A 57,671-nucleotide genomic window follows, 5' to 3' on the forward strand; every position below is an offset into this window, starting at 1 on the left:
TGCCTTTTTTATTAACAATACATTTTTTATGTTATTAATGCGTTCTCATTCCTGCGCTGTACATTAATAATTTAAATAATGAGGCGATAATTGCAAGACTTAATACACTTAAAGACCAAATAATTATCATCCATCCGATTTGTTGATACCAACGAGCTTTATTTTTCGTTGGTTTTATTGTTAAAAAATGACTAATGATAACTTCCATTGGCATTTACCTTTCCACGAAATACATAATAACTCCAACTGGTATAGGCTAATATCACAGGAATAATTATAACCGCCCCAACTAACATAAATTTCTGACTTAAAACAGGAGCTGCCGCCTGCCAAATCGAAATAGAAGGTGGAATAATATAAGGAAAGATACTGATCCCTAATCCTGCAAAACCAATAAGTACCAATAAAAGTGATAATAGAAAAGGCTGATAATGACCATAGTTATAGGCACTACGAACAATGCCCCAAGCACAAGCCAATACGAGCAACGGAACAGGTAATAAAAAGTATAAATTAGGTAAACTAAACCAGCGTTGTGCAATATCTGCATGTGTAAGTGGTGTCCATAAGCTTACTATTGCAATCACCACCAGCAATGTAATAGCCAGATACACCGTTATAGTGCACATTTTACGATGCAGTTGATGCTCTGTTTTCATAATCAACCATGAACTGCCTAACAATGCATAAGTGACTAACAAAGCAAAACCACAGAAAATAGGGAATGGTGTTAACCAATCCAATGCCGAGCCACTGAAATGGCGCTCTGTCACATTAAAACCATTAATAACTGCACCTACTGTGATCCCTTGGCAAAAAGTAGCAAGAAAAGAGCCACCAATAAAAGCTGAATCCCAAAATAGGCGATGTTTAGGAAGTGCATTAACGCGAAATTCAAATGCCACACCACGGAAAATAAGCCCAATAAGCATCAATGTCAGTGGTATTGTTAACGCATCAATAATAACTGCATAGGCAAGAGGAAAAGCACCATAGAGCGCAGCCCCTCCTAATACTAACCATGTTTCATTGCCGTCCCAAACTGGTGCCACACTATTAATCATGGTATCTCTTTGTATTTTATCTCGGGTAAAAGGCAAAATAATGCCAATCCCCAGATCAAATCCATCTGCAATAATATACATAAGTGTGGCAAAAATAATGATCGCAAACCAAATCATCGAAAAATCAATATTCATTATTTTTCACCCTGTGTTAATTGGTCGGATTTAAGCACTACAGGGCCTTTCTTCATCAGATGCACCATATAAAAATACCCGATGCCAAATACTGAAAAATAAACCAAAATAAAGGCCAATAAGCTCAAACTCATTTGAATATCACCATGAGCAGAAACGGCATCTTTGGTACGTTGTAGACCATAAACAACCCAAGGCTGACGGCCAATTTCTGTGGTAAACCACCCCGCAAGGATCGCAATCAGTCCTGTAGGCCCCATTAATAAAGCAAAGCGTAAGAAAAAGGGTGAGTGATAGAGTCTTTTCTTCTTACGTAAAATAATACTCAACAAACCTAAACAAATCATCAGCATACCTAATCCTGCCATGACTCTAAATGACCAAAATATAATGCTAGAATTAGGTCTATCTTCCGGTGCAAAACTTTTTAATGCCGGAATTTGCTTATCTAAACTATGGGTAAGGATCAGGCTACCTAAATAAGGAATTTCAATCGCATATTTTGTTTTTTCTTCCGCCATATCTGGGATGCCAAATAAAATCAGCGGAGTCGCTTCTTTCGTTGCATTATCCCAATGCCCTTCTATAGCTGCGATTTTAGCCGGTTGATGTTCTAGTGTATTTAATCCATGAGCATCTCCTACAAACGCTTGTATGGGGGCAATAATTAGTACTAACCATAAGGCCATAGAAAACATTTTTCGTACAGGTGCTGTATTTTGTCCTTTTAATAATAACCATGCGGCACAAGAGGCGATAAATAAAGCACTGGCTAAAAAAGCCCCAATAGACATATGCAATAAACGGTAAGGGAAGGAAGGATTAAACACGACCTGTAGCCAATCAACAGGCACGACAACACCATTTTCAATAGCATAGCCTTGTGGTGTTTGCATCCAACTATTGGATGACAAGATCCAAAAAGTAGAAATCAATGTGCCAAGCGCTACCATACAAGTTGCAAAGAAGTGAAGTTTTCGCCCCACTTTATTCCAACCAAACAACATAATGCCAAGAAATCCCGCTTCTAAGAAAAAGGCGGTCAAGACTTCATAAGTTAGCATCGGCCCTGTGATACTACCGGCAAATTGTGAAAAACCACTCCAGTTAGTCCCGAATTGATATGCCATCACTAACCCTGATACCACCCCCATGCCAAAGTTTACGGCAAAAATTTTTATCCAAAACTGATATAAAGAAAGGTAACTTGGTTCTTTTGTTTTTAACCATAAGCCTTCTAATAGGGCTAGAAAGCTAGCTAATCCTATGGTGATAGCAGGGAATATAATATGAAATGAAACGGTAAACGCGAATTGTATTCTTGCTAGGTGAAAAGCATCTAATCCAAACATAATGCCTCTCTCGATATAAATCTATATTCTATAAATTTATTCATTATCTATTATCCTAATTATATTTTTCTCACAAAAATCTTATTTAGTTTTTATTATGAATGCTGATTAACCTCACTTTATTTTCAGAAAGTAAAAACTGAAGATAGTGAGTTTATATAGATATACTATTTAAATTCCCCTCTCTTAATTACTAAAAAAGAGAACAACAAAAAATCATTACGTAATAAATCACATAACGATACCATGGTAGCCAACAAACTGTTATTTCGTCATTTTTTCAATAAATCAAGTTTAAAAAACTTGTCCATTAGCATACTAACATTTTTAACCAAGTAATAACAGAGAGTCAAATAAATTGATTTTATCACACGATAGATATGCTCTATCATCATATAAAATAAAGTTATAAAGCGTCATTTAGCCTATTTTACTCATTGACAATATAATTACATTATTTTAACTTCTTAAGTAACAGAAGAATTGCAGATTATATAATTTTAATACCAATAACTTATTATTTATTGGTATTAACAAGTTTGAATATATCCTTTATTCCTAGTAAGAAATATATTTTAAATTATATAACCATATTGCTTTTTATATTCACCTGCCAACTATTCATCATTAAATATTATTATTAACGTTTTAGGAATGCCTATATGAGTAAGAAAAAATCACCTATTCCTGGAGTGAAACCCTATAATGGACCCGCAGGAGGATGGGGGGCATTAAAAGCAACAGCAATCGCGGTACGCACTCAAATGGATGCTTTTATTGCACCTAAAACATTGCTTAATACTAATCAGCCTGATGGTTTTGATTGCCCCGGCTGTGCATGGCCAGACAAAGAGCATCATTCTACTTTCCAATTTTGTGAAAATGGAGCTAAAGCGGTCACATGGGAAGCAACAAAAAAAAGAGTCACACCTGAATTTTTAGCACAACATACCGTAACAGAATTGCTGACAAAGTCAGACTTCGAATTAGAAGGCTACGGTCGTTTAACCCATCCTCTCGCTTATGATGCAGATACTGACACTCTTCGTCCTGTGACTTGGGAGCAAGCATTTACTCGTATTGGTGAGCTATTAAGAAATATGCCATCACCTGATAGTGTTGAATTCTACACCTCAGGTAGAGCTTCCAACGAAGCCGCGTATCTATTCCAACTGTTTGCGCGAGAATATGGCACCAATAATTTTCCTGATTGCTCAAATATGTGTCATGAACCGACTAGTGTAGGCTTACCTCAATCGATTGGCATAGGTAAAGGCACAGTTTCTTTAGATGACTTTGATAACACTCAACTCATTATTGCCATTGGACATAACCCTGGAACTAATCACCCAAGAATGATGGGAACACTGCATGAAGTAGCTCGTCGTGGTGTACCTATTGTTGTATTTAATCCATTGAAAGAACGTGCTTTAGAGCGATTTACCGACCCTCAAAGTGTTATTGAGATGGCGACTTATAGCTCAACCAATATCGCCTCATCTTATTATCAAGTCAAAGCCGGTGGTGATGCTGCGGCGTTAAAAGGCATTATGAAAACCTTAATTGAGTGGGATAATGAGCGTGGAGATATTCTCGACCACGATTTTATTGCTGAGCATACACTAGGTTTTGAAGCCGTAGTTGAAGATCTTAAACAAACTTCTTGGCAAGATATTGAAAGTGAAAGTGGCCTTTCGCAAGCAGATATTGAGAGTGTCGCACTCCTTTATGCCAATTCTCCGGCCACCATTATTACCTATGGTATGGGGATCACCCAACATAACAAAGGTACAGCGAATGTGCGTCTGATTGCTGATTTGTTATTAATAAAAGGGAATATTGGTAAACTGGGTGCTGGCATATGCCCATTACGTGGGCACTCTAATGTGCAAGGTAACCGAACTGTTGGGATCACAGAAAAACCATCTGTCGAATTTTTACAAAAAATAGAACAAACTTTTGGTTTTAAACCACCTTATAAACATGGTCACGATGCAGTTAACGCAATGCAAGCGATGGTTGATGGCAAAGCAAAAGCGTTAATTTGTTTAGGGGGTAATTTTGCCGTGGCATTACCCGACCCTCAACAATCATTTGCTGCAATGAGAAAGCTTGATTTAAGTGTACACATCGGCACTAAATTAAATCGCTCTCATTTATTAACGGCAAAAAATACCTTTATATTACCTTGCTTGGGAAGAACAGAATTAGATGTACAAGCATTAGGTCGTCAATCGATCACGGTCGAAGACTCAATGTCAATGGTGCATGCCTCTTCTGGCAAATTAACACCCGCTTCACCATTATTAAAATCAGAGCCTGTCATTGTTGCAAAAATGGCTGCTGCAACACTGACAGATAGCAAAACCCCATGGCTAAGATTTACGGAAAGTTATGATCTTATTCGCGATATGATTGAAAAAACCATTCCCGGATTTGATAATTACAACCAACGAATTCGTATCCCCGGTGGTTTCCGTATGCCACTCCCTGCCGTTGAGAGAGTTTGGAATACCCCCACAGGTAAAGCCATGTTCTCGGTATTTAAAGGTGTGAAAGAGAATAAAATGGTCATGGGTGATGATGTTCTTCGTTTAGTCACTATTCGTAGTCATGACCAATATAATACGACCATTTATGCACTTGATGATCGCTATCGTGGCATCTTTGGTAGACGCGATATACTGTTTATGAATAATGTCGATATGATAGCAAGAGGCTTAAACGAAGGTGATAAAGTCACCATTGAAACGGTCAGCGAAAATAGAAAACTACAGCTTGATAATATAACTGTTGTTTCATTTAGCATTGCTCCTGGCACAGTGGCCGCTTATTACCCAGAAGCCAATGTCCTTGTACCATTAGATTATATTGATAAAGAGAGTGGAACCCCCTCTTATAAAGCAATACCTGTCAGAATTTATGATAAAAAAACACAAGTCGCTTAATCATAATTCATACGCAAAACAAAAAACAAAGGCGAGCTATTTATTAATACTCGCCTTTTTATCTCTATCCATCTATAGACCTGTACTTTCTAAGTAAGTACGCATTTGTGCAAAGCATTTTTCAATTAATATAGAGCGCGGCTCTTCTTTGCGGATCACAATCCCCAATGGGGCATTAATGGTTGCATCAACAATAGGTACAACATCTAGATCTTGGCTGAGATTTTCCATACCTTTAGCAATAGGGACAATCGAGGCGCAAAACCCTGCATTAACTGATTGTATAAGATGTAATGTAGAACTACTTTCGACCAACACCTTGGGGTGTAAGTTATAACGCTGAAAAGCTAAATCCACGGATTGCCTAAAGTGATTCTCTTTATTTAATAAAGCCAATGGTTGTTTAACCGCTTCATGCCACGAGATAGTTCTTGTTGAAGGCATAAAGTGATTGCGATGAAATAAAAGCCCTAACTCCGTTTGTTTTAATGCATAAATTTCATGCTGTTGAGTATTCGCTTTTTCCAAATAGCAGATACCAATATCAAGACTATTACTATTAAGACGATCTATAATATTTTCACTATTCGTTGAGAGCACCTGAAAACTTATCTCAGGGAATAGTGCCGATATTTTCTGCAACATCAGCATAGGATTTAAATTGGTTAAAGGCACAATACCTATACGCAGTTGCCCAAATAGTTGCTGTCGAAAGTTAGCGGCTTCTGCTTGTAATCCATCGTAAGCAGATTGCATAGTTTTCGCCCATTTTAATATTTTCTCACCTTCTTCGGTAAATCCCTCAAAGCGAGAACTACGCTTGATAAGAACCACATCAAGCTCTTTTTCTAAATTACGTAATCGCATTGATAAGGTAGGTTGTGTAACATGGCACATCTCGGCAGCTTGACCAAAATGTTGCGTTTTATCCAAAGCGATTAAATAAAATAACTGTTTAATATCGATACGCAATAACCTCGTCATTTGCAGGTGAAGGGAATAGTTATCTGTTTTTATATTGCACTATTAACAACACTAAAGTTTGCGCTGTCTATAATTATTTTTCAATAATAAACGAAGAGAAAAGAAATAGTCGCCTTATCGATTAGCCATAAAATAAAAAAAACTCACCCTAATATTGCAACTAAGGTGAGTTTATTTTTACTAAAATATTAGTGTATTAATTAAAGATAAGCTTATTCTTTGATTTGAAAAACTGATACTTTATCGGTCAGATTTTGTGCTTTTTCATCTAACATCATGGTTGAGGTGGCTCCTTGTTCTACTAAAGCCGCATTTTGCTGAACCACAGAATCCATTTGATTTATCGCGACGGCTATTTGTTCAATTCCCACTTTTTGCTCTTCCGATGCAATGCTAATTCCCTGCATGATATCGCTTACTTTGGTAATTGAGGTGACAATTTCTTGTATATGCTCACCGGTTTTATTAACCAGTTCACGACCATGTGCGACATCCGCCACAGAAGCTCGAATAATCTGATTAATTTCACGAGCGGCTTCCGCACTTCTGGCTGCTAAATTGCGAACCTCTGTTGCAACAACTGTAAAACCCCGCCCTTGCTCCCCTGCACGAGCGGCTTCCACTGCCGCATTCAACGCAAGAATATTGGTTTGACTGGCAATATTGTTTACCACGTCATTGATTTCAGCGACTTTTAACGTACCGACTTCAATTTTTTTCATCGAAGTAATGGCATCATTCATAATGCTAGCGCCATCGATAGCCAAATCACGCGTTTGTGCTGTGATAGAGTTTGCTAATACGGCATTATTGGTATTATTCACTACCGCAATTTTTATCTCTTCCATGCTGGCTGCGGTTTGTTGCAATGCACTCGCTTGCTCCTCTGTACGAGAAGAGAGATCTTGATTACCCGCTGCGATTTCTGCTGAACCGCTTTTGATCACTAATGCTTCTTCTTTCACCAAACCAATAGTCGATGTCAGTGCATTTTGCATATCACCGACATGAGAAAATAGTGTACCAAACTCATCTTTTCTATTTTTGGGTAACGAGAAGTTTAAATTCCCTTCTCCCACTTTTTGCAAAATGGCAGAGAGCGTATTGAGGTTAAAGAGAAAGGTTTTATTAACCCAACGGATCACTAAATAAAGCAGTCCAATCAGTATCACTAAAGCAATACATGTAGTGTAAATAAAGAGTTGAAACATCCATTTTTGTTCGTCTTCAATTTGATCATTAACATTTTGAGTTATCACTAAGTATTCATCAAACAACTCAGCAAGTTTTGAAAAATCTTTCGATAAATCAATATTTTCATAAGCTAGCGTATCAATAGGCGTAATAATAGTATCGACGAGTTTGATAAATAGTGCCGATAATTGTTCTGAGTTTCTTTGTGCGTCAGCACTGATTTTGCTTTCCCTTTCCCAATCGTTAATTGTCTCTTTTGATTTAGCCGCTAATGTTTTAGCTTCAGAAACTAATCGAGCTTTGGTTTCTTGCATATCTAAATTTTCATGACCAATATTGACTAAAAAGTTAACATGAGAGCGTATGGTTGCTAGTTCATATCTTGCCTCTTGCACATTATTTAATCTCGTAGTTAACGAGTTTAATGAAGCAAAATTATCCTGCATTTGATAAATAAAAAACGATGATAAAGCTGATGTCACTAAGAAAATAGCTAATAGTATAATAGAGCCTACTTTCGCTGTTCTTTCAATACTCATGAAATAATCCACCCCGGTAATTAAATAACATAAATGTATTCATATATCGGCAGTGGATAGATTTTATTTACTCATTAATCAGAATTATCGACACAAATGTTTTACACACACCACCCTCAGTGATAAAAGATGATGTTTTATACTATTATGGTAGTTTATTCTTGTTCATTGATTAACTCTTGTTTCTGCTCTGGCTCTTTTTCAAGATCGTCAATATTAAAGACTGCGACATTATCCATCAGCACTTGTGCTTTATCGTTTAACATCATGGTAGAAGAGGCGGCGAGATCGACCAAAGAGGCATTTTGTTGTACTACCGTATCCATTTGATTAATTGCTACTGCAATTTGTTCGACACCAAGACGTTGCTCTTCCGACGCTAAACTAATCCCTTGCATGATCTTGTTTACTTTTGAAATGGAAGAGACAATCTCTTGCATGCACTCACCGCTTTTATTCACTAAATTTGTACCATAGGTAACATCATTGATAGATGCTTTAAGAACTTGGCTAATCTCTTTTGCTGCTTCAGCACTTTTTGCGGCTAAGTTCCGTACCTCAGCGGCCACAACGGTGAACCCACGCCCTTGTTCGCCTGCTCTTGCTGCTTCTACGGCGGCATTTAAGGCCAAAATATTAGTTTGATTGGCTAATTTATTAATAACATCATTAATTTCCCCAACTTTCACTGCACCTTGTTCTATTTTCTTCATCGATAACACGGCTTCTTTCATGACATTAGCGCCATCCATAACAATGTCAGTAGATTGATTAATAATATTATTTGCTTCAATTGTGTTATCGGTATTGTTAGCAACGGCTATTTTGATCTGCTCCATACTGGCAGCGGTTTGTTGTAAAGCACTGGATTGTTCTTCTGTACGAGATGAAAGCTCTTGATTACCAGAAGCAATTTTAAATGCGCCCCCTTTTATATCCATAGCCTCTTTTTTGACAGAAAAGATTGTCGAGGTTAATGCTTTTTGCATATCACTGACACGAGAAAAAAGTTTACCAAACTCATCATTTTTTACTTGTGGTACAGAAAAAACCAAGTCAGCATTACCTACTTTATTTAATATCTCAGACAATGTATTAAGATTAGAGACAAAGGTTTTATTGATCCAATGAAGCACAAAGTACAAAACAATTAATAAAATAATTAATGAGATAATTGTTGAGTAGATAGAAAACTCAACCATTGAATCTTGTTTATGAGTAAGGTAGAGACTATTTTTATTTCTAGTCTGAATATATTTTTCAAATAATTGATCAAGATGTTCAAAATCTTGATCAAATTGATTAGCTTTTATCTTTATTGTCGCTAATTTATTAGGATCTAAAACTAATTTATCTATCAGATTATAAAATAACGTCGAAATATCATCAGCATTTTTTTGTGCTGCAACAGTCATTTTCTTCTCTTTCACCCATGTTTCCATGGTGTTTTTAGCCATGATAGCTAGCTTTTTATTTTGCTGAATAATTTTGTTACGATCTGCGACACGACTATCTTTGTCTTGTAATAGATAATTGACATTAGAACGCATAATAGCCAGTTGATAACGAGCCATCAACACATCGTCATAACGTGCAGATAAGACATCAACTTGAGTAAAATTGTTTTGCATTTTATAAATAAAAAATGAAGATAAGGCAGACGATAGAATAAAAATCAATAACAGTAAAGAAGAGCCTAATTTTACGGTTCGTTTAATACTCATGATAAAAATACCTATATGCGCATATCGATAAGATTTATTTTTTATCGACACAATGATATTTTTATTTAATTATTAGAGATAATACTAGGTCATTGATTTTTATTTTAAATAAATTTTTATATCATAAACAAAATAAGTTATTTTTAATAACTGCTATAATTATTGGTATATTATAAAATAAAACAAACCAATTCTTTTAAAACATAATCCGCTATCAATTAGTGCATTCTTCTTTATGCTCAATATCAATTTTCATTTTATATGACTAATATCATCAACGATTAAAAATAAAAACCTTATTTTTTCAATAAGATACTGATGATACTATCTCATTTTGAGAACAATGATATAATAGGCGCTTTACCTCATAAACTCTGATGATTTACGGAGCTCAATATTTATGCAACCACAATTTGAAAACGCAAAAAACACCGTAAAAACATTATCAGTGTTTGATTTTGATGGTACTTTAACCTATCACGATAGCTTTATCCCTTTTCTAAAGTTTGCCTTTGGGCGTCGTAAATTTGCTCGTCGTATTATCAAAATGGTATTCCCCACATTACGTTGTTTTAGACGTAAACTGACTCGTGATGAATTAAAAGAAGTGCTGATTAAAACTTTTTTAACCGATATCAAAGAAGAATGGCTCAAAGAAAAAGCCGAAGCCTTTTGTAAAGCCTACTGGACTAAGTTAATGCGTCCTGCAGGTTTATTAGCCGTTGCTGAAGAGATTAACCGTCATGCTGAAGTGACCATTTGTTCAGCTTCTCCAGCTATGGTGTTGCAACCTTTTGCGGATCGACTTGGTATAAAGTTAATAGGAACAACACTTGAAGTGGTTGATGGTGTGCTGACAGGAAAAATCATTGGCAATAACTGCCGTTGTGGCGAAAAAATCAAACGATTAGAGCGTGTCTATGGCGATCTTACTCAATACCACTTAAGAGCGTGGGGCGATTCACGTGGTGATCATGAATTACTCTATGCTGCACAAGATCCACATTGGCGCTATTTCCACACAGGAAGTAATAAGTCAAAAAAATCACCTATTAAAATAACGCTTAAAAAAGACTCATAAGTGATTATATAAAAATAAAGCGGGAAACGTATTTTCCCGCTTTATCCATAAACTAACTATTTATCTAGCCATCTTGGCGCTTTTATTAGCGAAAGATTAAATATTGACGCCATGTTGTGCGGCTAGTGCGCCTAAACCACCCGCAAAACCTTGGCCTACTGCTTTAAATTTCCAATCTGAACCATGACGATAGAGTTCACCAAAGATCATCGCCGTCTCCGTAGAGGCATCTTCAGAAAGATCAAAACGTGCAATTTCAGTGTTATTGTCGTTATTATAAACGCGCATAAAACTGTTGCTCACCATACCAAAGTTTTGTTTGCGGTTTTCAGCATCGTAAATAGTGACAGCAAAAACCAGTTTTTTCACTTCAGCAGGAACTTTGGATAAAGTGATTTTGACTTGTTCATCATCACCTTCGCCTTCTCCAGTACGATTATCGCCTTGGTGTTCAACACTACCACATTGGCTCACTTTATTATTAAAGAAGATAAAACTTGCATCTGAAAGCACTTTTCCATCTTCACCGACCATGAATACTGACGCATCTAAATCAAATTCAGCGCCATCTGTCACGCGGGCATCCCATCCTAAACCAACCATAGCCACCGTCATGGTTGGTGCTTCTTTAGTTAGCGAAACATTACCACCTTTAACAAGGGAAACAGCCATATCAAAGCTCCTACTGTGTTGAATAAACTGACAATTAGGAATAACTGCCAGTAATTTGTGATTTCATAACATACGATTAAGAGGCGTTAATACCATATTGCGCACATACTGAGCCTAAGCCCCCTGCATATCCTTGGCCTACAGCACGGAATTTCCACTCACCGTTATGACGATATAACTCACCAAATAACATCGCCGTTTCCGTTGATGCATCTTCCGTTAAATCATAACGAGCAACTTCAATTTGGTTGTCATCATTAACTAAACGAATAAACGCACCAGATACCTGACCAAAGCTTTGACGACGCGCTTGCGCTTCATGGATAGTCACTACAAAGATAATTTTTTCGACATCACTGGGGATGGTATCTAGTTTGATTTTTAGTGCTTCATCATCACCATCACCTTCACCTGTTCGGTTATCACCAGTGTGAACAACAGAGCCGTCGGCAGATCTTAAGTTGTTATAAAAAATGAAATCGGCATCGCTACGTACTTTTCCATTAGCGGCTAACAGAAATGCAGATGCATCTAAGTCAAAATCTTGACCATCTGTAGAACGGGCATCCCAACCAAGTCCGACTAGGACGTTTTTCATCGTTGGGGCTGCTTTGCTTAAAGAAACATTACCACCTTTAGAAAGAGAAACGCTCATCTTCAACCTCTTCAATTTATGTTGCGATATTCTAATTTCCCAAGAATATCGGTTATCATTATTTACCTTATTTATTCTTTTTTTCTGGGAATACAAAACTTGCCAGAATACCCAGAGCAAGAACACCAAGCACTACGAATAGGCTGGTTGTCGCGGAAATGCTATATCCATGCTGCCAAATATGATCTGTTGCATTAAGCCCCAGCTTTACAGCAATAAAGAACAGCAATGCAATAACCGCTTTTTCAAGGTGAATCAGATACTGTTTTAATGCCTCTAACACAAAGTAGAGAGTACGTAAGCCCAAAATAGCGAACATCATTGCACTATAAACAATCAGTGGCTCACGACTAACGGCAATGATTGCAGGCACCGAATCGAAAGCAAACATCACATCAGAAAGCTCTACCACCGCCACACACAACATAAGCGGTGTCGCATATAACGCAGCTTTTGTACCTCGCCCGATAGTTATGTCTTTGTTTTCCGGTTTTGCTAACTCTACATCAACCTCTTTTTGTGTTAATAAGAAGGCATGTCCAGTAATTTTTGGCCATATAGGGAAAAATCGTTTTACTAAGCGATAAGCAAGATGCTGTGAATAGTCTTCAATTTCTTCACTATCATTCCCACTTCTCAGCATCATTACGGCTGTCCAAGCAACAATCAGAGCAAAGACTATCTCAACGTAAGGCCCTAAACTTAATAAGCCGGTACCAATAGCAACAAAGATCGCACGGAATACAATGGCACCAATGATCCCCCAATACAGAATGCGGTGACGGAAACGATCAGGAACCGCAAACCAAGAGAAAATCGCCATCATGACAAATAGGTTATCGACAGACAGCACTTTCTCTAATGCATAACCCGTCACGAATAAGCTTGCAACTTCTGCACCATGGTGGACGTATAAAAAACCCGCGAATGCCATGGCAACGACTACCCAGAATATTGACCAAAAAACAGCATTCTTTAACGTTATCGGCTTATCTGCACGATGCATAAATAAATCGATAAAAATAGCGCCTATCGCAAGTACAACAAAAACAATGACAGTTTCTGTCGGAAAACCAATATGTGTGGATACCATAATTATTCCTAAACGGTTCCCTATATAAAATTAATTACAAATCAAACTCTGCGGGCTCAAAGCCTAATGCAACGGCAATAGCACGCACCGCCTCTTTTTCGTCATTGTCAAAATCACCATCACTTTTCGCAACAGCAATACCGACACGGATCGCTAATTGTGCAGCTTCTGGCTGATCTTTCATTGCCAGAATATACTTCATCGTTTCACCTTTACCGACTTCAGTATCAAATTCAAAACTGCTAATTAGCTTATTAAAGAATTCGATCACCTCGGAGGTATCAAAGACTTTAAGCTCTTCTGATGCTTTTAAAAAACCGAGCATCTTCTGCTTTTCTTCAGAACTCACACCATCGCTGGCAATAGCGATACGAGCACAAACTGCGACCGTACCTTGCATAAATTTTTTGTTTTTAAAACGACTGACTTGCTTAGTTAACTCCGCTCGCCCGGAATTAAAACCTTCTTTTAATTTATTGAAAAAACTCATTTTTATTCTCCTTATTTCGTGTATTCACTTAGATCCAGCAGTCCAGCGAAATCCCCATCCGTAGGCATTATCCATATCGCGATGGCCTTTAAAAAATTCATTGAGACGTTCAACTTTGATTGATCCGTTTTCATTAACAAGTCGTGCGATGGCACACATAGCTCGACCATTATTACCATCCGTTAAACGTGTTTCGATAGGTGGTTGCTCGGGAACATGAATAGTGACCACACCATCTGTTTTACTCCAGTTAGGAACCCCTTCATAAATAAAAGTAAAAATAAGCACTTGCTTGATATTTTTCCATTCACGTCCATTGATAAAAATCCACTCGCCACCCGCTACATCACCAGTGCGATCATCACCTTGTAACTCAACATAAGGCATGCGATTAAAATCACCGAATCCATTTCCTAAGGCTTGGATCACTGACTTATAACCATCTTGTAGTTCAACAAAGGCGCCAATATCTAAATCAATACCTTTGTTACCACCAAATAATCCACCTAATAACCCGGAACCACCGCTTTTACTTTCTCGATGCCAATCGAGGTTAATGCGGATTTTGCCGAAATCATCCTTTTTAGTTAAGCTAATTGCCGGTTTCTCTTTAGTTAGCGAAACCTTGCTTAACTTCACTGAGCTCGGTGCTGGTGCTGGTGCTGGTGCTGGTGCTGGTGCTGGTGCTGGTGCTGGTTCAGGATCAGCAATATCAACACCAAAATATTCCGCCAATGGTTTTAATCCACCGTTAAATCCTTGTGCAATAAACCGAAATTTCCAGCTTCCATTGCGACGGTATAGCTCACCTAAAATTAATGCCGCTTCAGTGCGTCCATCGATATCAACATGGCCGTTCGCAACGACATTATTGTTAGCATCAACTTGAATAGACAAATGTTGTAGATGAGTAATGGTTTGTTGCCCCTCACAAGTAGCTGTAAAAGCAATTCTATCGACATCAGGACGTAAGCGAGTTAAGTCAACCGTAAACGACGTGCTATTACCTGCTGTTGCATAAATAATAGTACGATCATCATTAGTGGTTTGACCATAAAACACCATATCAGCATCACCGTTCACTTTTCCTGAGGCATAAAGCCTAAATGCAGATACATCAACAAGTGAGCCTGAGTGAATACGCACCATTAACGTTTGATCAGGTACGGATATATTTCCGCCAGGTGTTAGGGTCATTTATCGCACCACCGTCGCCAAAATATCTGGCATCATCTCGTCAATGACAAGCCCTTTACAAGGTGAGCCAAAAGCCGTGAAATCCCATTGTCCGTGATTACGTTGTAAAGCGGCAATCACGATCCCTGTATGAGCGCCTTGTTCCGTTAATTTGTAATGAGCAAGCTCTTTATTGGTTGTTTTATCGACAACTCGACAAAACGCATTTTCAACTTCATTAAAAGTCTGCCCACGGAAACTATTGACAGTGAAAACCAAATATTCAACCAATGAAGGAAGACGATTTAAATCAACAAAAATAGTTTCATCATCACCATCACCCTCTCCTGTTAAGTTATCTCCTGAGTGAATAACGGACTGACAAGTTGATTTTAGTTTACGAAACCAAATAGTATCGATTTGTTTACCATTTACATCGAGTAATACACAACTTGCATCTAAATCTATCGAATTATTACCACCAAAGAGTCCACCGAGAAATCCCTTTTTCTTAATAGGATCCCAGCCTAAACCAAACATTAGGTGACTCAGTGCAGGGGCTTGTTTACTGAGAGAGACTGTCTGATCCTTGCGTAATGAAACCATAATTAACTCCCTTCAAAGGTAGAATGAAACAACAATATCACTTGCATATAAATACAAATTATAAATCATCATATCATGATGAAGTAGTTCGGCAAGTCTATTTTTATCAACTTACCTCAAGAGATTGTAAACATATTGAAATAAAAGAAATTTTTATAGATAAACACAATTAAAACTTAAGTTAAAAACAAAAAATACCGCATTAACCTAATTATTTTAAATTAAAGTAAAATAGATCACATTATGATTGACATGATTAAATAGAAACTTCATGATGAGAAAACAGGTTTTAGCTTAAACATTCACAGTATGTGACGTTATGTTCAACACGGCTTAGCTTATACCCAGATAAATGCACTTAAAAAACTAATTAGTACGGATAATAAAGAATAATGAATAGTTTGATTGGCTCTTCTGTTTATCGTCGCCAACTCACTTGTGGCACATTAAGCGTAACGCCAAATTGCTCATTAGAACATCTTGATGAACTTTTTGATATTGCGGAAAGACGCAACCCTAAGCGCGCTTTTTTGTTTGTCAGTAAAGTATTAGGGCGCCATATTCCTGTTTCACCTAAGAAAATGCGTGAAACTTATCAACAAATGGCCAAAAAATTTCCTCAATCACTAGAAGGCCCTATTCTTTTTATTGGTATGGCAGAAACTGCGGTCGGTTTAGGTGCGGGAATTTTTGATGAAGTAAGAGATCGCTATCCTCAAGCCCTCTACCTTACTTCAACGCGCCATCCTATTGCTGATGGTGAATTATTCTGTAAATTTAAAGAAAATCACAGCCATGCAACTGATCACCTACTTTATTTGCCTCATAACCTAGAACAACGCCAATGGATCCAGCAAGCGAAAACCATTGTGTTAATTGATGATGAAGCAACCACAGGTAATACCTTTCTTAACTTGCTGTCTGCATTACGTGAAGAAGGTAAGTTAACACAAATTAAGCAGATTATTGCTGTCACATTAACCGATTGGAGTGGTGATGCTCTGCAAAAGCGTTCACCATTACCCATAACAACCTTCTCTTTAGTGCAGGGAAAATGGCAATGGCAAGCCAATCCCGATGCACCATTACCTGTTATGCCAAATGTCAATATTACTGCCTCAGGACAGGTTGCTATCACAGGAAAACAAAGCTGGGGACGCTTAGGCATGACAACCCCTGCTAATGATCTTGGCCTATTTATTCATGTTTCTGAGGGTGAAAAAATATTGGTTTTAGGCTCTGGTGAATTTGTCTGGGAACCCTTTTTATTAGCAGAACGCTTAGAAAAACAAGGGGCTATTGTAAAATATAGCTCGACGACTCGCTCACCTATTGCCACTAATTTTGCTATCCAATCAGCGATAACTTTTACTGATAATTACGGATTAGGCATTCCTAACTTTGTCTATAACGTGGCTCATCAGCAATTTGATCGCATTCTGCTTTGTTGTGAAACCCCTGCCGAAAGTATTGATAGTCAACTTATTGAGGCTCTCTATAAAGTTGCCCCTATTGTTGAAGTAATTAGCTATGACTAACCCCGTTATTTTAGCCGATCTTGACGATACCTTATTTCAAACTCGTCGCAAAATGGTGGATGAGTTAGCGCTTGCCCCCTATAAAACTGGTGCGTTGGATAGAAGTTTAGCGCCACGTAGCTTTATGACTCAAGAGCAAGCTATGCTGGTTGATTGGATGCTAGAACATGCTGATTTAATTCCAGTCACAGCACGTGGAACGGAAGAAATGAGCCGTGTCACTATTCCTTTTCATTCATGGGCTATTACCACACACGGTGCTGTTGTCTTAACCCCAGAAAAAGTCGCAGATGAACAATGGCAACACCATATCACACAAAGCTTAACACCTTATAAGCAACCTTTACTTAGGTTACAGCAATCTATTACCCAATTAATGGCTGAACGTAATATTGATGGTTGGGCGAGAATTAACTATGAATATGATGATTTACCCATTTATTTAGTGATGAAGCATAACGATAGCGCTCGATTAGATGAGCTATATGCTATCGGTGATGAGATAGAAAAAATATTCTCAACCAAAGGTTTTTATATTCATCGTAACAGTAACAATATTGCTTGGTTACCTGAGCCAATTGAAAAAGGTAAAGCCGTCACTTATTTGCTTAATAAATTAAAAGCAGAACGTGGCGTTTTTCCTGTAATTGGTTTCGGCGATAGCCTAAGTGATCATCGCTTTATGAAATTATGCAATTGGTATGCTATCCCCCGCCAAAGCCAATTCGCGAATGCGATCAACACAAAAATTTTTGGAGAATAAACATGATGGATCATCAGCCTTTTTCAGGCTCTTATCTACTGGGTGATGTTGATTTTTTACTGCAACCCGTCAAGATTGAAATGACACCTGTTGAGTTAAAAGAAGAACTTATACAGTCTGGTAAACGTCACTATTCTGATATGTTAAGCCAAGAGCCAGAACCCACAACCTGGCATCTTGAACTGTTTGAAAAAGCACTGGCTGCTGGCGCAACACGTTTAGCTACACAAGTAATTATGCTAGCAAAATCACTTATTGCGCATTTTGGTGACACCCCTATTATTCTGACAAGTCTTGTGCGTGCGGGTGTTCCACTTGGCGTGATGTTACAACAGACCTTGCGCAAAATGGGAAAAACGTCTTATCACTATGGTATTAGCATTATTCGTGATAGAGGTATTGATAACGAAGCGCTTTCATGGATTGAGCAACGCCATGGGACAGAAGGTATTGTATTTGTTGATGGGTGGACAGGAAAAGGCGCTATCACAAATGAGTTAATTCGTTCATTGGCGGGACGTGAAGGTTTTCCTGCACAACCCCATCTTGTCGTCCTTGCTGATCCTTGTGGTTGCGCTTGGTTAAGTGCCAGTGATGAAGATTGGCTAATCCCTTTTGGGATTATGGGAGCGCCCGTTTCAGGATTAATTTCACGTTCAATTTGGACAGAGCAAGGCTTCCATGGTTTTGTCGATTGCCAACATTTAAAACAATATGAATGTAGTCGCTATCTTGTTGATACTGTGGGAAAAATAGTTGACGCCTTAATAGATAACGATATTCCACTCGCCACATTTAAACATCAACCGTCAGACTTAAAAAAACTGAGCGAAAATGTCGTTAGTTTACTTGCCAACAAATATGACATTTCAAATATCAATCGTATAAAACCCGGTATTGCTGAAGCAACTCGCGCCGTTTTACGCCGTGTACCTGAGCATATTCTGGTAAAAGAAATTGCAGATCCTGATGTTGCATTACTGATTTATCTTGCTAAACAAAAAAATATTACTGTAACCGAGGCAGGTAAAGCATTAGGACAATATCGTGCCGTTACTATCATTAAAAAGGTGCAATAATGATTGAACGATTATCCCCTTGGAATTTAGGGGCAACGCTGTATATGCCCGCAACACGAACCGATATCGCCGCAACAATTATTGATCAAAAAATTGATGGATTACGTTCATTAATTATTTGTTTAGAAGATGCCGTCAGTGATACTGATATTCCACAAGCATTACAAAATCTAGCAACATTATTAACCACATTATCAGACTATAAAAAGCATCATGATTGTACTGAATGGCCGTTGCTATTTATACGCCCCCGCCATACAGAAATGGCGCAATGGCTGGTTGAGCATGTAGATTTAACCGTGATTGACGGCTTAGTATTACCTAAATTTACCCAAGCTTCATTACCCCTTTGGTGGCGTATCATCAAACCCACCCATTTATGTATGATGCCAACATTGGAAACAGAAGAAGTGTTCGACGTTCTTCAAATGACCTCACTGGCAGACTTGCTACTAGCCCACCCTTGCCATAAGAGAATTATTGCCTTACGTATCGGTGGAAATGATTTAATGAATGTTATTTCTCTTAGACGTAATCGCCATTTAACACTCTATGATGGACCTATGGGATATGTGATAAAAATGTTGGTTGCTGTATTTGGTGCTCGTCAGTTTGCGCTTACCGCTCCTGTTTGTGAGCATATTGATGATCAACAAATTATGGATAGAGAATTAGCCCTCGATATTGCCAATGGTTTAGTGGGTAAAACCGCTATTCATCCCAAGCAGATAGACAAAATAGAACAGGCATTAATGGTATCTCAGTCTGATCATTCCGATGCGTTGCGCATCTTAAATTCAACACAAGCCGTATTTAAATCTCATGGTGCCATGTGTGAACCGGCAACACATCGCCGTTGGGCATTGAGTATTTTAACTAGAGCAAAACTGTATGGCATTATTCCCAATTCAAAAAATAGTGTTCAACGATTTAATACACCATAAGTTTAAATATTCGTTTTTATATTTACTATAAGCATTTTTTTATTTATTAATATTTTAAACTTAGTCTCTAGTTAAAGAATAATATCTTTAACTAGAACTTCTATTTATAAAACTTTAACATATTATTTAACAATATTTTTATTTCGGTTGTTATTTTATAAAATCTTTAATATTTGACATTATTTCAGATATACTTGTAGAAAAATAATACAGACACAATAAAAGCTGGGTCTAATTTCTTAACACACAATTGACAGATACGTGGTAACCAAACATGCAATTGAGCTCTCGCCAAATCAGAGTTTTTAAGCTGGCTATACTTTTAAGTACGGGGAAAAAAGTCCCCACGATTAAGATTATTTCTGCTCTTGAATGCTCGGAGCCAACGCTCACCCGTGTTTTAAAAGAAATAAGAGAATCTTATAGTGCTGAAATTAAGTACAGTAAATCATCCAGATCGTATCAAATGACTGAACGAGGTCAGCTTGATAATAAAACATTACGTCGTATGCGAGAGGCATTATCTTCGAATGAAGAACTACAACATAGTGGCACAACGAGTCGTGTTTATTTAGATAAAGATAAGAAAAAATCAGTATCACTATCTTTAAAAATGTCAGCACTACGGAAAATAGATAAACTTTCGTTTTTAAGAAGTACAACCCGAAGTCAGACGGTTGAGTTTCTTGTTGATAATTATGTAGAACATTTAATTCAAGTTGCTCTCCAAGATAAAAAATAAATAGGGTAATTATATGAAATAACTTGGTATTTAATATCGAGTTATTTCATTGATATTTTTCAATAATCCTGTACGGATAATTGTCATTCCCCCTAATGGTAAAATAATGTTTATACGTTATTTATTTTATTCATTTAATGTGATTGATTAAATCCGTTATGTTTCACATTTTCTAATCTGAATTGTATAACCACTTTTAAATCTTTAGCCGGTTTACCTGATTCGTATCGCCAATGCTTCATCGCCAGTGAAACAGAAGGAGCAAATATCGCTGCAATAGGATCATCTGATATCCTAATATTTTGTACGTTACCATTTTTATCCACATCAAACCTAACCTCTACATCGCCTTCAATATTAGCGGTTTTAGCGCCTGTAGGATAATAAGGAAATTGTCGTGATACTATTTTCGGTTTTTCGACAGAAACTACAGTAGCTTCTTTTTGCATATCCAAAGGTATCGTTTTTATTGCATGAGCAACAAACCCAATTAATAAAAGAATACCGCCAAATACCCCCAAAAGAATAAATTTTATTTTCATAATTGTTATCAGAGTAATTTTTAAGACATTAATAATTCTAATGATAATTTGCTAACTTAAAAAGAGTATAGCGATTTTAAAAAAATACTCTACATATTAAAATTCAAGATTACGAATAAAACGATAATCCGCAGACGACTTCTTAAGTCGATAGAGACTAGCAGGGCGTCCCTTCTCAGCACGTTTTTCTCCGGTATCAATTAATAAGTCGGCTTGTTCAATCCGTCGCCTAAAAGATTTTTTCTGGATCTCTTTACCTATCAATATCTCATGCACATGCTGTAATTCAGGCAAAGTAAACACTTCAGGTAACGCAAATCCCGGCACAATAGAATAAAGCGATTTTTGCTTTAATCGCTCTCTCGCTTGCGCAATCAGTTCATTATGATCAAATGCCAAATTTTTCTGTGCTACTTCATCAATAGGTAACCACATCACATGATCCACACTATCAATATGCGCTTTACATGCTTGGTGAGCAATTAACGCCGTGTAACATACAGTAACAGACCAACCTCTTACATCGCGCTGATTATTTCCCACTGAGCAGAGTTGTTCAATGTACGGCGGGATCACCCCTGTTTTCTCTTTTAATTTTCTGAGCACAGTATCTTCTAGACAGTTGTCTTGTGTTTCATCAACAAAGCCACCAGGTAATCCCCATTTTCCTTTTTCAGGATGATTAGCTCTTTCCACCAAGAGCACTTTTAACTGCCCTTCATGGTAAGTGAATAGTACTGAATCAACAGTAATAAGCGGCGATAGAAAATCACGGCGATTGTAATTTGCTAAAAAATTTTGTTCGTTCATGGTCTGCACTTTATAAAAAGATAATGAGTTTATTTTAATGTTAAACACATGAAAATCAAATTTTGTCATAAAGACACTAAATGACTTGACACCAATAGTGTCCATAAGACAATATAGTTAATGTCATAAGGACACTAACTGGAGAAGACTATGTTTAACTTAAATTATTTCAAAGCAGACTCATCAACATTTATTATTAAATCGGTCAACGGGAAAGTGCGCCAACAAGGTAAAGGCTTAAGTTTTTGGTATAATTCGGCGACAACATCTATTGCAGCACTGCCGTTAAATGCACAAGAAGCCCCTTTTATCTTTAACTTCCAAACTGCTGATTTTCAGGCACTACGTATTCAAGGACAAATTTCATTCCAAGTCACATCACCTGAAAAAGCCGCTGAAGTCCTCAACTTTAATTTAAGTAAGAATGGCAAATCTTACGCCAGTGAAGATCCCCTAAAGCTCAACGATCGCGTGGTACGTATTGCTCAAACCCTGATCCAAGCCAAGATCCAAAGCACCCCTTTACGAGAAGCACTACAACTTAGCCAATCCTTGGTTACTTTAGTGATGAAACAACTTACTGAACACCCTTCATTAGAGGCCTTAGGTATTACTATTTTAGATGTTTCTATTGCGGCCATCTCACCCTCTCCCGAAACGCTTAAAGCATTAGAAGCTGAGGCGCGGGAATCCTTACTCAAAGAGGCTGATGATGCAATTTATGCACGTCGTAAATTCTCAGTAGAGCAAGAGCGCACCATTAAAGAAGCTGAATTAGAAACAGACTTATCTATACAGCGTAAACGACAAGAAATTGAAGAAGCTCGTTTAGAAAATGAACGTACCCTATTACGTGAACAAGCCGAAATAGAAAAAGAGCGTCTTGAAGCCAAAGTCAATGCCGAAGCAAAACGTAAAGAATTAGTCGCGTTAAGTGCGGAAAATCAACGCATACAATCTGATGCTGATGCTTATGCAATTGAAGCAACTATGCGAGCTTACCGTGAGTTGCCCGTTGAAAATCTCAAAGCAATGGCTCTAGCAAAAATGGACTCACAACAATTAATGGCAATGGCATTTGAAACTTTAGCGCTTAATTCAGGAAAAATTGGTGAATTAAATATTACTCCTGATTTATTTAGCCAATTTATGAAAAAAAGAGGATAACCTATGAAAAATAATACCGATTTTCGTTTCATATTAGTGATGCGAAAAAGTCGCTTACAAGAATTAATTGAGCGTTTTAACACTTGGTCACAAGCCAAATTCTATTTAGAACATAACCATGTTGAGGTAACAGATTATCTTAATGAACATAATCTCTATCAAAAACAACTCACAGAAGCTGAGCTTATTTTAAAATCATTTGGGCGTTTTCAGCTCTTAGAAAGAGGATTATTGCCTAGTTATCAATTTTCCTCTCATGATATTGTAGTGGTAATAGGTCAAGATGGCCTCGTCGCTAATACTCTGAAATATCTTAATCAACAACCCGTTATTGCTATCAATCCAGATCCTTCAAGATGGGATGGTAAGCTCTTGCCCTTTGAAATAGGGCAATTGAAAGAGATTATAATTAATACAATAAATCACAAAATGCCTTTTAATTCGGTCACTTTTGCACAAGCAAAAACCAATGATGGTCAATCACTGTTAGCGGTTAATGACTTATTTATTGGCCCTAAAAGCCACACTTCCGCACGTTATATCTTACAATGGGGAGACTCTCAAGAAGTGCAATCCTCATCAGGCATTATTGTATCAACGGGACTTGGCTCTACAGGGTGGTTTCAATCTATTCTTGCTGGAGCCATGGCCATCACCGGAAAAGCATCACACCCTCTTTTACAAGGGTTTAGCTGGAGTGATAAAAAATTACAATTTAGTGTAAGAGAGCCATTTCCTAGTAGAACAACAGGCACCGCTTTAACTTTTGGCACGATTGAGCCGGACTCTCCATTGCAATTAGGATCTTTAATGCCCGAAAATGGTGTTATTTTCTCAGACGGCATTGAAGAGGATTATTTACATTTTAATGCTGGCTGTATTGTGCAAATCAATATCGCAGATAGACAAGGTCAACTCATCGCCCCTAAGGGGCGTCAGCCTATTTAATGATGATTATTTAGCACTGTTTCTAGCCCTGAAATCATCACATCAAGCACAAAAAGGAATGCAGCTTCACCATTATCACTATCCATAATATCAATAGCTTGTGTTAATAATGGTGGGTAGTTTATCTCTGTTTTTGGCACTTTTTCTCGCTCTTTTTGGCTCTCTTGATGTTCTTGGGTTTCAAGCACTGAACCAAGTGTAAAATGCGCGATGGAACTTAATGCATAAACAGCTTGCGTTAACGTAAAGCCAGCATCGCACAAAAATTGCAATTGTTGCTCTGATGTCTCAAATTGATTGGCTGATGGTCGTGTGCCTGCATGGATCTTTCCACCATCACGATACATTAATAGCGCCTGACGAAAACTTTTTGCGTTATTACGCAAAAAATCCTGCCAACTTTCATTCGCTAATGGCAAAACATGATGATGATGCTTTTGTAAAATAGTCTCAGCTAAAGCATCTAATAACGCACGTTTATTCTTTACATGCCAATAAAGTGTCGGTTGCTCTACCCCTAATTTTTGCGCCAACTTACGTGTTGTTAACCCTTCCATACCGACTTCATTTAATAAAATCAATGCGTTATCAATAACCTGTTCTTTATCTAATTTTGCCATTTGCGTCCTCATAATAAAATATTCTTGACAATCTATCACTGATAGAGATATTTTTCACCTCTCTATCAGTGATAGATTTTTAGGATATTTATGAATAAATCAATTATTATCATACTGCTTGTCACAGTATTAGATGCCATTGGTATTGGCCTTATCATGCCAGTACTACCAACACTATTAAACGAGTTTGTGAGCGAAAACAGACTCGCCAATCATTACGGTATATTATTAGCACTCTATGCGACGATGCAGGTGATCTTCGCACCTATTTTAGGAAAATTATCAGATAAATATGGCAGAAAACCTATTTTATTATTTTCGCTATTGGGTGCGGCATTAGATTACCTATTAATGGCTTGCTCTACCTCATTATGGATGCTCTACATTGGACGCATTATTGCGGGTATAACAGGAGCCACTGGTGCAGTATGCGCATCAGCAATGACTGATGTTACTCACCCTCATGAAAGAACACGCTATTTCGGTTTTTTGGGTGGTGCATTTGGTGTGGGTTTAATTATTGGCCCCATGTTAGGGGGATTACTGGGTGAGATCAGCGCCCATACGCCATTTATCTTTGCGGCTATTTCTCATTCGTTATTATTTATATTTTCATTACTTTGTTTCCAAGAAACTCAAACCACAAAAATATCGACTGAAATATCCGCATTAAATCAGGATACAGCACCTCACTCTGCCACTGGTTTTATTAAAAAGAGTCTCTGTTTTTGGCTTATTGCCTATTTTATTATTCAACTAATAGGGCAAATTCCGGCCACTATTTGGGTGCTATTCACACAAGTGCGTTTCGCTTGGCACACTACTGAAGTAGGTTTATCTCTTGCATTTCTTGGTGTATTACATATTTTTTTTCAAGCGGTTCTCGCAGGAAAACTGGCGCAAAAATGGGGAGAACGCAACACGGTTATCATTAGCATGTCTATTGATGCATTTGGTTGCTTATTATTAGCCTGGATAAGCCATGTTTGGGTTATGCTCCCCGCTTTAATCTGTTTAGCTGCGGGAGGAATGGGACAACCTGCTTTACAAGGATATTTATCAAAATCTGTTGATCATCATGTTCAAGGACAATTACAAGGAACGTTAGTAAGTCTAACGAATATAACTGGGATTGTCGGCCCGTTACTCTTCTCTTTTATTTATAGTTACAGCGTTGAATATTGGGATGGCTTATTGTGGTTTATTGGTGCAATGCTTTACAGTGGATTACTTGTAGCCAGTTATTTTAAACAGAAATCACCAATATTAAAAAAATTTCCCTCATAACATGCTTGTCATTAAACAGGTTGAAGATCAAGACTGGCTTCCTTGCAGACTTGATCTTCATTTATCGTGATAAACGTTCCTTGTCTCCACGTCACGCAGTCTCGATACTCATCTTGAGCAACCCAATTTACGCTACTTGCAATCCATACCAATCAATAGCGCTATTGGATATCACTTAATTCCCTATGATGCGAAACCACACAAATATCATAAAATACAAATATAACGCTCAACTTATTGATTATTGATAATTAATCATTGATCACTTAGTTTTTCTTCCGTGAAAATAGCTCATTTCCTTTTTTCCTTAGCCAAATTTCGACAAGTTGATAACCGGCGATCCCTAGGGCAGAGCCGATCCCCATAACCGCAATAGGATGAATACCCGGCCATAAAATCAACAGAGCACCTGCCACAACAGAAACTGCTGATCCTAGGATGATCCTGCCAATAAATAGTCGTAATGTGATAACTTCATTAGCAACTAGCATCTTCCCTAATGCAATAAAAGCGCCAACAACTACCAATGATACTAGTGTGTGATCATATTCATCCATGAATATACCTCGCATTCGCTTACAGTATTTAGCCGTAAAAAGAACCCTCACCTCCTAGTATCAATCAGATAATCTGTATGGAATATGCAAGATCCTTTTGCTCAAGGATAAATACAACGTCCTTTTGTACTATCCTTGCCCACTTCCTTGTTAATTTGTAATAGGTTATCCATTACCTATTTTTCTCCACATATTAGTCATTACAACAAATTAAATAATATTTAAATTCAATACGTTGTATCTCCACATGTAGGTTTAACGTGAAATCATTATCTATAAATTTTGTATTTTATACTAGTAACTTTGTTCGGCTATTGTCGGTTAATGGTGTTTAACCGAGGTTAACCGAATTATTTTTAGTTAAATAAACAAATAAACTTGTTTTTCATGATAAAAATCAGTTAACAACAAATTAAAATACAAAAAAACAATAATATTACTGGTGATTGTACAAACTTAGGCTAATATAGAAGGTGGTGATAGATTGATAATAAAGAGAAAATACCATGCGTGTTTTAACAATTTACTGTCCTGAATGTGGTGAAAAAGCGATGATAAAGAAAAGTAATCGCAAGCATAAAGAGTTAACAGATCTTTATTGTGCCTGCCGTGATCCGCTTTGTGGGCATACCTTTGTGCTAAATCTTACCTTTAGTCATACTCTAAGTCCCAGCGCCAAAAAACAAGATGCCCTTTTATTAGCAATGATAAAAAATCTCTCGCCACAGCAACGAGAAAAAGCCTTAACCTTGTTACAAGAGATATAACGCTTTTTTACTTACTCTATTTTGCCTTGATTTTATGATCCTGCTCCCATTCTGGCAGGTAAATAAGTTAACTGGTTCTTATATAACCATAAATGATGTAGATTTAATTTAATCCAACAGAAACATTCTTATATCGCTTATTAAAGCAACATAGCAATTCAACAACCACAGAACGCTGTTTTGATTAAAAAAGCCATAAAATGAGTCATTCCTTTAATCAGAATTTGTCGAAATCTTATGTAACAGCATTCTGTTACATAAAATTTCAATACAAGTTTCAAATGGAGTATATAGATGAAAAAGCTTATTAATCGTGTTGATGATGTTTTATCAGAACAACTGCAAGGTTTTGCTAAAGCCCACCCTGAAATCAATCTCCATCCCTCTTCTTTTTATGTCACCCGTCATGATGCCCCCGTAAAAGGTAAAGTAGCCCTTTTATCTGGAGGTGGCAGTGGGCATGAGCCAATGCATGCTGGTTTTGTTGGAAAAGGCATGCTTGATGGGGCATGTCCTGGTGAGATCTTTACCTCACCAACCCCAGATAAAATGTACGATTGCGCAAAAGCAATTGATAGCGGTGAAGGTGTATTAATGATCGTTAAAAACTACACCGGTGACGTACTCAATTTTGAAACTGCGACAGAGCTACTACATGATGAAGGTGTAAAAATTGCTACGGTATTAGTTGATGATGATGTTGCGGTTAAAGATAGTCTGTATACCGCCGGTCGTCGTGGTGTAGCGAATACCGTATTAATGGAAAAATTACTAGGTGCGGCGGCTGAGCGTGGCGATACACTCGATGATTTGGTTAAGCTAGGTCATCAAATTAATAATAATGGTTTTTCTATTGGTATTGCACTACAGGCTTGCACCGTACCTGCTGCAGGAAAACCCTCTTTTACTCTCCCTGAAAATGAAATGGAATTTGGCGTTGGGATCCACGGAGAGCCAGGAATAGACCGTCGCCCATTTACTTCATTAAATGATACCGTTGATGCCATGTTTAATACTCTAATTGAAAATGGTCACTATCAGCGCACCATTCGCAGTTGGGATCGAGTCAATGGTGATTGGATTGAAGAGACACAAGAAAAACAGCCACTAAAATCAGGTGATCGTGTTATAGCCCTAGTCAATAATCTTGGCGCCACTCCCCTTTCTGAATTATATGGTGTTTATCATCGCCTTGCCCTGTGCTGTGAAAACTTTGGTCTTAACATCGAACGTTCGTTAATTGGCTCTTATTGTACATCGCTCGATATGTCGGGGATCTCAATTACCTTATTAAAAGTAGATGACGCGCTACTTACTTTGTGGGATGCACCCGTTGCTACACCTGCGATGACAAAATAAGTTTTCCTATAACGATAACTAAGGATCAGAAAATGGTATTAACTCATCATCAAATTATTCTTTGGCTACAACAATGCGCTCAACTTTTTGAACAAAACAGTGACTATCTCACCGATCTCGACCGTGAAATTGGCGATGCTGACCACGGCTTAAATATGAATAGAGGCTTCAAAAAGGTAGCGGAGAAATTACCTGAATTTGCCGATAAAGATATTGGTTTTATCTTTAAAAATACCGGTATGACATTACTGTCTAATATTGGTGGTGCCAGCGGTCCTCTTTTTGGCACCTTCTTTATTCGTGCCGCTAAGCCCACCGCATCATTACAAAGTCTCGATGTAAATCAACTTTATGAAATGACTAAAGAAGGTGTTGATGGCATTGTCAGTCGCGGTAAAGCACAACCAAATGATAAAACTATGTGTGATGTTTGGTGGCCTGTGGTTGATAGTTTAAAGCATGCGAATGACCAAAGTTTATCTATAGAAGATGCTATTGATAATGCACTGAAAGTTGCAGAAAAAGCGGCGGAGGAAACTATTCCTATGCAAGCGAAAAAAGGCCGTGCCAGTTATCTTGGTGAGCGCAGTATAGGACATAAAGATCCCGGCAGTGCCTCTGTGGTATTGATCCTCCAAGCGCTGTTTAATGCTATCCACGCATAATCATTCACAATATAATCAAGAGAGGTCTGCCATGATTAATATCGTGATTGTTTCTCATAGTAAACATCTTGCTGAGGGTATTGAGGCGTTGGCGAATCAAATGCTTAACCCAACGCATTGCCGATTAGCCATTGCCGCAGGTGTTGATGATGAAGCGCACCCTATTGGTACTGACGCTGTTAAAATTATGACGGCGATTGAATCGCTCGCCGAAGCTGATGCCATTATTGTTATGATGGATTTAGGTAGTGCCATACTCAGTACAGAGACAGCAATTGAACTGCTTGATACAGAATTAGCGCAAAAAGTGACACTATGCTCAGCTCCGCTGGTAGAAGGAACATTAGCCGCTGTTGTCGCAGCGTCATCCGGAGCTAGCTTAGAAAAGGTTCTCGAAGAAGCCAACCATGCACTAACCCCTAAAAAGATGCAATTGGGTGAAAACATGGGTGGCTCAGAGCCAAATGATGTCACGCCTTCTATTCAAATGCACGGCAAAGAAGCTCATTGGGTGGTAAAAAATCCTCATGGTTTACACGTTAGACCTGCAGCGACACTGGTTGAGCTACTGTCAAAATTTCGTGCTGACTATCAATTAATTAAGGGAGATAGACGCATTAATCCCCTTAGTTTAAATCAACTTTCTCTTATTCAAATTCGTCAAGGTGATGAAATAACCTTAATTGCTTCAGGGGAACAAGAAAATGAGGCTATTGATGCCTTTTTAGCACTGGCTAAACAAGGTTTTGGCGAAGCATTACCGGATGAACTCACGGAGCAAAGTTTAACCGGTACTCTTGTACCCGCTTCCCCCATCAAGGGACCGGCTTTTATTTGGCATGAGCTAGAATTAGCCCCTATTGAAAATTTATCTGCACCACTCGATAGCACAATACAAATTGAGCAATTTAATCAAGCGATAAAAGATACACTCAATGATTTGAAGCACTATGCTGAAAAAGCCAATCACACATTAGGTGAACAAATAGGCGCTATTTTTAACGGCCATATCATGATGCTGGATGATGAAGAATTACTCACCAATGTTATCGATCGTATTAAAACAGATAACGTTAGCGCTCAGCAGAGTTGGACGAATGAAATGAAAGAACGTATCCAACTCTACCGTACTCTCAGTGATCCTTATTTGAGAGCACGGGAGTTAGATCTTCGTGATCTGCGCAATCAAGTTCTTTACCATTTACAACAGAAAACGCCTCCTAAATTTACCCCATCACAACCCTCTATTTTAGTGGCTAAAGAGTTATTCCCCTCGACATTAATTCAGTTTGATGCAACTCAATTATTAGCCATTACCTTAGCTGAAGGGGATAGTTGTTCTCACAGTGCCATTATCGCCACGCAGATGGGGCTACCGATGTTAGTTCATTTAGGTGATGGATTATTAAAAATAAAAGAAGCACAAGAATTAACCCTTGATCTCAAGAGTAGTGAATTAATTATTGGATCAATAAATTAATGTGCTAATGCAATAAGCGCCAAATGGCGCTTATTGATAACTATCAAACCTTAGGTTTATAACTCTCTTTATCCAGTTCATGCTTTTTCATGCGTAAATAGAGTTTTTTACGTGGGATACCTAAATAATCAGCCACATCGCTCACACGGCCAGCAAATAAATAGAGTGCATCTTCAATTAAGCGACGCTCATAATCATCAACTAAGTTATCTAAAGGCCCTTCAGGGGGGATAATGGCACGATGTTGTTCACTATCAACCATTTTCACAATACCAACAGCATAGAGTTCAGCGACATTCCGTAGCTCACGAATGTTTCCAGGCCAATCATAACGTTTTAATATATCGAGATAATTACGATCAATTTTTGGTACGGCGATCCCAAGCCGCTGAGCACTTTGCCGTAAAAAGGCTCTAAATAGAGGAATAATATCTGGGCGTCTTGCGCTTAATGGTGGCAAAGAAAAAGTTATTTGCGAAAAGTAGTAATAGAACTCAGGTATCAATCGCCCTTCAGTGACCAATTGCTGGGTATTATTTTCTAAAATCGCGATCGTTCTAAATTGACGCTTACCCTGCCTTTCCATATCTAATAGGTAAGCACTTAACCAACGTTGTGCACCAGAAGGTAAATCATAAGGGGAGCGTAAAATCAGTGTGCCGACTTCCTCTTGCTCTATTTGAGCAATCAGTGGCTTAATATCTACTAAATTTTGACAATCTACCGTAGTCACCGCTTTATCGCTGTGAGGACTTAATTCATGTAATAACTGAGCGAGTAGATGTCGCCCTGTCCCCATCTCACCTTCAATCATTAAGTCTTTATCAATATCAGCAATTTGCTGTACTTGCTGTCTAATGGCGGTAATTTGTGCACTATCGCCAACTAAACGCTCTTGAGTGGTGGTGATCATCGTTTTTCTAAGTGAAAGAAGTGATTTTCGCTCTTTATGCGCTTTAGCAACTAACTCTAAAAATAGCGGTGGATTAATGGGCTTTTCAATAAAATCATAAGCGCCTTTTTTAACGGCCTCTACAGCAAGGGGTATATCACCGTGGCCGGTGATCATAATCACCGGAATACGAGGATCAATTTGTTGAATACGCGCTAAGACTTCCATGCCATTCATCGCAGGCATGTAAATATCTAACACTACCGCTCCTTCATATTCTGGTGTCAGCAGACTCAATGCTTTTTCTGGCGAATCAGTCACTCTGGCAACCATTCCGGCAAGATTAAGCAAATGACGATAAGATTCGAGAATATCCTCATCATCATCAATTAATAGTACATCAATATCAGACAGCAGTGACTGTGTCATGAGTAAACTCCAAAACAACCATCGCACCGCCATTTAATGCCGATGCTAAGTAAATTTCATAACCAAACCGTTGCATAATAGAACGGCAAATCGATAGCCCTAACCCTAGCCCAACATCTTTGGTGGTGGTAAAAGGGGTGAATAATTTTGGTAAAACATCAGCATTAAATCCTTTGCCACTATCGGTAATGCCCACTCGTTGATATTTCGCTTCATCCGATAATAGGTCGACGCTGATCTGACTTTCGCCCATTCCTGCGACCGCATCCATTGCATTAACAAACAGGTTAACTAAGACCTGCTCTATTTGTGTTGGATCGGCACAAATATTCAGTTCACTGGGGATATTATTGATAATGGTGCACTGCTCTCGTTTAGAGCGCGATTCCACTAATACCATGGCACTTTCCACCAGCCCCTGTAACGGCGCTGAAACATAACTGACTTCAGATGAGGATTTTTTAGAAAAATTACGTAATGCCGTAATGATCCTATTCATACGAGCACATAATTTTTCAATACGCTCAATGGGATCAGGAAGTTGGTCATATTTCTCCATCTGTAGTGTTAATTTAACGCTATATAAGTAGGTATTAATGGCTGAAAGCGGTTGATTTAATTCATGTGCAAGACTGGTCATTGCTTGTCCTACTACAGCCATTTTGGCCGCTTGCACTAACTCTTCTTGTGTCTGAATTAAGTGTTTTTGTGCTTGTTCACGACGCACAATTTCTTCATTTAATTGTTGGTTCTTTTCTTGTAAATCTTGGGTTTTTAATGCCACAAGATGTTTTAATTCTAATCGACTTAATTCTTGGCGAGTAATATCCGTGATCGTCACAATATATTTATGCTCGTCTTTATGAGGATATTCGCGAATATTAAATTGCAGAAAATGAGGCTTTCCTTGTTTTACCATGCTCACAATAGACTCACTTTGCCCAAACAAATAAAGCGGACTTGTGGGACTAAACTGCGCTCTTAATATCGTATTGGCTTCACCACTAAATAATAACCATAATGGTTTATTGCTCTGTTCATGACCAATACCTAATAAAGTAGCAGCACTGGGATTGACGGTTTCCATACGTCCATCATGATGACAAGTAATTAAACTGGCATCGGTATTATTAATCAGATTCAGGGCATTCGTGGCTTCAACTTCTTTCATTTGACGCCAAAAGCGCCGCAAACGGCGACTTAATAATCCAATTTCATCTTGCCCTTCAATTAATACAGGCTCTGTTAAATGACCTTTAGCAACATGGGCGAGATCATCACTCAACTTATTTAATCTAGCAATCAGTCGCCTATCTATTAAGATTTTCATGACAATAATGCTGAGCAATAGTGAAGCAACGACAATTAAGATAATGACAATTTTTCCCGTTGCCATCAGTTGTCGCGTATTATCATTGAGCTTATTCAATGCTTCACTGGTGGCAAGCACATTACTTCTTACTGCATTATCAAACTGAGATAATTTTTCATTTAATTTAGGGGTAAGTGCTTTAAGTTTTTTTTCGGTTTCGACATCATCAATCAATGTTTGATAGATATCACCGTCAAAACGAGTGATCGCAATAATTTCTTGCAATACTTGGCGATGAGCAATGGTAGAAGGATAGCTTTTTAATTTTTGATTTAAAGCGATAATTTCATCAATTTTGACACTTATATAGTGAAATGCGACATCAATATCACGGCTATAGCGTTGATGTGCAATTTCTTCCACTAAGCTAATTAATTCATTTTCTGTAGTGAATAACTCTTGAAGTAACGTTGATTCTAAAAGCAGTTGTAAGCTATTTTCCTGTACATTTTTTTCATTAAGCATTTGGCTGACATGCCACTCAATTTCATTAAGTAGAGGCTTAATATCTTCACCTACCGCATCATGCATCCAAGCCAATTGACCTAAAAGCTGTGCTAACCTATTTTCGAGTTCACGACGTTTATCTAATAAAATATCTTGCTGCTCAATTAAGTTTGATAAGTCATCCACTAATTGATTATAAAAAGTGCGTTGTGATTGTTGCTCAATCGGAAACTCGCGCAGATTATCTAATAGTTGATAAATTTGCTGTTTTTGTTGTTCTGAAACTGATTTACGTTGTGTTTGCTCACGCTCTTTTAATAGCATCTGTAAATTAGTGCTGTAACGCTCCATATTATAGCTGGTGGTTAACATAGGTAAGGAGTCACCAACAGACGCATTGATTTGAGTGGCTAATTTTCCCCACATAAAAAATATCACCCCACCAATCAATAAAGTGAGTAACGAACTAAAGATAAACGCCAAATAAAGGCGTCTACCGAGTTTGCCCGATTGCTTAGGCATTAATATCTGCATCCATCATACCTTTCAAAAAAACAGTATTTTCAACTGTATATCTGAACCACAAGGCGGTTAGGGAGATTTAGTTTCTTTCAATAAAACTAATGCTTGTTCAAGTTTTTCCGCTTCTAATGTACGCCATTGGTACAATACGGCTAACGCTTGATCTGAATATTCCCGCTGATCGGCTTCTTTCATAAATAAGGCTTGTAATGTCGGTGAATTAGCTTCTTTTTCGCTAATTAGTACTGAACTGGCTATTTTTCGGGCTTGATTGGTTGCTGCGATCCGTTCTGGTGATCGATTTTGTTGTTTTTCTGCCTCGTGGATCTCATTCCAAACTTGGCGCATTAATGGAAAATTATGGGTGATCATTTGATCAAAAAGAACATTGACCACTTCGCTACGGCGATAAGCTTCATTACTGTTTAAAATAAACTCAGTATTATTAGCAAGCTCATCATTATTACGTAAAATTTCTTTGCTGAGGGGGATCTTCGCCATATCACTTTTATAGATAATCTCTTGTCCTTCATCCGATAAAAGAAAGGCGATAAATTTGGCCGCAGTATCTCTTTTACTGCTTTCAGCCACAATAGCGACATAAGCAGGTAAAATAATTGATTTATCAAAATAACTAAAATCAACAAAATCAAAGCGTTTTTGGTGGTTAAAAGCGTAATTATCAATAATAGGCCCCGCCCCCACAATACCTCTGGCAATAGCGTCACTCACTCGTGAACTACGTGCCGATATCGAAGAAAGGTTACCACTGGTTTCTAGTAAAATTTGCCATCCGCGCTCCCAACCATATTCTTGCAGCACATTTTCAACCATCAGTTGCATCGTGCCAGAGTTGGCTGGTGTCGTCATAGTTAAGTGCCCTTGGTAAATCGGATCACTTAAATCAATCCAACTTTTAGGTGCCGGAATACCTAACTTTTGCAAGTATTGTCTGTTACTCATGATCCCAATACCTGAATAACCCACCGTGGTTATTTTGTCATTTAAGATATCACTATGACGAGTTAGCCATTTTGGTGTTTCATAGTTAATCGGTAAGCGCGCGAGTAGTCCTTCTCTATCTAAATGATGAAAAAAATTAGCCGAAGAGGACATCACTATATCAACAGGTTGCGTAGGATACTGCTTCATCATCCGTGTAGCGATCGCAACACGCCGATAAACCACTTGTACCTTAGTTTCAGGATAACGAGCACTAAAAGCTTCGGTAAGTGGTCGCATGGGTGTATCTGAAAGTGTTGTCAGTATAACCAATGGCTGCTCATCACTTTTTGCTGGAGTGATAAACAGCCAACTAAATAATAGTATGAGGCTAAAGATTATTTTTATTCTCATGACATACCCCTGATTTTGTGTTGAATAAACCTAAAAATGTGTTGAGCATCAAATTTCTGATATTTAGCAATATTTATTATTTTCAGTGAATGAGTCCTTAATGACCCATTTTCGATGATGATACGACGATATATTCACTCATTTTTAGTCCAACACCTAATAGCAATGTTACAAATTTGACTCACCGATTCAGCAGAATGTGTCAGCTCTGACTCAAATTAGCGCTTTTGCCCTCTGATGGCCTAAATGAATAGCATCTGCCCTGAAAAACAAAATCAGCTTCAGGCATGAATAATATTCGGAGTCATCTCTATGTTAAGTTTCTTTAAAACCAGAAAGGATCTGCCGCTAATCGAAGCGTCCAATGAAAAGATCCGCTCAATATATAAAAAATATCAGTGGCAGGTTTTTCTTGGGCTAGTACTAGGTTATGCCATGTTCTATGTGGTACGTATGGCACTTGGTGTCGTTAAAAAGCCGATGCTAGATGCCGGTATTGTGACCACTGCAGAACTGGGTTTAATGGGGTCGGCGTTCTTCTTTACCTATGCCTTTGGTAAGTTTTCCAATGGCTTCTTGTCGGATTATGCCAATATTGGCCGCTTTATGTCCATTTCGCTGATTGCGTCCTCTTTTGTTTGTATCTTTATGGGAATGTCGACTGCGAGCCTATTCTTCATCTTATTGTGGGGAATTAATGGTTGGTTCCAATCGGTAGGATCTGCCCCTTCTTGTGTGTCTATTTTCCAATGGTTTTCTCCGAAACAGCGCGGTACAGTCTATTCTATCTGGGGTGGCTCACGTAATATCGGTGAAGCAATCACTTGGATATTAACTGCGACCATAGTGAGTTTCTTTGGCTGGCGTGCCGGTTTTATCGGTGCAGGTATCGCGGGTATTGCAGCAGGTATCATCTTACTGATGATCTTAAAAGATCGTCCTCGTACTTATGGTCTACCTGATCCTGCCAGTGCGTATGGTGAAGAGTCAGAAGCCGTTAAATCAAGTGATCCAAAAGAAACTCGCCGTGCTCAATTATTTGTCCTAAAACAACCTACCGTATGGATCATCGCTGCAGCTTGCGCTGCCATGTATATTTCACGCTACGCAATCAGTTCATGGGCGGTGCTTTATCTACAAGGCTCAAAAGGCTATTCACTGATTGATGCTGGCTTTGCTATGTCAACTTACCCTATTGCGGGCTTCTTTGGCGCCATCTTAGCCGGTATGGCCTCTGACAAACTATTTAATGCTAATCGTCATATCCCAACACTTATTTATGGTATCGCCAATATTGCCGGTTTCGCCCTCATGTTCTGGGGACCACAAAGCCGTGTTATGGATGCCATTGCATTAAGTATGATTGGTTTTGCTATGGGCGGACTGGTGGTGTTCTTGGCGGGCTTAACGGCTTGCGATCTGATGCCAAAAAACGCAGTAGGTGCAGTAAAAGGCTTTATCGGACTTTTTGCTTATATTGCCGCATCTGCTCAAGAGCTTGTTTCTGCCTCGCTGATCAAAGTCACGCAAGTCGGTGATATCACTCACTATGATTTCACAACGGTACAGTATTTCTGGATTGGTTCTGCCATCGTGTCCATGATCTTAGCTACGCTGGTCTGGAATGCGAAAAAAGTCACCATGGATTAATAAATTAAGTTGTTATCAAGGGATACTTTTCAGTATCCCTCTTTAAAAAAGAGAATGTCACTATGCGTAAGACAAAAATTGTTGCGACTCTTGGCCCTGCTAGTTGCTCAGAACAGATGATTGAAAAACTGATTTTAGCTGGCGCTAATGTATTTCGTTTAAATTTTTCACATGGTACTCGCGAACAGCATCAGTCCACAGCCGCAACTATCCGTCAGGTCGCAAAAAAACATCGTGTATTTATCGGCATTTTAGCTGATCTGCAAGGCCCTAAGATCCGTATAGCGAGTTTTAAAAATAATGCTATTCAATTAACACAAGGGGATAGTTTTATCCTCAATGCAGATTTAGACAGCACACAAGGCGATGAACAACAAGTGGGGTTAGATTACCCACAACTTGTACAAGAAGTCACACCAGGGAATATTCTGTTACTTGACGACGGTAATATCCAATTAAAAGTCCGTGCAGTAAATAATAATAATATTGAGACAGTGGTCACTGTCGGTGGAAAATTATCTAACCGTAAGGGAATTAATTTACTCGGCGGCGGTTTATCCGCACCAGCCTTAACGGACAAAGATAAGCAAGACATACACACAGCAGCCGCTATTCAAGCAGATTATATAGCCGTTTCTTTCCCTCGTAATGGTGCAGATATTGAATATGCCCGTCGTTTAATTGTTGCTGCTGGCAGTCAGGCAAAAATTGTTGCCAAAGTAGAGCGTGCAGAAGTCGTTTCATGTCAAGCCAATATGGATGACATTATTCAAGCATCGGATGTCATTATGGTAGCGCGAGGGGACTTAGCGGTTGAAATTGGCGATGCCTGTCTTCCTGGTGCACAAAAACAGTTAATTGCTCGTTGTCGTGCTCTAGGTTGCCCAGTTATTACAGCCACCCAAATGATGGAGTCCATGATTGAAAATCCAATGCCTACCCGTGCGGAGGTGATGGATATCGCTAATGCAGTAGGTGATGGCACAGATGCGGTGATGCTTTCTGCAGAAACAGCTGCAGGTAAATATCCTGAAGAAGCCGTTCGTGCAATGGCTCGTGTTGCAGAAGGTGCAGAGCGCTCTTTTGCCGCCAATGCCGAAAACCCATGGCAATCCCCTTCTTACTATTCACAAACAGGCCGTTGGATTGCTTTAGCGGCGACCACAGCAGCTTTTCATAATGATAAACATCTGAGCGTTGCTGCTTTAACTGACAATGGTCAATCAGTCACGCTTCTATCGCGCTTTATGCCAAATAACAATATTTATGCATTAACAGATAACCCCGCACTTGCTGGTCAGTTGACTGTATTACGTGGTGTAACGCCTGTCACTTATCAACGTCAAAATAATAATGATGGTGATGAAAACATCATGCAAAAACTGCAAACAGAAGGATTATTAACAGATATTCACTCACTCTTAATCACCCGTTTATCGACCTTTGAAAAAACCGGTGAAAGTGACTGTTGTCATCTGGTTCCGGTAAAACAAGTTACAACAGCTTTAACTTAATTGTCTGTTATCAAATAGCTTATGAGAGAGGCAACCTGAAGAGGCCAATAACAAGAAAAACAGTATAGCCAATTATTTTAGCCACATGGAACGTGGCTATTTTTCTTTTTAATGCACCTAACCATCATTATCTATTAAAAAATAGTGCTCCTAGCTGTTGTTTTTTTCGACAGCATCCCAATATTAATTCCTATATTCACTGTATTAATAGGAGAATATGATGGCAAGTGGATGGGCAAATGATAGTGCTGTTCAAGAACAAATTGATGCCACTATTGATGATGCCATTGCAAGAGCGCGTAACCAAATGACTCAGGGAGAAAGTGCTGAGTTTTGTGATGAGTGTGGTGAAGCAATTCCATTGGCTCGGCAAAAAGCGATTCGAGGGGTTCGCTATTGTATTAACTGCCAAGAAATGATAGATAAAAAATATAATACCTTTAGTGGCTATAATCGCCGTGGTAGTAAAGATAGCCAACTCAGATAATGAGCACACTTCTTATACAAAAAACTGTACCTTATGTAAGCTTACTCAATCAAGGTACAGTTTATTTTATTCAATCAACTCACGAGTTAAATTTTGCTGACTTTCTTAGCACTTAAACTATGGCTCATTTCAGTAATTATCTTTAAGAAATTATCAATATGGGAACGTTCCGTATTCGGGTTCATAAAGACAGCTTTTTCCCCCGGAATATAAACATAGCGATTATTTTTTGCATACTTAGAGCAAGCAATAGAATCAACCCAGTTGGTAAATAATCCCTTTTTACCCCGTTGTAAGAATAATTTTCTATGCCATTGTGCATTATGTACCATAAAGTCATAGGCTTCTTTATCTGTCGCACAGGTTGATTCTAGATCAAAGGCAACATTAGGATCAGAGACTAAGTTTGGATCATATAATTTAAACCCAACACTTGGGCCTTGGTTTTGAGGCACTATGACTTTGGCATTCCCCATAGCAAGTAATTGATGGCGCATATAGTTCGCGTTTTGTAGGCAATGGGCAATGATGGTTTGATAGCCTTCAATCCCCATATAATGCATTGCAGAATAAGCCCCAAAAATACCAACCCCACTACGTGTACATTCAATAGTTGATTGTAAATGGGTTTGACCTTCTAATTCATGTTCAAAGTAAGTGAAGTTTTCCGGATCATTTTCAAGGGCAACAAAGTCATTACCATTTTTCACTAACACTAAACTTGAGGTATAAGGTACATATCCCCACTTATGGAAATCGATAGTAATTGAATCAGCATATTTTAGATGTTTAAATTTCGCCACATTTTGGCGTAAACCTTCTAAAGTAATATCGTTGATAGCCAGAGGGTTGCTATTAAAATCATAATCTAAGAAGAAAATAATTGGCCAACCTACTGCTGCATCGACGTGAATATGTGGTTTAACCGCGATTTCAAATTCTTCACACAGACGATCTCTTAATTCGCAAACGCCTTTAACATCATCAACGCCAAAGGTGTCCGTCGTCCCTGTCGTCAGCATAATAGTTGGTACTTTACACTTAACAGTAAAACAAGCTCTTAATTCACGCTCTAAGTGTTCCAAATTAATCGTATTATCTTCGGACACCTTAATGCGGATAGTCTTGTTATTAACATCAACTCCTAATAGCGCCAAGTTGGTCATATTAGAATAATGACCCCCTTGAGAGTTAATAATACGATAATCCTGATCGGCTGCCATGCCTAAATGTTTAGAATTAGGCATTGATTTACGTAAACCAAATAGATAACCATATAAGTTACACATGGTGCCACCTTGGGTGAAAACCCCAGAGGCAACTTCGGGATCGTACCCTACTAATTTAGCTACTTTTTTAATGGTGACTTTTTCTAAAACGTCAGCAACACCTGAGTATTCACAATAAACCATATTAGGATTGCCCATTAATCCTAATATTGAGCCATAAACACCCGGATCGCTTGGCATCGCAATGACATTTTCAACCGCTAATGGATTTTCCCAGTTTTTGCATAACGTCGACACTAACATGAGTAACTCGTTAGGATCATTCTCTGGGTAATTAATATGTTGCTGGATCTGCCCATCAGCCATTAAACGGTCAAATAACGCCTGCCCATTCTCATAACGCTGTAATTGATCCTTATCATTCGTCATGGTCTTTCTAAACTGTGTAATAGACTGAATGGTTTTATCCTGAAATATCGGCCAATACTGCGGATCACGGCTGAAAAAGTGAGCAATAACATCACGGTACTTCTTCTCAAATTCAGCATTTAGAATGTTAGCAGAAGATAAACCCAACAAATCTTGACTTTTCACTATATTCTCCAAATAAAAACCGACAATAGCTTAAATAAACTGAATAGCAATACTATACATTTTCTTATTAAAATAGTTAGTGATCTATATATAACAGTTGTTATTTAAATAGTTAACTAATAATTTATTTTATTTAAAATATATCAATAAGATAGGGATAAATGGCAAGCTATATTGACAGTCATTGCACTCCTATCCTTGCTTTTATGTGACTGACATCACAATAAAAATAGTCTCACTATTAGCATTATCGCCGGAATTAACTGTAATAATTTGATATATAATGAAAAAATATTAAAACCAAATAACTTATTGAAATTATTAGAATAGATATTTAATTAAATTAATTAATCTATTTTTAATGAAATTAATGCAATTAAAATTGCATTTAATGTAACTACAATACTCAAAATAAGAATAAAAAACTACATTATGCTTTATTAATAGATAATTTATTTTTTACTTAACTTTTACGTGACATTAAATATTAAAATAATAGTTAATGATGCTAAAGAGGCTTAATAAAAACAATCAAGTCAATAACATTAGTTATTTATACTAAAAATAATTAAAAAATTAGCATAAGTTAAAAACTTAATATATTAAACTGTTAGGGCAAATAGTATTGGTAAGCGATGATAACGAACTTTACCAATAAACTGATAATAATGATGATACAGCTGAAATAGCTGATAGAAGATTGAGTAGGAAAATCAAATTGAGATGGGGATTAATACATAAAGCGGGAACAGTATTTCTTCCCGCTTTATTAATTAGAATTCGTCCTTAATCTACAAAAGTTAAAACAGTCCCAATAATGTGCCAACACCTAGGGTAAAGAAGCTAAATAGCCAAATCCAACCAAATGAGTAACGTAAATGTTTACCCATATCAGTGCCTGCAAGCCCCATAGCAAGCCAAGCGGCTGGTGAGAATGGACTTACAAAGGTTCCGGCATTATTACCTATGGCCATAGCATACACAACATCAGCAACATGGACACCACCACTAGCTGTGACCTCCTGCACAATAGGCAATAGCGCAAAATAATAAGCATCAGTGCTGGTAAAGATATCCATGGGAACGCCTAATATACCCACAACAATATGCAAATTATCGACCCAATGAGAAGGTAATACTGCTGCTAAATCGAGGGCAATAGCTTCCAGCATTTTCCCATTAGACATGATGCCTAAAAAAGCACCTGCCGCTAAAATAATTGCTACCATAGAGAGTGCTTGAGGAGCATGATGATTAATTATCGCTATTTGATCTTTCGGCTTAGGATAGTTGATCACTAGAGCGGCTGATAATGCAACCATAAAAATATAAGGTGCCGAAAATAATCCTAAGGCTAAACACGTGATTGAGCCGATAATTAACAGAAGGTTGATCCAAAATTTTTGTGGTTTTTCTGTTCCTGTTTCTGGCTGATCTTCATCAAATTGTCTTAATAAAGAATCTTGCTCATAAGGCGTAGTCCCTTTTAGTTTTGCTTTAGCAATACGTTTGGTTTCTCGCACCCCCATCACCGCGGCAAAAAGCATCGAGCCAAAAATACCAATTATCTGCACTGGGATGATCTTTTGCCACAATTCCGCAGCCGAAATACCGGTTACAGCCGAGGCTCTACCTAAAGGCCCTCCCCAAGGTACCATATTCATCACCCCCATACTGGTGCACATAATTAGCAACATAAGATAAGGGCTCATACCTAAACGGCGATATAGCGGTAAAAAAGCAGGAATAATAATTAAGAATGTCGCCGCACCCGAACCATCTAAATGTACAACAGCCGCGACTAACGCTGTGACAATACACACTATAATGACATTGCCACGGGTGATACTGATCATCATACGGATCAGAGGGTTAAAAATATGCAGATCTTTCATTATGCTAAAAAAAAGTATCGCGAATAAAAACATCGTTGCGACACTACTCACCTTTTTAATACCTAATTCAAAAAAAGTAGATATTTCAGTAAATGAATAACCTGCGACAAGCGCACCAATTAATGGTATGACCGACATTGCAATAATTGGGCTTGTTTTCCCCATCATTAGTAATGTCACAATAGAAATAATAATGAGTAATCCGATAATCGTTAGCACATGAGGATCCTTGTAGTCGTTATTATATTGCACTTTATGTTACAAAAATGCTAACCACTCATGTAAAAACAGTTTCAATGATGTGAAGTTAATCACCGATTATTTTCTATATAAATATACTTAGTAAAAATCCTAATTATATTAAATAAAGTTAAAAATCAAATGAATAAAAAGAAAAATAGACATAAAAAAACCCAATGCAACATTGGGTTTCAATTCAATTTAAGCAACGAAATGTATCAATTAGTCTTCTAATAACAGAACAGATTCTAATGCAATTTCAATCATTTCATTAAAGGTAGTTTGGCGCTCTTCTGAGGTTGTTTGTGTACCTTTCTTAATGTGATCAGAAACAGTACAAATTGTCAGGGCACGTGCACCATATTCCGCAGCTACACCATAAATACCTGCAGCTTCCATTTCAACACCTAAGATGCCGTATTTTTCCATCACATCAAACATTTCTGGATCAGGCGAGTAGAAAAGATCCGCTGAGAAAATATTACCCACACGAACTTTAATATCTTTTGCTTTCGCAGCAGATACAGCATTTTGTACTAATTCAAAATCAGCAATAGCCGCAAAATCTTGGTCTTTAAAGCGTAAGCGGTTAACTTTAGAATCTGTACATGCTCCCATACCGATCACAACATCACGTAATTCAACATCTGGTAATACCGCACCACATGAACCCACGCGAATAATCACTTTTACACCAAAATCAGTAATTAGCTCTTTAGCATAAATTGAGCAGGAAGGAATACCCATACCGTGGCCCATTACAGAAATTTTACGGCCTTTATACGTACCAGTAAAACCTAACATGCCACGAACATTATTTACTTGACGTACGTCTTGTAAAAAAGTTTCAGCAATGTATTTAGCACGAAGCGGGTCGCCCGGCATTAAAACGACATCAGCAAAATCGCCCATTTCTGCGTTAATATGAGGGGTAGCCATAATTCTTCCTTTTAATATTGATCTTTCACTATTCAAATATAATTCGGTAGACATATTGCTATGCCTACCGAAGTAAAATTAAAACATTGCTTTACCGTATTCTACTGGTGATAAACCGAAGTATTTCACAACAGTTTGTCCGATATCAGCAAAAGTTTCACGGTGACCTAATGAACCTGGTTTAACTTTTGGCCCATAGACCAGAACCGGAATGTGTTCACGGGTATGATCTGAACCTTGCCAAGTTGGGTCACAACCATGGTCTGCGGTTAGGATCAAAATATCATCTTCTTTCACTAATTCCATCAGCTCAGGTAAGCGACGGTCGAATAATTCGAGTGCTTCACCATAACCGACAACATCACGACGGTGACCATAAGATGAGTCGAAATCAACAAAGTTAGTGAAAACGATAGTGTTATCACCCGCTAATTTCATCTCTTCAATCGTTGCATCGAACAGAGCATCAATACCTGTTGCTTTCACTTTCTTAGTAATACCTACATTTGCATAGATATCAGCAATTTTACCGATAGAGACAACGTGGCCTTGTTTTTCATCAACCAGTTTTTTCAACATAGTTGGTGCTGGTGGCTCAACAGCTAAATCATGACGATTACCTGTACGTGAGAAATTGCCTGGTTTGTCGCCAATAAATGGACGAGCAATGACACGACCGATGTTGTAATCACCTTTGTTTAGTTCATCACGAGCAATTTCACATAGCTCATATAATTTATCTAAACCGAAGGTCTCTTCATGACAAGCAATTTGGAAAACGGAGTCAGCAGAAGTATAGAAAATAGGTTTCCCAGTTTTCATATGCTCTTCACCCAGTTCATCCAGAATAACCGTACCAGAAGCGTGACAGTTACCTAAATAACCCGGCAAATTGGCACGTTTAACAATGTTGTCTAGCAACTCTTGAGGGAAAGAGTTTTTCAAATCTTTAAAGTATCCCCAATCAAATAATACAGGGACACCCGCGATTTCCCAGTGGCCTGACGGTGTATCTTTACCAGAAGAGATCTCACTCGCGTAGCCATAAGCACCAATAATTTCCGCATCTTTGTCTAAACCAACAGGGAATTTACCTGTTGATTCTTCAGCCGCTTTACCTAAACCTAAACGGCAAAGATTAGGTAGGTGAAGAGGACCTTTACGACCATCTTTATCCGCTTTACCTTCTGCAAATGCTTGTGCGATATGTCCTAAAGTGTCTGCGCCTTGGTCACCGAATTTCTCCGCATCACCAGCAGCACCGATACCAAAGGAATCTAATACCATGATATGTACACGTTTCATAATTCTCTCTCCTGTGTCATTTTCCGTAGACCACGGATATGTCACTTATAAATCATCATTGAGTTCTTATTCGCTGACTTGGCGATACACCATTGGTGACGTTTCACGTTTTGTCTCACCAATTACCATCGCTTTACGGACTTCTGCCGCAGCTTCTTGCCATGATTTTTCACTATTGGCATGGATCATCGCGAGTGGTGTATCTGTATTGATTTCTGTTCCTAGTGCCGCGATTTCACTTAATCCAACACTGTAATCAATAGCATCAGTTGCTTTACGGCGACCACCGCCTAAAGTCACAACTGACATACCTAAAGCACGGGTATCCATTTCTGTGACAAAACCGGCTTTCTCAGCAAATACAGGCTTACTTAATACCGCCGTTGGCAGGTATTTATTGTAGTTTTCAACAAAATCTGTAGGACCATTTTGGGCTGCAACCATACGAGCAAAGACTTCCGCTGCTTTACCGTTATCCAGTACATCTTGCAGTTTTTGGCGAGCTTGTTGACGTGAGTCAGCTAAACGACCTGACACTAACATTTCTACACACAGTGCCATCGTAACTTCAAATAAGCGTGGATTACGGTATTCACCCGTTAAGAATTGTACTGCTTCACGGACTTCTACTGCATTACCTGCACTTGATGCTAATACTTCATTCATATCAGTCAGTAGTGCTGTAGTTTGGCATCCGGCGCCATTTGCTACTTGTACAATTGATTCTGCTAGCTCTTCCGATTTCTGATATGTTGGCATAAAGGCACCTGAGCCAACTTTAACGTCCATCACTAATGCATCCAAACCTTCAGCTAATTTTTTACCTAAAATAGATGCAGTGATAAGCGGAATTGAATCAACGGTAGCAGTAATATCACGTGTAGCGTAAAAGCGTTTATCAGCAGGTGCTAATGAATTGGTTTGCCCAATAATTGCTACACCAACATGACGAATAATATCGCGGAATTTTTCATCATCAGGGAAAATATCAAAGCCGGGAATAGCCTCAAGCTTATCAAGAGTTCCACCAGTATGACCTAATCCACGACCAGAAATCATCGGAACATAACCACCACAAGCAGCTACCATTGGCCCTAACATCAGTGATGTAACATCGCCAACACCGCCTGTTGAGTGTTTATCAACAATAGGACCATTTAAGTTTAGACTCTTCCAGTTTAGTACAGTACCGGAATCACGCATGGCTAATGTCAAAGCCACACGTTCAGGCATGGTCATATCATGAAAATAAATTGTCATTGCAAGTGCTGCAATTTGACCTTCAGAAACAGTATTATCTCTGACGCCATTAATGAAAAAACGGATCTCTTCTTCAGTTAAAGGATGACCATCACGCTTTTTACGAATAATTTCTTGGGCAAGAAACACTGCAACCTCCTGGTGTTATAGCATTGATAACGCCCACCCATTGTAGGGTAGGCATACTTCATAAATGAATTAATAACCACTAGACGATTTTTGTTCGCCATGACCGAGTGTGGCTAATAAATTACCTAACAGACTTGATGCACCAAAACGGAAGTGGCGAGCATCAACCCAGTTATCGCCCATAATACGGTTTGCTAATGCAAGGTATTGCGCAGCTTCTTCAGCTGTACGTACCCCACCCGCTGGTTTAAAACCAACTTCTTTGCCAACACCCATATCGTGGATCACTTGAAGCATTAATTCAGCGCTTTCCAGTGTTGCATTAACAGGCACTTTACCTGTGGATGTTTTGATAAAATCAGCACCTGCTTTAATTGAGATTTCAGATGCTTTACGAATGAGCGCAGGATCTTTCAACTCACCCGTTTCAATAATAACTTTCAGTAAAGCACCCGCTTTAGCGCAAGCGTCTTTACATGCTTTAACGATATCAAAACCGATTTGTTCATTACCTGCCATTAATGCGCGGTAAGGAAAAACAACATCAACCTCATCAGCACCATAAGCTAATGCTGCATTAGTTTCAGCTAATGCGATATCTAAATCATCATTACCATGAGGGAAGTTAGTTACGGTTGCAATACGAATTTCTGGTGTTCCCTGTTCACGTAATACTTTACGTGCCAGTGGAATAAAGCGTGGGTAGATACAGATTGCGGCTGTATTACCTTCTGGGCTTTTCGCCTGATGACATAGTTTTGTCACTTTTTCATCAGTGTCGTCATCATTTAAGGTGGTTAAATCCATCAAAGACAGCGCAAGGCGCGCTGCAGCGGTTAAATCTGTCATAAAACTCTCCAACGATGTTTCTCAAGCCCTCTATGGGCATACGCTTTAAGGTTAGCGATTAATTTTGTTGGCGAGCGGACTTGGTTCCTTGAAGATGTGGTTGTAACAAGTGCTACAACGACAGCTGAGCTCCCTCTCACCGCGCTATGCTCACTTCGGCGACCCGTCATTGAGCTTTCGCCATTCCATGAAGTTTCAGCACATCTTATTTGAACACGCTAGAGAACAATTAGATGTGCTTTCTGTCACAATAATAAAATCAAACTTGCAACTAAAGACATTAAATTGTGATCAGAATCACAAAAATTTTATTTTCTGGTTTAATGTTACTCGAATAAAGTCAGTAAGTCGTCTTTATAACGTAAAAACTTTTACTTTTAATGAAATGACTCATTAATTGGCTAACTTCTCTACAAGTTGCGAAGTAACTCACATATATATAAAGGTAGTTAACATTACAACAGAAAACAAACAAAAAGAGCAGATAAGCAATTACCTATCTGCTCTGTAAATACTTTCTTATTTAAGCAGCAACCACAGCCATTGCGGTTAATGCAAAAAAGAAGCCGGCGATGGTTGCACTCATTAAGTTAGAGAGTGTACCCGCTAAAACGGCTTTCATACCTAAGCGTGCGACATCTTTACGACGGTTTGGTGCCATTCCCCCTAAACCACCCAGTAATACCGCAACAGAGGAAAGGTTAGCAAATCCACACAGCGCAAAAGAGATAATCACTTTTGTTTGTTCAGACAAGGCCATTAAACCCGCTGCTGCTAATTGTGATTCATCTTGCAGATATTTACTAAACTCCGAGTAAGCATAGAATTCGTTGATCACCAGTTTTTGACCAATAAAAGAGCCAGCAATGGTTGCCTCACTCCAAGGCACACCAATTAAGAAGGCGATTGGTGCAAATACCCAGCCTAAGATTAATTCTAGCGAGAAGTCTTCATAACCGAACCAGCCACCAATTCCGCCAAGAATACCATTAATTAAGGCAATTAATGCGACAAAAGCGAGTAGCATTGCACCTACGTTTAACGCAAGTTGTAATCCTGAAGAAGCCCCTGATGCCGCAGCATCAATAATATTAGCGGGTTTTTCTTCATCACTTAAGTTATCAAAAGCATCTTTTTGATCATCAGGTGTTTCTGTTTCAGGAACCAAGAGTTTTGCGAAGAGTAAACCACCTGGTGCCGCCATAAATGAAGCGGTGATCAAATACTCCAATGGCACACCCATACTTGCATAACCTGCCAGTACCGAACCTGCCACTGATGCTAATCCACCACACATCACCGCAAAAAGTTCTGAGGTTGTCATTCTAGCAATATAGGGGCGAACCACCAGTGGTGCTTCTGTTTGTCCAACGAAGATATTGGCTGTTGCAGACATTGATTCAGTACGAGAAGTGCCTAATACTTTTTGTAATCCGCCACCTAAAATCTTGATGACAAATTGCATGATACCTAAGTAATAAAGTACTGCTATCAATGAAGAGAAGAACACAATAACAGGTAAAACACGCAAAGCAAAAACAAAGCCACCGCTGCCAAATAGCTCAAACATTTTGTCGGAAACTAAGCCAGCAAAAAGGAAGCTCATGCCGTTTTCACCATAATCGATGACATTTTTAACGGCATCAGAAATAGCCAATAACACTTTACGGCCACTTTCTGAATAAAGTACAAATGCGCCTAAACCAATTTGAATAAGGAATGCGCCACCGACCGTGCGTAATTTAATTGCACGTCGGTTGCTGGAGAAAAGAATGGCTATCAATATCAATGTGGCCATTCCGACCAAGCTCATAATGAGGTGCATTGAAGGATCCCTGTTCATATAAAAATTTAATGGATTATCAATAAGCTTGTTACTAAGTTTATTGACTCTTTTTTTGCCAGATAATTATACCTAGTCCCAGAAAAGAACCCTCTATATCCATCACAATTAGCATCTTAAAAAAGTAACATAAAAGTCACAAATGAGATCTAAATCACACTAAAAAGCAAAAAACGCACTTAATGGATAAAGTTTATTTGGAAAAGTGGTTAGCAGTTTAATAAAAAACGGTAATACGAATGGCAGAATAATTACTAATTTACTTAAAACTAGGCATCATCTGTTAACTGAAATAATTGTAGACTATTTAGGTAAAGTTGGTTTGCAATAACCTCTGCTGACTCTTGACGCAATTCACAAAGAGAAGAAAAAACAGCGAGAATTCGCTCAGGGCGGTTAGGCTCGCCTTGAAAACCACTTACAGGCATATCAGGCGCATCCGTTTCTAATAACAAGCGCTCTAAGGGTAGAGAGGCAATTGCACGACGTGTTTTTTGTGCACGTGGATAAGTGATAGTGCCCCCTACTCCAATGAAATAGCCTTGTTGAACAAAACGTTCTGCTTGTTGCAAACTACCGGAAAAACCATGGATCACACCTTTACGAGGAACTGAATAACGGCGCAAAATAGCACTTAGGTTATCATGAGTTTTACGTGAATGAAGGATCACTGGTAAATCAAATTCTATCGCCAATTTAAGTTGTGCTATTAAAAATTGTTGCTGTTTTTCCGGATGTGGATTTGTCATAGAGTTATCCAAACCCATCTCCCCCATTGCAACACAACGTGGCGTCGTTTTTAGGCGTGTTTTAAGTTCAATCAAGTGCTGCTCTGTATGCGCTTCAATATATAAAGGATGCAAACCTAGTGCACAATATAGTGCATTGTTATAACGAGACAATTCCGTTACCGCGTCCCAATTCCACTGAGCAACCGCAGGAATAATAATTTTTTTTACCTGAGCCTGTTGTGCTAAAGCAAGGCTATTCTCAAGGTCGTGATAAAAGACGGGAAAATCAAAATGACAATGCGTATCAATAAATCGACTCATTCTTGAACACTCCTTACTTCAGGGTGCACACTCCGAGTTCCTTTTTGAATGATTTCGGCATCTTCCGCTTTATCTGCTTTTGCTTCATTTTCAAATAGGCTAAATATTTTTTTATCGTGTTGCTGAAATTTTTTCTTAGAGAAGTGTTGACCAATAGTGGCTAGAAAATAGCGCCCACAGCGTCTACCAACATGATAATCATGATTTAATGCACTTAAACGGCTTCCTAATGCACTAGATTGTAGTGTTGTTGGTGGATATATTTCAATGATAACGGCATCTTCAGGTGGAGATTGGATAAATCTTAGTGTGTCAGTATAAGTTTCAATATGGACTTGAGCCATATTGAGAAAGCGTTGAAAACGGCCATTCTCAAACCATTTTCCCATTTTATCCACCCACTCGGTGGTATATTGATATTCAGACGGTACTGTTCGTATAACGACAATTGTACGACAACCACGACGATAAGCCTCTTTTACCGGGATCGCATCACTAATACCGCCATCATGGTAAACAACATCTTGAAATAAAACACCATTGCGATAAAACGCGGGGATCGCACTGGAGGCTTTCACAATATCAAGCCATGTGCTTTTTTCTGGTTGAAAATAATTTGCCTTAAAATTGTCGGAGCGACTTGCCACCATATAAAACTCGCGACCACTATCGAAACGACGTAATGCTTTAGGCATATTTAAAGGCATTTCTTTCGAAGTGGTTTCTATATACCAGTCAAGATCGAGTAAATTTCCCCCACGAACAAAACGAATCGGATTAAAGAATTGGTTATTGGTGGTATAACGGTTAATGACTCTGCGGGCGTAACCCCTTTGTCCACAAGCAAAAGCAGATAAGTTTTGCGCCCCCGCGGATACCCCTAGGAGTAGATCAAAAGGATCAAATTGAGAGCGCATAAATTCATCAAGAACACCAGCAGTAAAGATGCCTCGCTGTCCACCGCCTTCGCAAACTAATGCAACTTTGCCTTGTGGTAAGGATGATTGAAATTCAAGTGCAGTAATATTATTTAATGTAACCGGTATATACTTCCCCATAGAGTCTCCTTAATACAACCTTATAAGGATACTCGCACCTGTTTTCAAGGTCATTCTTTTTAATCACTAATTAAAATAAATTAAGTCGCTATTAAGTTAGCCTTGAATATTCACTGATGATTCAACGCTTTTTACACCATCAATTTTTTCAATGATCTGAATGATTTGTTTTTCCTGCTCTGCATTTTTAACAAAGCCGGCAACTGTGACATGACCAAATTCAGTACGAATTGAAAGTGATCCACTGTCAATGGAGGGGTTAGGTAATAGTGTTTCTTCGATTTTTTTCGATATTGCCGTATCGCTTAATTCATTGTTAACATTACTGGTAGTTTTATCAATTTCGTTATACCACGATGTCTCCGCAATAGTTGCTGTACTTATCATTGTCACTGTCATACCCGTGACGAGCGCTAATACTAATTTTATTTTTTGTTGATTCATTGCTTCCCCCTGCTCATAAATTAATCATGACAGGAAATGTGTGTATTTTTTATCAAATTATTAACAAGTACTTCAGTTACACTACTAAGTTATGAGTAGCAAATAAAGTAATAAATAGTAAATAAAGATAACTTTTTGTAATTTTAATCTGAAAAATAGCCATTTATATGTAAAAAGTTTTTATTTTATTTATACAATGAGTATAAAAATATCATTATTAGGATAGCAGAGAATAGAAAGAGTAATAGCTGATTAAAGGGTAGTTTTTATTAGAATATCGACGGAATATAAATAGTATAGATAAGATTATTGAGTAAATCTAAACAGATACTGGGGTTGATTTTACAATACATCATTGTGAAAAAAGCCATAAAAATATGGCTTTTTATATGATTTATAACAGAAAATTAGTGTTCACGCGTTTGATGGAACTCAATATCAGGATAGCGTTCACGGGTTAAATTTAAGTTAACCATCGTTGGTGCAATATAAGTTAAGTTATCACCACCATCTAATGCCAGATGTTGCTCATTTTTACGCTTAAATTCTTCGAGTTTCTTTTCGTTACTACATTCAACCCAACGAGCCGTCGATACATTCACTGATTCATAAATGGCTTCAACGTTATACTCACCTTTTAAGCGTGCAACCACGACATCAAACTGTAGCACCCCAACTGCGCCAACAATTAAATCATTATTAGCTAGGGGTCTAAACACCTGTACCGCACCTTCTTCAGATAATTGCACCAGACCTTTTAACAATTGTTTTTGTTTTAGCGGATCACGTAGACGAATACGGCGGAATAATTCCGGAGCGAAGTTAGGAATACCGGTGAATTTTAACATTTCACCTTGAGTAAAAGTATCACCAATTTGAATGGTACCGTGATTATGCAGGCCAATAATATCACCAGGATAAGCATGCTCAACATGAGAACGATCCCCTGCCATAAAGGTCAATGCATCTGAAATCACCACATCTTTTTTCGTACGTACTTGGTGCAGTTTCATCCCTTTATCATACATGCCTGACACCACCCGTAAAAAAGCAACACGGTCGCGGTGTTTGGGATCCATATTAGCTTGAATTTTAAAGACAAAACCCGTGAATGTCTCTTCAGCCGCTGTCACTTCTCGCATATCAGTTTGACGAGGCATTGGCGCTGGCGCCCACTTCACCAAACCATCAAGCATGTGATTAACACCAAAGTTACCTAATGCGGTACCAAAGAAAACCGGAGTCAATTCACCCGCTAAGAAAGCTTCATGATCAAACTCATGTGATGCACCTAACACCAACTCTAGCTCATCACGTAATTGAACGGCTAAATCATCACCAATCGCTTCATCTAACTCAGGATTATCCAACCCTTTGATCACTCGTGAGTTTTGGATAGTATGACCTTGGCCTGTTTGATAAAGATAGGTTTCATCTCTTAAGATATGGTAAACCCCTTTAAACAGTTTTCCACAGCCAATCGGCCAAGTAACAGGACTACAGGCAATTTTTAGCTCAGTTTCAACTTCGTCCATTAATTCCATCGGATCACGAATATCACGATCCAATTTATTCATAAAGGTCAAAATTGGCGTATCACGTAATCGAGTCACTTCCATTAATTTACGGGTACGATCTTCGACCCCTTTTGAAGAGTCAATGACCATTAAACAACAGTCAACGGCAGTTAAAGTACGATACGTATCTTCAGAGAAGTCTTCATGCCCTGGGGTATCAAGTAAGTTAACTAGACAATCAGCGTAAGGAAACTGCATAACAGAAGTGGTAATGGAGATACCACGTTGTTTTTCCATTTCCATCCAGTCTGATTTAGCATGCTGATTTGAGCCACGCCCTTTTACTGTTCCTGCACGTTGGATAGCTTGTCCGAATAACAACACTTTTTCAGTGATGGTTGTTTTACCCGCATCGGGGTGGGAAATAATGGCAAAAGTTCTACGACGAGCAACTTCTTGCTGAAAAATAGGATTAGACATCAATAGTGATCTTCTAGTTGATAAACAAGTGAATGCACTGCACTGAGATATTTCTATAACGACTTATTAAAGTGACTATAAAGCACATTCACCCGTAAGTTAATCTTAGTTGGCGCTTATTTTCGCCTATCTTGGCTTTATAAACAATCAATGGTTATCTATTTATTCTCAGCATTGTGCCAATGCTCTGTTGTCGTTGTTTGCAATCGTTGTTTTTTTAGCTGATGAACAACCGAGGCTAGGCCACAAATTTCTTTGCTACAAAAAATCGATAATAGCTTATCGTGCCACACCAATGATGGTGCCGTTGTCGTTGATCGCTGTTGCTGAATATTGGGAGTCCAGAGGCTTTAGGTATTTCTGTTCATCGTCAATGACTAACTGCTTAAAGGTTGCTTCTTTCGAATCATCCAAACGCGCAACAACCAATAAATTTGAAGAATAAGATAACTCAGGATCAACAACGATCACAGCCCCCTCGGGTATGATTTTTTTCCGCTTGGATTTTCCATACTGTCGCCTTTTACGCGAAGTGCGAAACCACCCTCATGCTTTCCCTGTGACTTCACGCCACTCTTCAGCATCTTCATAGGCAAATTCCTTCGCTATTTCAGTCCAATCACCGGCCTGAACCCAGTTAATGAGAGGAATTCTTCCCTTGATATCAGGCACGACTTCTACATTACCGACTCCCAAGTCAATCTCGACGTCAAAGCAATGACATTTCGTTGATCAATGGCCTTTTTCCACAAAAAAACGTCACTGATTAAGAACCTTAGAATAAAGGGCATCAATGAAAATACTACACTGCTCTTTCATTTTCCTATTAAAATCAATATAAGTATCTTCAGGAATTTTTAGAAAAAGCACATGGAACGGTATCTCTTGCCCTTGCTGGTGAATAATATCTGAAATCACCCCCTGTGTTTTTTCAAGGTTAAGTGAAGCCCATCGTTCTTCTGATATAGGGTAAATAAATCCACACCCCTTGATTGCGGCAATATTTCCATACTGCCCTATGTAAGTATGTAGCTGAAAAAGATCTTCACGCTTCACCCCAAATTGTGAATCAAATGCTTTATACTTCACATCAAATACGAATAATCTCTCATCGATTTCTATAACAAGATCAGGTTCAAGTTTTCTCATATAACCGCTGAGCGCACCAGATGCTATTTCCTGACATAGCTCGAACTTACCTAGCAGGCGTAACCCATCTCGCTTGATGAGCTTACGAATGAAATATTCAAACAACATCGAAATATCGAAAAAGAAAGCACTCGAATCCTGCTGCGAATCAAAATCAGAGCCCTTCCGGCCAATAACTTGCTTAGATAAGTCAATGAGCACGTTATAATCATTGTAGAAAGGATTGGTGAAATGAGAAGTCCTCAAAATTTCTTGCTGTGACCTTTTTATCCCCTGATTGGCAGTCAGAAATGCGCTATAGATATTTCGTGTTTGGTGACAAAATGAGTAATGTGCAACTGCTTCATAAGCTTTTATAAAAAGTGAAGTTGCAGGGCTATCGTAGCTGTGCTCTCGGTACGAGCATAAATATTTTCCAGATGATTTATTCTGAAAATAATCTGTAGCATTTATAGTTCCCCTTACGCGGGAAATACGATCATTTCTTGTAATATAAGTCTTTGGCAAGCCCAAGCGGTAGGCTCTCTTAAACTTAATGTTCCATAGATATGCTAAAAGCCATTCGTAACCGTCTGCGTGACTTTCTCCTCCAATGTTTTCTAATTCGAGAAATCCATCGGCATCTGCAATGATGTATTGAAGGAAAGCATCACCAAAACGTGAGCTGATCTTCAGAGAGTAATCTCCTCGCTTAACAAATCCGATTAAATTGCCCGTGTCGAGATTAAAATTTCTGGCATCCGTACCAGAGACATCGATGAAACCGCCATCTGTATTGTGTTCGTAATCTTCATCATTGAAGAGTATTAAAGCATCGGAAATATTATCATTCAGCGTTTTTTCGACATCACGAGATACCGAATTCAAAAAGTGCCAAATTGCAGACTCGTCGTTATGAGGATAGGTCCACTGCCCTTTTGATTTGGTTCTAAGGGTTATCGACTTTCCTAAACGTCTATTTTTCAAAATGCCTTCGCTGACAAAATAGGACTGGTTATCGACCAGTGTGCCGTTCTTAATGATATCGAAAAGCCACACTGTTTAAACCCCAAACGCCTTTCCGAAGGAGCTAATCAGTTCAGTCTCCTTACCCGTTCCACGAAGATACTCCTGTAATAACGGACGAATACAATCATCCCATACACGCTCTCGTACCTCCGAAACTGTAAGGCTGGTTGCATACTTCAAATCCATCAAATAGGCATGACCAATTTGGTAATCATTACCAAGCAAAGGCTCTTTAGCTATCAATTCATTCAAGCGTTCAAGGTTATCCACCAGGGGCAGCCAAGCTTTGCAAAATTGGTTCAAATGGTATTTCAATAGCGCCATATCAGGCACCACTTCTTCCCAACGGAATCTTCGACGTAAAGCGAAGTCAAAACTTTCGACACTTCTGTCTATCGTGTTCATCGTTCCAATAAGATAGATGTTTGTTGGAATGAAGAACAAATACCCTTTAGCGTCCTTAAGCATACCAGTATGTTCATTGTTCAGATTGGCATATTGGGTTTTAACGCAACCTCTAGTGCCTCGGTATTCCAGACAGTACATTAACTCACCAAAAACGCGAGACAACTCAGCCCGGTTTACCTCATCAATTATAAAGAAAAATGGTGGTACTGCTTCCGATACAAGCTTGGATGTATCTGATATTTCGAAAACATCCCGCCAATGCTCACCTGATAACTTTTCTCTAAACGGGAGAAGTTCCTTGATAGTAAGAGACTCCCACTTCTGAGCAAGTCCAAGCCCATATACATCGATTTCCCACTTACCAGCGCTTCGACAAAACTCTTTAAAAACACCATTTTGCAACCTTAATTGGGAGTTCCCATCACTGCCCAAAACCGGACGTAGCCCTTCCATAAAGTCTTCATAGCTGAAAGAAGGATGAAATTGAACCAACTCAATCTGACTTGCATGTGTGAGACGGCTATTGGAAGTAAATTCCTCTTTCCAGATGTCAAACATGAGCGAAGTTTGCAGGCGTGCTTGATAAGTTTTCCCTGTCCCCGGTGCCCCGTATTTAATAATC

The 57,671-nt window shown here is 38.5% G+C and carries 51 protein-coding genes (1 of these 51 running past the window's edge); 17 read left to right on the forward strand and 34 right to left on the reverse strand.

Translation table 11 applies throughout. The annotated features are described in order from the left end of the window. Positions 1-34: 34 nt before the first annotated feature. The 3 genes from HMPREF0693_RS11590 to HMPREF0693_RS11600 are packed head-to-tail and all read right to left on the reverse strand — an operon-like array spanning position 35 to position 2,551. On the reverse strand, positions 35-214 hold the full coding sequence (locus tag HMPREF0693_RS11590) for a DUF2474 domain-containing protein (RefSeq protein ID WP_036932442.1): 180 nt from the start codon (positions 212-214) through the stop codon (positions 35-37). Then, positions 192-1,199 carry a cytochrome d ubiquinol oxidase subunit II gene (cydB, locus tag HMPREF0693_RS11595; protein WP_004245591.1) on the reverse strand — a complete coding sequence of 336 codons (1,008 nt, stop codon included), beginning with the start codon at positions 1,197-1,199 and terminating at the stop codon, positions 192-194. The genes HMPREF0693_RS11590 and cydB overlap by 23 nt, the downstream gene beginning before the upstream one ends. Continuing rightward, positions 1,199-2,551, reverse strand: a complete 1,353-nt coding sequence (locus tag HMPREF0693_RS11600; RefSeq protein WP_004245592.1) for a cytochrome ubiquinol oxidase subunit I — start codon at positions 2,549-2,551, stop codon at positions 1,199-1,201. Before HMPREF0693_RS11600 ends, cydB begins: the two co-directional genes overlap by 1 nt. A gap of 662 nt (positions 2,552-3,213) precedes the next feature. Between HMPREF0693_RS11600 and HMPREF0693_RS11605 the strand changes: the two genes are divergently transcribed. Then, positions 3,214-5,499, forward strand: a complete 2,286-nt coding sequence (locus HMPREF0693_RS11605) for an FdhF/YdeP family oxidoreductase (RefSeq protein ID WP_004245594.1) — start codon at positions 3,214-3,216, stop codon at positions 5,497-5,499. A gap of 72 nt (positions 5,500-5,571) precedes the next feature. On the opposite strand, the gene HMPREF0693_RS11610 is transcribed toward HMPREF0693_RS11605, so the two are convergent. The 3 genes from HMPREF0693_RS11610 to HMPREF0693_RS11620 form a co-directional block, all read right to left on the reverse strand. Then, positions 5,572-6,471, reverse strand: coding sequence for a LysR family transcriptional regulator (locus HMPREF0693_RS11610; RefSeq protein ID WP_020946213.1), 900 nt, complete (start codon positions 6,469-6,471; stop codon positions 5,572-5,574). 224 nt (positions 6,472-6,695) lie between these two features. Then, positions 6,696-8,216, reverse strand: coding sequence for a methyl-accepting chemotaxis protein (locus HMPREF0693_RS11615; RefSeq protein ID WP_004245600.1), 1,521 nt, complete (start codon positions 8,214-8,216; stop codon positions 6,696-6,698). 155 nt (positions 8,217-8,371) lie between these two features. Beyond that, on the reverse strand, positions 8,372-9,940 hold the full coding sequence (locus HMPREF0693_RS11620) for a methyl-accepting chemotaxis protein (protein WP_004245601.1): 1,569 nt from the start codon (positions 9,938-9,940) through the stop codon (positions 8,372-8,374). Positions 9,941-10,340: 400 nt separating this feature from the next. On the opposite strand from HMPREF0693_RS11620, the gene HMPREF0693_RS11625 reads away from it, so the two are divergent. Then, positions 10,341-11,021, forward strand: coding sequence for an HAD family hydrolase (locus HMPREF0693_RS11625; RefSeq protein WP_004245602.1), 681 nt, complete (start codon positions 10,341-10,343; stop codon positions 11,019-11,021). Positions 11,022-11,117: 96 nt separating this feature from the next. Here the strand turns inward: HMPREF0693_RS11625 and HMPREF0693_RS11630 are convergent, their stop codons facing one another. The 6 genes from HMPREF0693_RS11630 to HMPREF0693_RS11655 all read right to left on the reverse strand — a co-directional run bounded on the left by HMPREF0693_RS11630 (position 11,118) and on the right by HMPREF0693_RS11655 (position 15,713). Continuing rightward, positions 11,118-11,693 carry a TerD family protein gene (locus HMPREF0693_RS11630; protein WP_004245603.1) on the reverse strand — a complete coding sequence of 192 codons (576 nt, stop codon included), beginning with the start codon at positions 11,691-11,693 and terminating at the stop codon, positions 11,118-11,120. 76 nt (positions 11,694-11,769) lie between these two features. Next, positions 11,770-12,348 (reverse strand): tellurium resistance membrane protein TerD, encoded by a 579-nt coding sequence (gene terD, locus HMPREF0693_RS11635; RefSeq protein WP_004249446.1) that lies wholly within the window; start codon positions 12,346-12,348, stop codon positions 11,770-11,772. A 67-nt stretch (positions 12,349-12,415) separates the two neighbouring features. Next, on the reverse strand, positions 12,416-13,441 hold the full coding sequence (locus tag HMPREF0693_RS11640; protein ID WP_004245605.1) for a TerC/Alx family metal homeostasis membrane protein: 1,026 nt from the start codon (positions 13,439-13,441) through the stop codon (positions 12,416-12,418). 34 nt (positions 13,442-13,475) lie between these two features. After that, a complete protein-coding gene (locus tag HMPREF0693_RS11645) occupies positions 13,476-13,931 on the reverse strand; it encodes a tellurite resistance TerB family protein (RefSeq protein WP_004245607.1) in 456 nt (151 codons plus the stop codon). A 24-nt stretch (positions 13,932-13,955) separates the two neighbouring features. Then, on the reverse strand, positions 13,956-15,128 hold the full coding sequence (locus HMPREF0693_RS11650) for a TerD family protein (protein WP_004245608.1): 1,173 nt from the start codon (positions 15,126-15,128) through the stop codon (positions 13,956-13,958). Next, complete coding sequence (locus HMPREF0693_RS11655; RefSeq protein WP_004245609.1) at positions 15,129-15,713, reverse strand: TerD family protein; 585 nt, start codon at positions 15,711-15,713, stop codon at positions 15,129-15,131. Between the two features lie 392 nt (positions 15,714-16,105). Between HMPREF0693_RS11655 and HMPREF0693_RS11660 the strand changes: the two genes are divergently transcribed. The 5 genes from HMPREF0693_RS11660 (at position 16,106) to HMPREF0693_RS11680 (ending at position 20,779) form a co-directional block, all read left to right on the forward strand. Next, positions 16,106-17,251: a phosphoribosyltransferase domain-containing protein gene (locus tag HMPREF0693_RS11660; protein ID WP_004245611.1), complete on the forward strand. Its 1,146-nt coding sequence runs from the start codon at positions 16,106-16,108 to the stop codon at positions 17,249-17,251. Continuing rightward, positions 17,244-18,014, forward strand: coding sequence for an HAD family hydrolase (locus HMPREF0693_RS11665; protein WP_004245612.1), 771 nt, complete (start codon positions 17,244-17,246; stop codon positions 18,012-18,014). The genes HMPREF0693_RS11660 and HMPREF0693_RS11665 overlap by 8 nt, the downstream gene beginning before the upstream one ends. A 2-nt stretch (positions 18,015-18,016) precedes the next feature. Beyond that, positions 18,017-19,093, forward strand: a complete 1,077-nt coding sequence (locus tag HMPREF0693_RS11670; RefSeq protein WP_004245613.1) for a cysteine protease StiP family protein — start codon at positions 18,017-18,019, stop codon at positions 19,091-19,093. Beyond that, a complete protein-coding gene (locus HMPREF0693_RS11675; RefSeq protein WP_004245614.1) occupies positions 19,093-20,037 on the forward strand; it encodes an HpcH/HpaI aldolase/citrate lyase family protein in 945 nt (314 codons plus the stop codon). The genes HMPREF0693_RS11670 and HMPREF0693_RS11675 overlap by 1 nt, the downstream gene beginning before the upstream one ends. A gap of 274 nt (positions 20,038-20,311) precedes the next feature. Next, positions 20,312-20,779, forward strand: a complete 468-nt coding sequence (locus HMPREF0693_RS11680; protein WP_004245615.1) for a hypothetical protein — start codon at positions 20,312-20,314, stop codon at positions 20,777-20,779. 134 nt (positions 20,780-20,913) lie between these two features. Here the strand turns inward: HMPREF0693_RS11680 and HMPREF0693_RS11685 are convergent, their stop codons facing one another. After that, entirely contained in the window at positions 20,914-21,321 is a 408-nt protein-coding gene (locus HMPREF0693_RS11685) for a TonB family protein (protein WP_004245616.1), read from the reverse strand. 96 nt (positions 21,322-21,417) lie between these two features. Next, complete coding sequence (locus tag HMPREF0693_RS11690; protein WP_012368340.1) at positions 21,418-22,131, reverse strand: NUDIX hydrolase; 714 nt, start codon at positions 22,129-22,131, stop codon at positions 21,418-21,420. A gap of 150 nt (positions 22,132-22,281) precedes the next feature. On the opposite strand from HMPREF0693_RS11690, the gene HMPREF0693_RS11695 reads away from it, so the two are divergent. Together HMPREF0693_RS11695 and HMPREF0693_RS11700 are read left to right on the forward strand one after the other, a co-directional pair. Continuing rightward, positions 22,282-23,298, forward strand: coding sequence for an SPFH domain-containing protein (locus tag HMPREF0693_RS11695; RefSeq protein ID WP_004245618.1), 1,017 nt, complete (start codon positions 22,282-22,284; stop codon positions 23,296-23,298). 3 nt (positions 23,299-23,301) lie between these two features. After that, positions 23,302-24,246 (forward strand): diacylglycerol kinase catalytic domain-containing protein, encoded by a 945-nt coding sequence (locus HMPREF0693_RS11700; RefSeq protein ID WP_004245619.1) that lies wholly within the window; start codon positions 23,302-23,304, stop codon positions 24,244-24,246. Here HMPREF0693_RS11700 and tetR(J) read toward each other — a convergent pair. Next, entirely contained in the window at positions 24,243-24,866 is a 624-nt protein-coding gene (gene tetR(J) / locus HMPREF0693_RS11705) for a tetracycline resistance transcriptional repressor TetR(J) (protein ID WP_004249435.1), read from the reverse strand. The two genes, HMPREF0693_RS11700 and tetR(J), sit on opposite strands and share 4 nt — an antisense overlap. Before the next feature lie 90 nt (positions 24,867-24,956). On the opposite strand from tetR(J), the gene tet(J) reads away from it, so the two are divergent. Beyond that, a complete protein-coding gene (tet(J), locus tag HMPREF0693_RS11710; RefSeq protein WP_004245621.1) occupies positions 24,957-26,153 on the forward strand; it encodes a tetracycline efflux MFS transporter Tet(J) in 1,197 nt (398 codons plus the stop codon). A 266-nt stretch (positions 26,154-26,419) separates the two neighbouring features. Here the strand turns inward: tet(J) and HMPREF0693_RS11715 are convergent, their stop codons facing one another. Continuing rightward, entirely contained in the window at positions 26,420-26,710 is a 291-nt protein-coding gene (locus tag HMPREF0693_RS11715) for a phage holin family protein (protein ID WP_004249433.1), read from the reverse strand. Between the two features lie 506 nt (positions 26,711-27,216). On the opposite strand from HMPREF0693_RS11715, the gene HMPREF0693_RS11720 reads away from it, so the two are divergent. The 4 genes from HMPREF0693_RS11720 (at position 27,217) to dhaM (ending at position 30,981) form a co-directional block, all read left to right on the forward strand. Continuing rightward, positions 27,217-27,477, forward strand: coding sequence for an Ogr/Delta-like zinc finger protein (locus tag HMPREF0693_RS11720; protein ID WP_004245624.1), 261 nt, complete (start codon positions 27,217-27,219; stop codon positions 27,475-27,477). A 294-nt stretch (positions 27,478-27,771) separates the two neighbouring features. Continuing rightward, positions 27,772-28,836, forward strand: coding sequence for a dihydroxyacetone kinase subunit DhaK (dhaK, locus tag HMPREF0693_RS11725; protein ID WP_004245625.1), 1,065 nt, complete (start codon positions 27,772-27,774; stop codon positions 28,834-28,836). Between the two features lie 32 nt (positions 28,837-28,868). Further along, a complete protein-coding gene (gene dhaL / locus HMPREF0693_RS11730; RefSeq protein WP_004245626.1) occupies positions 28,869-29,501 on the forward strand; it encodes a dihydroxyacetone kinase subunit DhaL in 633 nt (210 codons plus the stop codon). A 31-nt stretch (positions 29,502-29,532) separates the two neighbouring features. Then, positions 29,533-30,981 carry a dihydroxyacetone kinase phosphoryl donor subunit DhaM gene (dhaM, locus tag HMPREF0693_RS11735; protein ID WP_004250192.1) on the forward strand — a complete coding sequence of 483 codons (1,449 nt, stop codon included), beginning with the start codon at positions 29,533-29,535 and terminating at the stop codon, positions 30,979-30,981. A gap of 43 nt (positions 30,982-31,024) precedes the next feature. Here the strand turns inward: dhaM and HMPREF0693_RS11740 are convergent, their stop codons facing one another. Genes HMPREF0693_RS11740 through HMPREF0693_RS11750 form a run of 3 tightly spaced genes read right to left on the reverse strand, consistent with a single transcriptional unit; the run spans position 31,025 to position 35,999 of the window. Continuing rightward, positions 31,025-32,302 carry a sigma-54-dependent transcriptional regulator gene (locus HMPREF0693_RS11740; protein ID WP_004245628.1) on the reverse strand — a complete coding sequence of 426 codons (1,278 nt, stop codon included), beginning with the start codon at positions 32,300-32,302 and terminating at the stop codon, positions 31,025-31,027. After that, on the reverse strand, positions 32,280-34,655 hold the full coding sequence (locus tag HMPREF0693_RS11745; RefSeq protein WP_004245629.1) for an ATP-binding protein: 2,376 nt from the start codon (positions 34,653-34,655) through the stop codon (positions 32,280-32,282). The genes HMPREF0693_RS11740 and HMPREF0693_RS11745 overlap by 23 nt, the downstream gene beginning before the upstream one ends. A 57-nt stretch (positions 34,656-34,712) precedes the next feature. Further along, positions 34,713-35,999, reverse strand: coding sequence for an ABC transporter substrate-binding protein (locus tag HMPREF0693_RS11750; RefSeq protein WP_004245630.1), 1,287 nt, complete (start codon positions 35,997-35,999; stop codon positions 34,713-34,715). Between the two features lie 312 nt (positions 36,000-36,311). Between HMPREF0693_RS11750 and HMPREF0693_RS11755 the strand changes: the two genes are divergently transcribed. From HMPREF0693_RS11755 to HMPREF0693_RS11765, 3 genes are all read left to right on the forward strand, one after another. Further along, on the forward strand, positions 36,312-37,649 hold the full coding sequence (locus HMPREF0693_RS11755) for an MFS transporter (RefSeq protein ID WP_004245631.1): 1,338 nt from the start codon (positions 36,312-36,314) through the stop codon (positions 37,647-37,649). A 62-nt stretch (positions 37,650-37,711) separates the two neighbouring features. Next, entirely contained in the window at positions 37,712-39,163 is a 1,452-nt protein-coding gene (pyk, locus tag HMPREF0693_RS11760) for a pyruvate kinase (protein WP_004245632.1), read from the forward strand. A gap of 220 nt (positions 39,164-39,383) precedes the next feature. Continuing rightward, entirely contained in the window at positions 39,384-39,650 is a 267-nt protein-coding gene (locus HMPREF0693_RS11765) for a DksA/TraR family C4-type zinc finger protein (protein ID WP_036932443.1), read from the forward strand. An 86-nt stretch (positions 39,651-39,736) separates the two neighbouring features. On the opposite strand, the gene HMPREF0693_RS11770 is transcribed toward HMPREF0693_RS11765, so the two are convergent. The 15 genes from HMPREF0693_RS11770 to HMPREF0693_RS11835 all read right to left on the reverse strand — a co-directional run. Then, the gene (locus HMPREF0693_RS11770) at positions 39,737-41,473 is read right to left on the reverse strand and encodes a pyridoxal phosphate-dependent decarboxylase family protein (RefSeq protein ID WP_004245634.1); all 1,737 of its coding nucleotides are present in this window, start codon (positions 41,471-41,473) and stop codon (positions 39,737-39,739) included. Positions 41,474-42,273: 800 nt separating this feature from the next. Then, positions 42,274-43,587 carry a CitMHS family transporter gene (locus HMPREF0693_RS11775; protein ID WP_004249424.1) on the reverse strand — a complete coding sequence of 438 codons (1,314 nt, stop codon included), beginning with the start codon at positions 43,585-43,587 and terminating at the stop codon, positions 42,274-42,276. A 243-nt stretch (positions 43,588-43,830) separates the two neighbouring features. After that, positions 43,831-44,547 carry a purine-nucleoside phosphorylase gene (gene deoD, locus HMPREF0693_RS11780; RefSeq protein ID WP_004249423.1) on the reverse strand — a complete coding sequence of 239 codons (717 nt, stop codon included), beginning with the start codon at positions 44,545-44,547 and terminating at the stop codon, positions 43,831-43,833. A gap of 78 nt (positions 44,548-44,625) precedes the next feature. Then, positions 44,626-45,852 carry a phosphopentomutase gene (deoB, locus tag HMPREF0693_RS11785; RefSeq protein ID WP_004245637.1) on the reverse strand — a complete coding sequence of 409 codons (1,227 nt, stop codon included), beginning with the start codon at positions 45,850-45,852 and terminating at the stop codon, positions 44,626-44,628. 66 nt (positions 45,853-45,918) lie between these two features. Further along, positions 45,919-47,241: a thymidine phosphorylase gene (gene deoA, locus HMPREF0693_RS11790; RefSeq protein ID WP_004245639.1), complete on the reverse strand. Its 1,323-nt coding sequence runs from the start codon at positions 47,239-47,241 to the stop codon at positions 45,919-45,921. A 69-nt stretch (positions 47,242-47,310) separates the two neighbouring features. After that, entirely contained in the window at positions 47,311-48,090 is a 780-nt protein-coding gene (gene deoC / locus HMPREF0693_RS11795; RefSeq protein WP_004245640.1) for a deoxyribose-phosphate aldolase, read from the reverse strand. 523 nt (positions 48,091-48,613) lie between these two features. Next, positions 48,614-49,915, reverse strand: a complete 1,302-nt coding sequence (locus tag HMPREF0693_RS11800) for a NupC/NupG family nucleoside CNT transporter (RefSeq protein WP_004250187.1) — start codon at positions 49,913-49,915, stop codon at positions 48,614-48,616. Positions 49,916-50,202: 287 nt separating this feature from the next. Beyond that, positions 50,203-50,985 (reverse strand): metal-dependent hydrolase, encoded by a 783-nt coding sequence (locus tag HMPREF0693_RS11805; protein WP_004245642.1) that lies wholly within the window; start codon positions 50,983-50,985, stop codon positions 50,203-50,205. Further along, positions 50,982-52,043, reverse strand: coding sequence for a patatin-like phospholipase family protein (locus HMPREF0693_RS11810; protein ID WP_004245643.1), 1,062 nt, complete (start codon positions 52,041-52,043; stop codon positions 50,982-50,984). Before HMPREF0693_RS11810 ends, HMPREF0693_RS11805 begins: the two co-directional genes overlap by 4 nt. Before the next feature lie 96 nt (positions 52,044-52,139). Further along, on the reverse strand, positions 52,140-52,487 hold the full coding sequence (locus HMPREF0693_RS11815) for a BON domain-containing protein (protein ID WP_004245644.1): 348 nt from the start codon (positions 52,485-52,487) through the stop codon (positions 52,140-52,142). Positions 52,488-52,894: 407 nt separating this feature from the next. Then, a complete protein-coding gene (gene prfC / locus HMPREF0693_RS11820) occupies positions 52,895-54,484 on the reverse strand; it encodes a peptide chain release factor 3 (protein ID WP_004245645.1) in 1,590 nt (529 codons plus the stop codon). Between the two features lie 279 nt (positions 54,485-54,763). Then, on the reverse strand, positions 54,764-54,973 hold the full coding sequence (locus HMPREF0693_RS19825; protein ID WP_196560828.1) for a LexA family protein: 210 nt from the start codon (positions 54,971-54,973) through the stop codon (positions 54,764-54,766). Between the two features lie 57 nt (positions 54,974-55,030). Next, positions 55,031-55,180, reverse strand: coding sequence for a hypothetical protein (locus tag HMPREF0693_RS19830; RefSeq protein WP_004245648.1), 150 nt, complete (start codon positions 55,178-55,180; stop codon positions 55,031-55,033). Between the two features lie 63 nt (positions 55,181-55,243). Continuing rightward, positions 55,244-56,671 (reverse strand): 5-methylcytosine restriction system specificity protein McrC, encoded by a 1,428-nt coding sequence (locus HMPREF0693_RS11830; RefSeq protein WP_004245649.1) that lies wholly within the window; start codon positions 56,669-56,671, stop codon positions 55,244-55,246. A 3-nt stretch (positions 56,672-56,674) separates the two neighbouring features. Next, a protein-coding gene (locus HMPREF0693_RS11835) for an McrB family protein (RefSeq protein ID WP_004245650.1) crosses the window boundary here: on the reverse strand, positions 56,675-57,671 show its 3' portion. Its footprint extends 647 nt past the window's final position; 997 of the gene's 1,644 nt are visible here — the last part of the coding sequence; its start codon lies off the right edge, out of view; it ends in the stop codon at positions 56,675-56,677.

The sequence above is a fragment of the Proteus mirabilis ATCC 29906 genome (genome assembly GCF_000160755.1).
Lineage (GTDB): Bacteria > Pseudomonadota > Gammaproteobacteria > Enterobacterales > Enterobacteriaceae > Proteus > Proteus mirabilis.

What these genes read in the sequence shown, in the direction of transcription:
- dhaK (WP_004245625.1), top strand. Translation starts at nt 27,772, where the DNA reads ATGAAAAAGCTTATTAATCGTGTTGATGATGTTTTATCAGAACAACTG.
- HMPREF0693_RS11650 (WP_004245608.1), bottom strand. Translation starts at nt 15,128, where the DNA reads ATGACCCTAACACCTGGCGGAAATATATCCGTACCTGATCAAACGTTA.
- HMPREF0693_RS11695 (WP_004245618.1), top strand. Translation starts at nt 22,282, where the DNA reads ATGTTTAACTTAAATTATTTCAAAGCAGACTCATCAACATTTATTATT.
- HMPREF0693_RS11675 (WP_004245614.1), top strand. Translation starts at nt 19,093, where the DNA reads ATGATTGAACGATTATCCCCTTGGAATTTAGGGGCAACGCTGTATATG.
- HMPREF0693_RS11665 (WP_004245612.1), top strand. Translation starts at nt 17,244, where the DNA reads ATGACTAACCCCGTTATTTTAGCCGATCTTGACGATACCTTATTTCAA.
- HMPREF0693_RS11720 (WP_004245624.1), top strand. Translation starts at nt 27,217, where the DNA reads ATGCGTGTTTTAACAATTTACTGTCCTGAATGTGGTGAAAAAGCGATG.
- HMPREF0693_RS11640 (WP_004245605.1), bottom strand. Translation starts at nt 13,441, where the DNA reads ATGGTATCCACACATATTGGTTTTCCGACAGAAACTGTCATTGTTTTT.
- HMPREF0693_RS11700 (WP_004245619.1), top strand. Translation starts at nt 23,302, where the DNA reads ATGAAAAATAATACCGATTTTCGTTTCATATTAGTGATGCGAAAAAGT.
- HMPREF0693_RS11625 (WP_004245602.1), top strand. Translation starts at nt 10,341, where the DNA reads ATGCAACCACAATTTGAAAACGCAAAAAACACCGTAAAAACATTATCA.
- dhaL (WP_004245626.1), top strand. Translation starts at nt 28,869, where the DNA reads ATGGTATTAACTCATCATCAAATTATTCTTTGGCTACAACAATGCGCT.
- HMPREF0693_RS11685 (WP_004245616.1), bottom strand. Translation starts at nt 21,321, where the DNA reads ATGAAAATAAAATTTATTCTTTTGGGGGTATTTGGCGGTATTCTTTTA.
- deoD (WP_004249423.1), bottom strand. Translation starts at nt 44,547, where the DNA reads ATGGCTACCCCTCATATTAACGCAGAAATGGGCGATTTTGCTGATGTC.
- HMPREF0693_RS11615 (WP_004245600.1), bottom strand. Translation starts at nt 8,216, where the DNA reads ATGAGTATTGAAAGAACAGCGAAAGTAGGCTCTATTATACTATTAGCT.
- deoB (WP_004245637.1), bottom strand. Translation starts at nt 45,852, where the DNA reads ATGAAACGTGTACATATCATGGTATTAGATTCCTTTGGTATCGGTGCT.
- HMPREF0693_RS11815 (WP_004245644.1), bottom strand. Translation starts at nt 52,487, where the DNA reads ATGAATCAACAAAAAATAAAATTAGTATTAGCGCTCGTCACGGGTATG.
- HMPREF0693_RS11680 (WP_004245615.1), top strand. Translation starts at nt 20,312, where the DNA reads ATGCAATTGAGCTCTCGCCAAATCAGAGTTTTTAAGCTGGCTATACTT.
- HMPREF0693_RS11590 (WP_036932442.1), bottom strand. Translation starts at nt 214, where the DNA reads ATGCCAATGGAAGTTATCATTAGTCATTTTTTAACAATAAAACCAACG.
- HMPREF0693_RS11765 (WP_036932443.1), top strand. Translation starts at nt 39,384, where the DNA reads ATGGCAAGTGGATGGGCAAATGATAGTGCTGTTCAAGAACAAATTGAT.
- terD (WP_004249446.1), bottom strand. Translation starts at nt 12,348, where the DNA reads ATGAGCGTTTCTCTTTCTAAAGGTGGTAATGTTTCTTTAAGCAAAGCA.
- HMPREF0693_RS11620 (WP_004245601.1), bottom strand. Translation starts at nt 9,940, where the DNA reads ATGAGTATTAAACGAACCGTAAAATTAGGCTCTTCTTTACTGTTATTG.
- HMPREF0693_RS11745 (WP_004245629.1), bottom strand. Translation starts at nt 34,655, where the DNA reads ATGCAGATATTAATGCCTAAGCAATCGGGCAAACTCGGTAGACGCCTT.
- HMPREF0693_RS11800 (WP_004250187.1), bottom strand. Translation starts at nt 49,915, where the DNA reads ATGCACCTCATTATGAGCTTGGTCGGAATGGCCACATTGATATTGATA.
- HMPREF0693_RS11655 (WP_004245609.1), bottom strand. Translation starts at nt 15,713, where the DNA reads ATGGTTTCATTACGCAAGGATCAGACAGTCTCTCTCAGTAAACAAGCC.
- prfC (WP_004245645.1), bottom strand. Translation starts at nt 54,484, where the DNA reads ATGTCTAATCCTATTTTTCAGCAAGAAGTTGCTCGTCGTAGAACTTTT.
- HMPREF0693_RS11750 (WP_004245630.1), bottom strand. Translation starts at nt 35,999, where the DNA reads ATGAGAATAAAAATAATCTTTAGCCTCATACTATTATTTAGTTGGCTG.
- pyk (WP_004245632.1), top strand. Translation starts at nt 37,712, where the DNA reads ATGCGTAAGACAAAAATTGTTGCGACTCTTGGCCCTGCTAGTTGCTCA.
- HMPREF0693_RS11605 (WP_004245594.1), top strand. Translation starts at nt 3,214, where the DNA reads ATGAGTAAGAAAAAATCACCTATTCCTGGAGTGAAACCCTATAATGGA.
- dhaM (WP_004250192.1), top strand. Translation starts at nt 29,533, where the DNA reads ATGATTAATATCGTGATTGTTTCTCATAGTAAACATCTTGCTGAGGGT.
- HMPREF0693_RS11630 (WP_004245603.1), bottom strand. Translation starts at nt 11,693, where the DNA reads ATGGCTGTTTCCCTTGTTAAAGGTGGTAATGTTTCGCTAACTAAAGAA.
- HMPREF0693_RS11805 (WP_004245642.1), bottom strand. Translation starts at nt 50,985, where the DNA reads ATGAGTCGATTTATTGATACGCATTGTCATTTTGATTTTCCCGTCTTT.
- HMPREF0693_RS11600 (WP_004245592.1), bottom strand. Translation starts at nt 2,551, where the DNA reads ATGTTTGGATTAGATGCTTTTCACCTAGCAAGAATACAATTCGCGTTT.
- HMPREF0693_RS11645 (WP_004245607.1), bottom strand. Translation starts at nt 13,931, where the DNA reads ATGAGTTTTTTCAATAAATTAAAAGAAGGTTTTAATTCCGGGCGAGCG.
- HMPREF0693_RS11660 (WP_004245611.1), top strand. Translation starts at nt 16,106, where the DNA reads ATGAATAGTTTGATTGGCTCTTCTGTTTATCGTCGCCAACTCACTTGT.
- deoC (WP_004245640.1), bottom strand. Translation starts at nt 48,090, where the DNA reads ATGACAGATTTAACCGCTGCAGCGCGCCTTGCGCTGTCTTTGATGGAT.
- HMPREF0693_RS11670 (WP_004245613.1), top strand. Translation starts at nt 18,017, where the DNA reads ATGATGGATCATCAGCCTTTTTCAGGCTCTTATCTACTGGGTGATGTT.
- HMPREF0693_RS11810 (WP_004245643.1), bottom strand. Translation starts at nt 52,043, where the DNA reads ATGGGGAAGTATATACCGGTTACATTAAATAATATTACTGCACTTGAA.
- HMPREF0693_RS11740 (WP_004245628.1), bottom strand. Translation starts at nt 32,302, where the DNA reads ATGACACAGTCACTGCTGTCTGATATTGATGTACTATTAATTGATGAT.
- HMPREF0693_RS11690 (WP_012368340.1), bottom strand. Translation starts at nt 22,131, where the DNA reads ATGAACGAACAAAATTTTTTAGCAAATTACAATCGCCGTGATTTTCTA.
- HMPREF0693_RS11715 (WP_004249433.1), bottom strand. Translation starts at nt 26,710, where the DNA reads ATGGATGAATATGATCACACACTAGTATCATTGGTAGTTGTTGGCGCT.
- cydB (WP_004245591.1), bottom strand. Translation starts at nt 1,199, where the DNA reads ATGAATATTGATTTTTCGATGATTTGGTTTGCGATCATTATTTTTGCC.
- HMPREF0693_RS11755 (WP_004245631.1), top strand. Translation starts at nt 36,312, where the DNA reads ATGTTAAGTTTCTTTAAAACCAGAAAGGATCTGCCGCTAATCGAAGCG.